Raw genomic sequence first — 53,955 nt, 5'->3', positions numbered from 1 at the left:
CCAATGAGTTTCTGATCAATACGAGGGGAAGTCAGAGTATCGGCGAAAGCGAGCGGCGCAGTTTGGGGAGACTGAAACGGGCGACCACGAGTCCATGGTCGGTCACTCGCCGTACCTCCTCGGTGTCCACGACTTCGACGCTGCGCAGAGCAGGCACCAGGTCAGGGGTGGCGACGAGGATGTCGATGCGCTGCGGTGGTCCCTGATCGGTGCGCCGCAGACTGGCCGTGGGCTTTAAGGCATACGGCTGATTTAGGACGGTCCCTGCGTGGTGGGCCAGGTCAGTGTAAATTCCTTTGCCTCCGGTGAGGATCTCACTGGGCCGGGTGTCAGGGACGCGGACGCCGTTCCGTTCGATGGTGCGCTGCTGGTAGTGGACGGGGTCTTCGATCTTCTCCCAATCGATGGGTTCGGTCATGATCTCGTCCGTGCCCCGGTGGGGGTAGCTGTTCGCGTCCATGCCGATGAGGGCGGTGCGGCCATGGTCTGCCAGATCGGTGAGTCGGCCTGCCTCTACCGCGCGTAGTTCGGGCGAGAAGTGGCATAAGTGAGCTGACGCCAGCTGGACCGGCTTGGCGCTTCCCTTGAGACGGACCTGCACGTGGCAGATCTGCTTCCACGGCAGATCGTGCTCGGTGTGCGATTCCATTTCGAAAAGCTGCGGGTCAAACATCACCCCGACCGGTTTGCGACTGCGCCCGTCCTTCGGGGCGGACATGAAAGCGCTCAGACCGCCGAGCGCCTGCGCTTCTTCGTACAAGTCTCTTTTGCCGTTTTCCCAAGCCATGGCCAGCTCCTGCCTGAAAACAATATGAGGCCGGTAACTGGCCGTGATGCGGCGTGCCAGGCGGCGATGGTCTTCGCTGTTCCTGTGGCTGCGGCCATTGCGTTCGATATTCCAGCAGAGGATGATCAGTTCATCGTGGTCATTCACAGAGAAATCACTCCTTAGTTTTCCGGGGCTGGTGCACTTGAGGCATGCGCTTTCGTGACACGAAGTAACCGATCTCGGGATGATGGCCTAGTAAGCTCTCGCTGTTCAGCGCGCGAAGCGCTTGCAGGACTTGAGATTTGGGGCGGTTCTTCCGGAGTGCGATGTCTGTGACGCAGATTACATGTCCCTCCTGATAGGTTCCGTCGGCGATTGCCGCGCTCAGCATCTTTTTGATGCTGAGCGGTTCGCTGTCAGTGAGGCGGGAGTGTTCGGGTTTCGGCGTCACGGTGTGTCGTTCGCGCCGGCCCTGAGATGTATTGGGAGTCCGTAAGGCTTTTTCTAGGTCCCATCCGAGGTAGTAGCGGCTGTAAAGCACCTTGTAGCTAACCGTGCAGCGCGAGTCCTTAGCCCACTCGGCCAAGGAACGCTTCTCGCCGAAGGCGAGGAGCTTCGCTTTGCCTGGGTTTCGGCGTGGTGGAATGTGCAGCAGTTCTTCTGATGAAACATCAACCACTGCGGCAGAGACGTACCTCTTATTGGTGTTGCGCACTTCCAGTAGTCCCTGTTTTTGCATGGGTCGCAGGGCCTTTCGTATTGTGGCTGCTGACACTCCGAATTCTTCTGCCAGAACAAAGATGGGCGGGAATTGCTCTCCTGGTCTGTAGATACCTCTGTGCAAATGTTCTCTGAGTATCTTTTCTATGTGTACGTCGTGGGGAATTCCGGGATGCTCGTCGTCGGCGTTCCATGATTCCCCTTCGATGCGTATGCGTATGCCTAATCGCGGCCGGGACTCCAGGAGTCCCTCTTCGCGGAGGGTTCGGACGGCCGGTACCGCGACTTTGCAGATGGCGTGTATGCCTAGGGAGAATTCGTTGACCAGCTCCGCGTGGCTGAAAGTGTGGCCCGGTGGCCATTCTCTGGTTTCGATGCGGCGGCGCAGGATGTTTGTCAGTTGCCGTGCTTGTTCTCTGCGCGTGTCGGCGAGTAACAGCGGATTGGGGGTGTGATCGTTCTGGGGGAGCGGGTCATGCATGTGGTGACCTTGTATGTTGTGCCGTTTGTTGGGTTGCGGGGGAGTGTGGTTGAGGTGCTTATTTTCCGGCGGTGAGCGCGAGGCATTGGGTGAGGTCGTTGCCCGCGGTGCGAGTGGCTTCTGCTATCGCATTCGAGATTTCCTGGGGGAGTCGGCCGGCTCCGAGACGGGAGCTTCGGACGGTGTTCTCCAGGAAATCGCGGTGGGGTGCGTCGATGGGAGCCGTGTTGCGGCGCAGGATCTCGCGGGCGGCGTAGAAGTCCCGAGAGTCGAGGGCGTCACGGACAACGGCGTGGCACAGGGCGGGGGCCGTGGTGCCTGGCGGGGCCAGTTCGGTCACGGCCAGGGCGAGTCGGGTCCGGAACATCCTCGTGTGGGCCGGCGGATGGTCGAACAGCTTGCCTGCGGCGGCGGCCAGGGCGAGGTGCTGGTCCGGCGTGTTGCTCTTGTCGGCGTGGCGGGTGAGGTAGCGCAGGAGTTCGGCGAGCGCTGTCTCCCAGGTGGTGGTGACGGTGGCGGAGTCGATCGCACGGGTGGCGCGGTCCGGGGCGCCGGCGGCCAGGGCGGCGAGGACGTGCGTCTGGCGGGCCTCGGTCAGCCGGTCGGGGGTGGCGTCGTAGAGGGCGGCGTGCGCGGCGGCTCGGGCCCACTGCCCGGTCGATGTCAGCAGGCGGGTTCCGTCGTCCACCATCAGCAACCGCAGCCAGGGGCGGATGTGCCGGCGGGTGGTGTCGTCGGTGAAGCCGGTCAGGTCGACGGTATGCCCCCGGATCGTGATGTTTCCGCCGTGGTGGACGGCGTTGTGCAGGGCGGCCAGTTGGTCGTAGGCGGTGTTCTTCTGTCCGGCGCGTGCGGTCAGCCGGATGAGGTTGGCCAGCGGCTGGAGCAGAGCGATGGCGACGTCACCGGTGACGGGCAGTGCCTGCTGGAACAGGCGCAGTTGGCGGACGCAGAGGTCCTCCGCTTTGTCGGGCAGGCCGCAGTCGGCGGCGATGAGCGCGGACAGGTTCCAGGCCGCGCACGCGGCGTTGATCCGGTCGGGAAGGGGGAGGTCGTCGCGGGCGGACTTGGCCGCGCAGGCGGTGACCTCCTCGATCCGTGCGTCGAGGTGGGGATAGTGCAGGTGGGAGCGGCAGACCAGCGGCAGTCGGGTAGCGACGGGGTGCAGGCCGGCCGGGGAGAGCGGTGTCACGGAGCGGCTCCCTCGTGCGGGGTGAGGATCGCTGCGCGGGCGGCGTGGGCCAGGACGCTCTGGGTGCGGGCGGCGAGTCCGAGCCGGTTCCAGTGGAAGAGCAGGTGGTAGGCGATGACGTGGCGTAGTCCGCGGTTGAGCGTGCCGTCGCGGGAAGCGGCGCCCAGCGCGGTGCCGGCGCTGCGGAACGCCGCGACCCACGCGGCGGCCGGCCGCAGCGTCTGGTCGGATTGCAGGAGTGGTGCGGCAGGGCCGGTGTCCGCGTGCAGGAGGGGAGTGAGCTGACGGGCCATAGCCTGGACCTTCGCCGGATCGGTGTCGGCAGGAAGGGGGCGGTCGCGCGTGACGCGGTGCCAGACGTCACCCTGTTCGTACCACTCCAGTCCGGCGGCCCGCATCAGGGTGGAGCACAGCAGGACGGACAGCTCTCGGCGGCCGAGAGCGCCGTGGGGCGTGGCCAGCACGGCGTGGCTGTCGGCGCAGAACAGGGTGTGGGCGATGCTCATGCTGGTGACGTCGCCGAAAGCGGCTGTCTCAGGTTCGTAGACCCCCGGCCACCAGCGCAGTTCGCCGGCGTCGGCGAGTTCGTCCAGCAGGACGGTGACCTCGGCGGGTGTCTGCCCGTCGGGATCCCGGGGCAGGACACGGAAGCGCCAGCTGGGGTGTTTGCGGATGAACCACCAGGCCGTGATCCGGTCGTCGGCCCGGGCCAGTTCCAGGACGGGGTCGAGACGGTCGGCAGCGAGCTGCTCGGCCTTGTCCCAGTCGGTGAACTGGACGTAGATCTGCTGCCACCGGGGCGGTCCCGCCTGCTGGGCCAGGGCCTGCTTGCCCGCTTGTTGGTAGACCTGGGTGGCCGCGGCGAGGTCGGCGGGGTGCAGGCAGGTGCGGGCCGCGACCGTCGTCAGCGGAGTGCCGGAGAGTACGTCCAGGACGGCCCGGACGGCGAGGGTCAGTCGATCAGCAGGCATGCGTCCCATCCGGAGGCCGGGGCAGCGTCACAGGCTGCGGTGGTCAGAGCCAGAGCTGTGCCCGCGTCGCCGAGCAGCAGTCCGGGGCCGTGGCCCTGGGCGGTTGAGACGTGGCGGACCAAGGCGTCGGCGACCGGGGGCAGGACGGTGTGCAGTGCCGGGTTGATGGCGTCCTGGGCGGCACGCCAGGCGGTCTGGTAGGTGCCCGCCCAGCCGTGACACAGACTGGTGTCGGTCAGCCTCGCCAACTGGCGTGGGTCGGCCAGGCAGCAGGCCAGGGCGTCCTCATAGGTGTGCTGCCGTGCGATGTCGCGCAGGGCGATGGAGGCCGTCTGCCCGGCGCGGGCGATGCCGGGCGTGCCGTAGCACCAACTGGGCCTGGACGGCCCCGTCTGAGCCGTGCGGCTGGAGCGCAGGTCGCCGAGTGTGAGGTACTCGGGCCACCAGGGCCCGGACGGCCCGTCCTGCCGCCACTGGTCGAGCCAGGCGAGCACGGAGTGGACGGCGTCGGCCTGGCCGTCGACGGTGATGCCGCGGCGCAGGGTACGCGCCATCAGCAGCAGCGGGCCGGTGATGCCGTGGGCGACGCCCAGGTTGGCGTGGCCGCCGGGGAAGTCCGGTGTATGGGTGCGGTGGGGGTCGTGGCCGACCCACCAGCCCGGTACCAGGCCCAGCCGGTCGTCTCGGGCGGGCCGGGTCAGGGTCACGAGGTGGGTGAGAATCCGTTCGAGCGCGGAGCTGCCCGGCTGGTGACGTAGCAGGTAGACGCCGATCCCGGTCAGTCCGCGGAAGACGTCGTACTCGTCGAAGGCGGGCCGATGCCCGGCCTCGACTCGGCGGGTGGCGGCGCTGACGCGGCGGTGCGCGAGGGCGGTGACGTGTTCGTCGATGGCCGTCAGGGCCTGCCAGTAGCGGGCCGAGTCGTAAGAGGTGGCGCAGCCGAGCGAGAAGGCAAGGGCCGGGGCCCCGCACCACAGACCGGTGCTGTCTGCCGCACTGGCCGGCGTGCGAGCGGCGGCCGTGAGCCAGCTGTGTGCCCGTGACCAGGTTCCTTGTCCGGCCTGAGCGCGTTCGACGTGGAGCAGTGCCGTGCCGGCCGGGCCGTCGGACAGCGACTGAGCGAACCCGGGCCGGTCCGCCGGCGGGGCACCGGGCAGGGCCAGGGCGTCGGCGATCGTCTCGGCGCTGCTCATGATCGCCTGCCGCGGACGTGGAGGGCACAGGAACGGGCCAGTCTCGTGGCGACACGCTGTTGTTCGGGATCAGCGGCCAGTGCCCGGACCTGGTGCAAATCGAGCAGCGACTGAAGCACGGCAGACCGGTCCGGTCCGGCGGCCAGATACTGCCGGTAGGCGGCCAGGGCGGCGCCCCGTGCCTGCCAGGCTGTAGCGATCATGCTTTCTGCGGGAAGGCCGTCCAGGGCTGTGGGGGCTGTCAGCGCGATGGCCCGCCGGCTCAGGGCGTGATCGAGCGGGCCGGTATCGCGGGGCAGCGCGCTGGCGAGCCAGTCGGCTGCCTCCGTCCGGCAGCCGATCAGACCGGCTGCCAGGTCGAGCATGCTGGTCCCGGCCAGCACCTGAGCCGTGGAGCTGTCCTCGGAGGCGGCACGGATCTGCGCGAGGGCGGCGGCCGAGTCCGCGGCGAACACCGCATGGGCGGCGTCGAGGGCGGCTCCGTGTCCGTAGAGGCCGGTGTGCGGGTGAACGGGGACCAGGTCCAGCCCGCGCGCCAAGTGCTGCCGGTCGAGGTCAGTCGCCCAGGCGCGGACGGCTGCGGCAGCCTGGCCGTAGCCGTCCGGATCGCTGATCTCCAGGGACAGCACCAGATACTGACCGGTGCCGGCATGGTGCGGGTCGCGGTGGCGGTGGAACCACCAGCGGGGAGAGCCGGGGAACTGGCCGATCAGGTTCGGGAGGTGGGTGGTGAGGATCTGGCTGAACCGTGCCGGATGGGCGTGCAGCCGGGCCTGCAGAACAGCGTCTCGCGCCGGACGGGGCATCGTGAGCGCAACGGGCGTGCGGGCGGATCTCAGAGTGTCGGCTTGGCGGTGGGCGAGGGGAACGAGGAGTTCGTGAGGCCGCCCGATCCAGGCCCGGTCCTGGGCGGTCGGGGCTTCCCGCAGTTCGACCAGGCGCACCCGGTTCAGGCAGGACCGCAGCAGAGCACGGTCCAGGTGCCGGCTCACGTCGATGGGTAACTGCTGGTCGTTCTCCACCAGGGCGAACCGGTCAGGCAGGCGCAGCCGGTCGCGGTGCTGGTCGAGGGCCTTGTCCCAGTCGGTCATCGGCGCCGACCGGGAGGGCAGGTCGTCGGCGGACAGCAGCCATCGGGCGGGACGCAGAATGGTCCGCCGGTACCGGACGCGCGGCAGGAACGGCAGAGGCGAGGCGGCGCCGAAGGAGAACGACTTGTAGACGGCGGTGTGCGCCGTGGTGATCTCGGCGAGGAACCGGGCCAGCGGCGGGGTGTGGACGGACGCTTCCAGCGCATGGGGAACGCGCGGTTCGATGTACTGCCCCGTGGAGGCACGCACCAGGTGGAACCGGTCCCTGTCCGCGATAACGGCGAGATCCTCCAGGGCGATGGCACCAGGGCTCGCAGTTGTGTGTTCGGCCACGGGGATGCTGTGGTGCAGCAGTTGCGGGACGCGGGCGACGTTTTCGTTGCGGCGCCGACGCGGACTGAACGACAACTGCGCCGGCACCGTATCGGGGCTGGTGGCCGTGTAACTGGCGCCGAGCGCGGTCTGCGCGTCTTTCGGCAGCAGGCGGGCGAACCGTCCGAGCATGCTGCTGGCGGGCCGGGGCGCTCCGGTGACGAGCAGCCGGTAATCTCCGTGCCGGACGGCATCCAGGGTGGGGGCGTGGACCTCGACGGCGATCTCGGCCCGGGGCGCGGTATGTACCGGCGCGGTGTGGCCGGCGGTCAGCTCAGTGACGTCTGCCGGGGTGAGCACGAGTTCGGTGCGGCCGGCGAGCGCGGTTTCCTGCAGCAGGCGCAGGATGGTCTCGTCCCGGCGGGTCCACTGGTAGGGGGCGCGGTCGCGGTCCGCCCCGAGGTAGCCGGCCGGGTAGCCCAGACCGCTGTCGGCGGTCAGCTCCAGGACGGGCACCGGCATGCCCGTCCCGTACCGGTCGAGGAACCGCTGGTGGTAGTCGCGCCAGTGCGGGTAGCCCTGGGGGTGCGGGGAGAGCTGGGTCATGAGGTCCGCTGCGCGGGCTGCCTCGGCGAGGAGGGGCTCGGGGACCTGGACGGAGCAGTCCAGGGCGGCGTCGACCAGTACCGGGCCGGGTGCGCTCCGGCTGACGGAGTGCATCGCGCGGACCAAGCGGGAGTCCGCGGCCCAGGACTCGGCGGCCGGGGTTTCGAGCATGCCGCGGATCTCGGTGAGCCGCGCCGCCACAGGGGCCAGGCCGGGGAGGCTGTGCACGTCGGCCTGGTCGAGCTGGGCGCACAGGTGACTGAGGGGGTCGGCCTCGTTCATGGGCGGCCAAAGGCTGGTGATCAGCACATGCCGGGTGACCAGGTCGGCGAGGAACTGGTCGAGCCGGCTGGTACGGGCGGTGGGGAACCGGGCCGTCAGCATGGCGAGCAACGCGCCGTAGCCCACCGGGGTGCGGGCCAGTTCCAGGACGGCGGCCACGGGCCGGGTGCGGCGGACCGACACCTCCACGGGGGCGTACCCGCCATCGCGGCCGGTGGTCGGCTTGCCGGCCACGACGTGCCGGTCGCCCCGCCGGATGCCGGTGTTGTTGACGGTCACCTTCAGGCGGGTGAGGAGCGTCGGGTCGGCTTCCAGCCGGACGATGACGTCGGCCAGCCAGTCGGCGTCCGGGCGGAGCTGGGTGTGGAAGCCGGTGCCCCAGTCGACGCCGGGGTCCTGCGCGGGGCGGGCGGGGGCGATGCCGGCGAATACTCCGAAGGGGGTGGGGCGATGGTTCCAGCGCATCAGGTACGCCGCTACCGAGCGGACGGCGCGGCGGATGCGGCGCTCGTCGGCCACGGAGCCGTCGAGGATCGCGGTGACGCTCTGGCACAGCACGGGACTGGCGACGGCGACTGCCGCAGGAAGAGGACCGTGCCACACGCCGGCCAGCCACTCGCGGCCTCGGACGGCGATGTCATCGGTGTACGGGTCGAGGTCGGGCACGGGTATCGGCTGGGGCGCTGTCGATGCCCGCAGCAGGAGCGCGGGCTGCCACTGGTAGGTACTGGGTGATCGCTGGGCCACGGGTCCCCCTGGGAGATGAGCGGTTCTGCCGGAGCCGCCGGGGCCACAGGCACTGTGGCCCCGGCGGCAGAGGGAGACGGTCAGCCGGCGTCCTCGATCGAGGAGACGCAGGAGCTGGCACCGTTGGCGCAGGTGTCGCCGCAGCCGTCGCTGGTCGGGCAGTTGAATGCGCCGAAGCCGGTCTCGCTGATGACGACCTGGACGTCGAGGTCGAAGTCGTCGTCGGTGAGGCCGGTCTCCGGAGCCGGGGCGCTGGTGTCGAGTACGGCGGCAGTCATGTGATCACACTCCCTGTGAGACGAGTGGTGCAGGACAACCTGAACCGCTGATCCGCTACTTCGCGGGCGGCCAGGAGATCGAGATCCGGCGGTGCTTCTTGTCGATGACCCGGTCACCGGAGATCTGCTCATCGGCCGTGCCCGCCGGGTACACGGTGATCCGGGGACCCGGCCCGCTGCGGTGGTCCTTGCCCCAGGTACGGATGGCGTCGGCCAGCCGGTGCGCGGAGTTCTCCGCGTCGGGGCCGAACGCGTGCACCCCGAACTCGGCGCTCTTGCGGTCTTCGCTGCGCCGTACCACGACGTAGGCGAGGTTCGGGCCGTCGACCGCGACGAGCGAGAAGTTCAGGCCGGTAGGCCCGACCTTCCCTGTGGTCTCGTCCTGGTCGATGAACATGTTGCAGTAGCCGGGCAGCATCGTCGCCACGTACATCTGCAGGGTGCCGATGGGCTCGTTGCTGGCGACGGAGACACCGGTCCAGATTTCCACGCGCTCGGTGTTGAGCGTGTCGACCAGGAGCTGCGGGTCGACGGGTACCCCGTCATCGAAGCGGAGCGTCACGCCGGGGTCGTCCGGCAGGGCGAACTCCTGGGCGTTGCGGGCGCCGTCACCGCGCATGGCGACGAACCCGCACACATGGGCGCTCTCCGCGGTCAGTACACCGCCCTGCCGGGCGAAGGCGTACGTGCGCGTCAGCCCGTTGATGCGCAGCGGCACCACCAGCCGGCCGCCCTCCTTGAGCTGGTCGGTCCAGGCGGGCGGGATGTCCCAGGCCCCGACGGTCACCACGATCGCGTCGTACGGAGCGTGTGCCGGCAGGCCGTACTCGCCGTCGTCGACGACCACGCGGACGTTGGTGTAACCGGCCTCTGCCAGAAACCGGCGGGCGCGGGCGGCGGGCGCCAGGTCGATGTCCATGGTGGTGACCTCGCCCGTGGGGCCGGTGAGTTCGGCGAGGTAGGCGGCGTTCGGCCCATTGGTGCCGATTTCCAGGACGCGGTCGCCCGGCCGGATGCGGGCCTGCTCCAGCTGCATGGCCTGGATCTGCGGCGCTGACACCGAGCTGGTGTGCACGCCCTCGGCGTCCTGCTGGGTCACGACGGCGTTGTAGGTGCTGTAGGCGTCATCCAGTGGCACGTCCGGGACGGCCAGGTGACGCGGCACCTTGCGCAGGGCGGCCTCGACGCTGGGCGAGGTGATCCAGCCGCCGTCCTTCAGCTGGTCGACGACGGTGTTGCGCAGTTCGGTGGCGCGGGCCTCGTTGGGCAGTTCGGCCATGGTGCTCGTCTCCTTGCGGTGCGTGTAGAGCGAAGGCGTGATCATGCCGGTGACCCGGGGGCTGCCCCACGTGCGCTGCCGGCCAGGAGGCTGGAGCCGCTTCGGGTCGTAGATCGATTTCTGCTGGGTGTGCTGCCCCTGCACGGCAGGACGTGCTCGGTCAGAGGGCTGGGAGTCTCACCCTCCCGAGTGAGACTTCCGGCCGCTGGCACTGCTGGGCACGGACCCTGTGTCATCGGCTGCGGCGCAGTACTCCTCATCGAAGATGCGGTTGAAGGTTCGGGTGACCGAGTCCGTGGCCTCCTGCTCACGGAAGGCGCCGAAGCGGGCCCAGTACGCGCGGGTCGCGCCTCGCGCCATGACTGAGCGCGCCTGTACGCGTAGTGCGGCTCGGTCCAGCAAGCCCACCCGGAACTTCACCGAAAGGAAGCTGATCAACCTGTTGCAGTGCACCGCCCGGCCGAACGCCTCCGGGGTGAGGTCGCCGGGTGCCCACAGCGCGAGCTGTTCGGAGTCTGCCGCGATGCCGGACAGCAGCTGCTGGTGGATTCCCGCGGCGTCCAGGGCCAATCTCTGCCGGTGGCGCCGCTCTGCGAGCCATATCCCCACCGTGCCCACTGCGGTGGCGACGAGGACGGCGTCGGGCGTTTTCATCGTTGCTCCTTGTGAACGGTGAAAAGGAGGGATCGGCATACCGGGCGGGCTGACACACGGCCGAGAGCGCGCGCCGGCGAGCCTGGGATCGGCTCTGTGGTGTTCACCAGTTGCACCGCCCGCTGCTGTAGAGGACAGGACGGCTGGGCAGGGGGACGCCGCAGTTGATGAGAGCCGTGAGCCCTGGCCGCGACTCGGCAGCGATTTCGAGACGTGCTACCCGCTCGTCGACTGTGCCCTTGCCTGTGCTGCGGATCGCCCAGCCCATGTCCTGCAGACGGTCGAGCACAGGCCGTATCGGGTCGCTGCCGAGGTCACGGCGGACCGGGGCTTCCGCGCGGACGCAGGGCAGACCGAGGCGTGCGGCATGGTCGGAGGCCCACAGGGTGATCAGGCACAGGACGTCGACCGGGTACGCGGGAAGCGTGTGCACGCGGCTGAGGAACAGGGACGGTCCGGAACCGGCGCGGCCCCAAGGGGCGAGGTCGGGCTCGGGGTCCAGGATCAGGCAGGCCAGCAGGACGTCGTCCTCGAACAGGCCCGCAGCCTCGCCGGGTGCACGACGTGTCTGCCGGTCCAGCTCGGGTCCGCCGGAACGCACGGGGAGAGGCAGACCCCGCAGGCCGAGCCAGCGCAGGCGGTCCTCGACGAGCGCGCCGGCCTCGGTCCGCTCGGCGTCCGTGAGCAGCAGGCGCACGTCGTACGGAGCGGCCACCGGGGCCGTCCGCCCGTCCGGGGAAGGAGTACGTCTCACCGCGCTGTTCCTGTCACTGCGCTCGTGCCCCGGGCGGTGTTGAGCAGGCCCCATGCGTGGGCCAGGACGATGAGCTGGGTGACGTCCCTCGTCCTGGTCTTGGTGAGCAGTGCGTTGAGTGCGGAGGGGACGTAGGCGAGCGCGATGCCGGAGGCGTTGGCGATCTCGTCAGCCTTGCTGTTCTCGGCGGCGGCTTTCAGCAGCCGGTGCTCCTGGGGGCGCAGTTGCGGTGCCGGCCGGCCCGTTGTGGGAGGCGGCAGCTGTCGGGTGGTGAGAAGGGCGTGCACGATGACCGGCGGCTTGCTGCGGGGCGGGCAGCTCAGGTGTTCGCGGAGTTGACGCAGGTAGTGGCGGACTGTCTCCGGCGTCAGGTGCATCTTGGAGGCGATGTCGCGGGGGGCGGTTCCCTCCACGAGGTGCTGGGCGACGCGGAGCAGGGCCGGTGGCAGGGGGGTGAGGGGAGCGGTGGTCGTCATGTCGAAGGTCCAAGCTGATGTCCGGCGCGGAGGTCTGCCGTCACCTGCGGGGTGGCGGCGGGGTCCTGCAGCTGTGGGAGAGGGGCGGTGTGGAGAAGGTGGAGGTCGCGGACGAGGGCGCCCAGGCAGGCTGAGCGCCAGGTCCGCTCCCACTCGTCCGTGGGTTGTTCGGTCAGCGCGGTGACGGCCGTCTGCCGGAGCAGGGCCTGCATGTCCCGGTGGCCAAAGGGCCGGGTGCTGGCCTGGTCCACGAGGCCGGCGCAGGCAGTGATCAGAGTGGCGACGTGGACGTCGACTTCCCGGCGCGGTGGGATGGCCCGACTGGACCACCAGGCATGGGTCTGCCGGCAGGCGGCCAGGACGGTGTCGTCGGTCGGCGGCGGGCCGGGTGTGGCACGGTCACGCAGTTTGCGGGCGAGGCCGTCGAGACGCGGTGGTTCCGCCACAGGGAACGGCAGGACGGTACGGACCGCGCAGCGCCTGCCTTGACGGGCCACCAGCACGTCCTCGTCGGCCAGCAGACGGAGGGCGCTGACCACATCGGGTGTCGAGGAGACCAGGCTCCGGGCCAGCGTCTGCAGACCCGGTAAGGCCGTGCCGGGCGGGTAGACGCCCGAGCGGACGAGGAAGCGAAGCCAGGCCGCGATCTGCTCCGGACGGCTCTGGTGGACCGCGTTGACAGTCACCCGGGTCCGGCGAGAGTGGCTGACGGTGACCAGTCCTTCGTCCTGGAGGTCCAGCAGGGCCAGTTCGACGCGTTCGGGGGTGGTGGCCGCGGTGTCCTGGGCGAGGCGACGCAGGGGCAGCGTGCTCCCGGACGGGTAGTCGCCGTCGCGGATGGCGCGGCGCGCTCTCTCGGCGATCTCGTGGACGGTCGGTCCGGGCCGCTCGGCCTCCATCAGAGTGCGCAGCAGACGCCGGGCCGCACTGACGAGCAGGACCATGTCGGGCTGAGGAAGCATGTCGGCCTTCGTGGCCGGGCGGCTGGCTTCCTGGATGATCGTGCGCCACCGCGCCTGGTCGGAGGGGGAACGCTCCGCCTCGCTCAGTCGCTGCTGGGCCAGCGGCAGCCACGGATCGACCGCAGCCCATACGGCCTCGCGGTCCTGGGCGAGGCCGGTCGGGGTCTTGCCGGTGAACCGGGCGGACATGCGGTGGAAGGAGTGCAGCGCGGAGCGAAGTTCGCGATAACGGCTCTCCGCAGAGCCGGCCGTAGCGGAAGCTGCGGTGAGGGCGGGTTTGGTCATGCCGCTTCTCCGACACCCGTAGGTCCCGCCGGGCGGTCTGTGCCGGCGACGGTGACGTGGTCTTCGCCGACGGGTCGCAGCCGTTGTGCCAGGCTCTGGGCCTGGTCGACGGTCAGGTGGAGTGTGACGAGGTCGGGGGAGTGGGAGCACCCGGGGGTCGCTGCCGCGTGGACGGCGCTCCCCACGGCGCCGGTCACCAGCCACTGGAGCCGCTCGGCGAGCCGGCGCATCCCGCGAGGACGGTTCAGCATCAGCCCCGCGTCGATCCCGACGGCACCGAGCCCGGCGGCGAACCGGACCGCCGCGCTCAGGTCGTCGTCGGCCAGCGTCACCTCCATGGCGCTCGTTCCTTGCAAGCGGACCCGATGGAGCAACCCATGGGCGGACAACAGCTCGGCCAGGTCGTCAGCCGCGGTGTGAGCGCGGATCCGCGGCTCCAGCAGCACAGCGACGAACTGACGCACCGCGGCAGCCGTGTCCAGCGTGAGGACGATGTCGTACGCCTCGTTGAAGGCGGCGGTGCCGTTGATGCCGACGCTGGACAGCCAGGCGGTGGCGGCTTCGACGGTGCGGTCGAACGGCGTCAGGCTGCTGAGCATCGTGAGCTGGAGTGCTGCGCCGTTGTCTGCCAGGTCGACCCGCGCGGCGAAATGAGCGTGGCAGAGTGCCTCTTCGAGGTGCTGCTCCAGCGCGGCGGCCGGTTGCGGCGCTTGGGGCGGCGTCGGCTGGGTCCTGGGGGTCACAGGTGTCTTCCTTGGGTGCGTCAACGGTCATAGGCGGAGGGCTGTCGGCCTCGCGGGATACGAGGGCTGGCGACGTTGGCCATGCGAGGTGGATGCGCGGGTTGCCTGCCTGGGGGGCTTACGCGGCGGTGGGGTCGGGGCGGGCCCAGGCTGTTTCGGCGGCCAGGCGTTGGGACCACTGGATGTGGGCCTCGCCCAGGGCGGCGTCGGCCAGGCGTATGCGCTGGACTTCCCCGGTGCCGGCGGGTGGGTAGGTGTGCTGGATGTCGCGCCACAGCCGCTGGAGCGGGTAGTCGGCGTCCAGAGCCTGGGCGCCGTGCAGTTCCATGGCGTCCCGGACTGACTGTGCGGCCCACTGGTGGCCGAGGTACTTGGCGTTGATCAGGTCGGCGTCGTCGCAGGGCAGGCCCTCGTCGAGGAGGTGCACGGCCTGGTAGGCCAGGATCCGCGCGGCCCGCAGCCGGGCCTCCATCTCGCCGATGCGGTCCCGCAGGACGGGCAGGTCGGCCAGCGGACCGCCGTAGCGGAGACGTGTGGTGAGGTAGGTGGTCGTGGTGGTGACCGCGGCCTCGTGGATGCCGAGGCTGACCGCGGTCAGGTTCGGGCGGCCGTAGAGGATGCTGCTGCCCTGCGCCACGTGCAGGCCCTGGCCGACTTCCCCGACGATGTTGTCCTCGGGGACCCGGACACGGTCGAGGTCGAGGCGGCCGGCGGAGAAGCCGTGCAGGCCGAGCCCCGGCCGGTGGTCGGCCACGGTCAGCCCCTTGCGGTCGGACTCCACGAGGAACGCGGTCAGCGCCTGTGAGCTGGTCACCCCGGCTGCGGCGGTGCGGGCGATGACGAGGTGGGCGCCGGCGAGGTGGCTGTTGCCGATGTGGATCTTGCTGCCGGTGATCACCCAGTTTTTGCCGTCGTAGGTGGCGGTGGTTTCGATGCCGCCGATGTGTCCGCCGGCGGCCGGTTCGGTCACGGCGATCGACAGCAGCAGCGAGCCGTCCGCCACCTGCGGCAGCCAGTGCTTTTTCTGCTCGTAGGACGCGAAGAGGAACAGGCCGCCGACCGGGATGAGGGTGGCCTGCAAGATGGCCGCGGCAGCCGCCGAGACACGGGCGATGCGATGGATGAGAACGGTCTTTGCGACGTGACCGGTGCCCGACCCGCCGAACTCCGTCGGGACGGTGACGGCGAACCAGCCGCGCGCCGCCATCAGCTCCGCGACCTTGCGCTCGACCCTGCGGGGAGTCGCTTCCATCCGGGCCGCGCGTGGCGCGACCTCTTCGGCTGCGAACGCGTCGGCCTCCTGCCACAGCGTCTCGTGGCGGGCGGTGAGATAGGGACGCAGCGCGGGCGGCGGCGCGGCGGGCGTGGCGGTCATGATCGTCTCCCTCTCCCTGGGCGGTAGATCGCACGGATGAATCGGCCGGGAAACTGCAGGGGCCCCCGAGTGCGGGCGGCGAACGCGGGCTAGAGCGGACGGGCGCGGGTGATGTGGCGCATCACCTGACTGCCGGTGTCGATCACGATGTCCCGCAGCCGGCGGGCATCGGCCAGCGACCGCTTCTCGGGGTCGATGACGCACACGGTGCCCAGGGTGGTGCCGCTGGAGTGGATGAGGGGGGCGCCGAAGTAGGAGCGGATACCGACCGCGTCGACGACGTGATTGCCGCTGAAGCGAGGGCTGGCGTGGACGTCGGGCAGGGGCAGGGCCTTCTTGCGGGCGACGACCTCCGGGCACCAGCCGTGATCCAGGCTCATGGTGCGGCCGACGATGACGAATCCGCTGTCCGGTGGCGGCTGGTGCAGGCCGATGAAGGTCTGCTGCTCCAAGAAGAGGTTGACGAAGCCGTACAGGAAGCCGGTGGCCTCGGTCATGCTGCGGGCGAAGTCGTCGAAGACCTCGTCCGCTCCCGTGGGCAGATCCAGATGCTGGATCAGTTGGTACCGCTCGGCGAGTTCGGCCGTGTGCGGGACCGGGGGGCGGTTGGCGGTGGCCCGGGGTGCGGCAGGCGGTCGGCCGGTGGGCTCCGTCGTACGCCGGGGCAGCGCCGACGGGGGCCGGTCCGCCAGGGACGGAGCGAGGTTGTGGGGCTGGTAGGTCATGAGGCGTCCTGGAGTGCAGCGGGGAAGGTGGGGCGTTCGAGGCTGGCCGGAGCGCTTTTGAGGGCTTGGCCGACCAGGGTCAGCAGGACTCCGGCGACGTGGTCGGGATCGCGTGCGTCGCAGGTGACCACGGGGATGTGGTCCGGCAGTTCGAGGGCGGTGCGGACCTCGTGGCAGGGGTAGCGGTGCGCGCCGTCGAATTCGTTGACGGCGACGACGAAGGGCAGGCCGATGTCCTCGAAGAAGCTCACGGCGGTGAAGCTGCTGTCCAGGCGCCGGGTGTCCGCGAGGACGACCGCGCCGACCGCGCCGCGGGCCAGGTCGTACCACAGGTCCACGAACCGGTCCTGTCCCGGTGTGCCGAACAGCAGCAGTTCCATCGGCACGGGGGCGTCGTTCAGAGTGAGGCGGCCGAAGTCGAAGGCGACCGTGGTCGTCCGCTTGGCTTCCACGCCCGCGGTGCTGTCCACCTGGCTGCCGGCCTCGGTCAGGTACTCCTCCGTGCTCAGAGGGGCGATCTCGCTGACGGCGCCGACGGCGGTGGTCTTGCCCACGCCGAACCCGCCGGCGATCACGATCTTCAGCACGACCGGTGCGCCGCTGTGCGGTACCGGGCTGTCGGGCGGCACGGCGGGATCAGCCGGCCTGGGGGTAGGCGATGGCATCGGGCCACTTCCTTCTCAGGGACGCGGACAGGGCCTCCAGCAACTGCGTGGAGGGACGCACCCCCTGTCCGGACGAGGTGTACGGGTCGACGACAGCGACGAGCAGGGCGTCCGCGTCCAGGAGGTCGGAGACGAGGATCTTGGCCGCGGTGACGGGCCGGCCGAGCAGGCCCGCCAGCTCCGCCAGCGAACGGCGGTGATCCCGGCACCAGGCGACGATCTGCCGGCACTCCTCGGCCTGGGCGGGGCCGGGCCGCCCGGGCCCGGCTTCCAGCACCGTCTCCAGGGACAGCAGATGCCGGGGCCGGGTACGGCCGCCCGTCAGCGTGTACGTCCGCACGAACGCGGACTCCTGCGCCGACGCACCGTGCTCACTCACCGCGCCACGCCCGGGGCGGTGCGTACGGGGATGTCCATGTACGGGGCGAACCGCTCGACCAGGCGGCCCATCTCGTATCCGACGGTGCCCGCGTCCGCGTCCGCAGTGGTGATGACGGCCAGGACTGTGTCCACGACTCCGCGGACGTTGCCGGGCTGGTTCGGGAACGCGGTGCTGCGGCCGGCGTTCTGCACGAAGAGCAGGCAGTCGTCGCGCTCGACGATGATCTGCCGGGCCGGACGCTTGGCACGGGTAGGACCGGTGATGTTCGCCGCGATGGACGCCATCCCGCTGATCGCGGCGGCCAGCTCGTCGGCCCAGTCCTTGTCGACTTCGCTGTCCACCAGGCGAATGCCGTCCCGGGACAGCAGGACCGCGTGTGTGACCCCCGAGGTGTCGGCGGCGAAGTGCTGCAGGAACGACGCCAGTCGCTCCAGTGGGCTGCTCGGTGCGGTGGCGGACGGGGTGTGGCCGGCGGCCAGGTGGTTGGTGTCGGGGCTGGTGGTCATAGCAATCGCTCCAGAAGAGGGGGGAAGGGCCGTTAGTTGTTGCCGGCCGCCGGGAACGGGGAGTCCGCAGGTCAGGGCTGGGGCGGGGCGGCCGGTGCGGCGGGTGGCCCGCTTCTGCGGGCCTGCTGCTCGGCGCCGCTGAGGAAGGCCGCTGCCAGACCGGGCGTGGCGGCTGTTACCGGCGGCTGGTCCCGCTCGACCGGCGGACGGAAAGTCCCGGCCCGACGCTCACGCCTGGGAAGGCCCGGCGCGCTCTCCGGGGCGCCCTGGGCCCGGGAGAGAAGCGGCTCGGCACCGGCCGCAGCGCGGGACGTGGGCGCCGTTTGCCTGGACGCGGCGGCGGCCGGAGGCTGCTCGGACTCGCGTAGCGCGCCGCTGGACTCGCGAGTCGAGGTGATCGGGACCAGGAGCTGGTCCGGGACAACCACCAGCGCGGTGGTACCCCCGGTCGCGTTCTCCTGCAGGCGGACCACGAGGCCGTGCCGCTGCGCGATCTTCGCCGCGACCAGCAGGCCCAGCTGTCCCGCCCGGACCTGACCACTGACGTCGACCTCGTCCGGCTGGGCGAGCAGACGGTTCATCCGCTCGCGCATCTCCGGATGCATCGGCAGCGCACGGTCTTCCACCTCGATCGCCAGCCCGGCCGACACCCGCTGCGCCCTGACCGTCACCCTGGTGGCCGGATCGGAGCACTCACACGCGTTCTCGATCAGCTCGGCCAGCACGTGGGTGAGGTCCGGGCCGACATGACCGGGCAGCCCCAGTTCGGTCCCGACGGAGCCCGCCGCCACCGAGACACGCGGGTACTGGACCACCTCGGAGACCGCACCGCGCAGCACGAGGGTCACCGAGACCGCCTGCCGCATCCGGCGCAGCGACTGCCCGCCCAGGACCGAGGTGCTCTCCACCTGCCGGCGCATCCGCGTCACCAGGTGATCGATGTGGAAGATCGTGTCCAGCAGTTCCGGGTCGTCGGTGAGGTTCTCCAGCCGGCTCAGCGCCTCCAGCGCCCGTCCGACCAGGGCGTGTTCACGTTGGGCCAGGCGCCGCAGAACCTCCAGCAGGACCATGGACCGGGACTCGTCGTGCACGCGGATCAACGAGGTGACGGCTTGCGCCTGCAGCTCACCCAGCGCCGCCTCGATGTCCGCGGCCGGACCGGCCGACCGCGGCACCTGCTGGTGGGGTACCGGCGGGCGCATCCCGCGGCACAGCTCATCCGCCGACCACAGCAGCGACTTCTCCACAGCCGCCGCCGCGTCAGCGACCTTAGCCAGTTCCGCAGCCTGCACGTCGGTGGCCGCCGCGTGCAGCGCCCGCGCGGCAGCACGGCTCTGACAGCCGGCGGCGACACCCACCGCGACCAGCCCGCCCGCGAGGCCGCCCAGCACCCAGCCGCGCGACACACCCATCACCCAGAGGGCGAGCGCGGCACCCGCGAGTACGGCCAGAAGCAGCAGGGGTATGACCACGGCCCGGCGGACGCGGCGGAGCGTGACCCGGTCGGTCCGCACAGACCGTCGTCTGCGGTGGCCGGAGGAGACCGGCCGGGAGGGGACAACGCTGTAGGACATGATCATCCTCAACAGTCAGGAACGGGATGAGGTCGGGACGAGCTGGACGTCCGGCAGGCTGCTACCCGCGCGTTGCTCGGGCCACGGCCGGCCGGAAGCGGCCACGAGAGCCGAGTCCTCACCCGGGACGGAGAAGACCTGAGGCGAGAGCCGGTGCAGGAGCTGGGCCGACTGGACCAGGCCCGCGTGGCTGAACGCCTGCGGGAAGTTGCCGAGCTGGCGCTGCCGATGGGGGTCGTACTCCTCGGCCAGAAGCCCGAGACCAGTGCGCAGGTCCAGGAGCCGGTCGAACAGCGCCCGGGCCTCGTCGAGACGGCCGGTCAGGGCAAGAGCATCGACGAGCCAGAAGGAACAGAGGACGAACGCTCCCTCATCGCCGGCCAGACCGTCCACCCCGGTTTGCTCCCCGGCGGTCTGATACCGCCGCACGAGCCCGTCAGCCTTGGCCAGTTCACGGCGCACCGCGTCCACCGTGCCCAGGACGCGCGGATCGTCGGGCGGGAGGAAACCGACGCGCGGGATCAGCAGCAGGGCAGCGTCCAGCTCCCGGGACCCGTAGGACTGGGTGAAGGTGTTGCGTACCGGATCAAAGCCCTTGTCGCACACCTCGCGGTGGATGGTCTCCCGCAGGACGACGAGACGCTCCACGTCGACGGTGAGGGCGCCGGCATCGGCCAGGCGGACCGTACGGTCGACCGCCACCCAGGCCATCACCTTCGAATGGACGAAGTGGCGGCGGGGCCCGCGGATCTCCCAGATCCCCTCGTCCGGCTCCTGCCACCGCTGAGCCAGGTGCTCGATGAGTCTGCCGTGCAGGACGGCAGTATCGGCACAGCGGGGAAGGCCGCTCTGGTGCGCGAGGTAAAGCGCATCGATCACTTCGCCGTACACGTCGAGCTGCAGCTGGTCCACGGCGCCGTTTCCGACCCGAACCGGAGTGGATGCCTCGTAGCCGGGCAGCCACGGCAGCTCCCGCTCCCGCAGATCACGCTCTCCGGTGACCCCGTACATGATCTGCAGACGTTCCGGATCCCCGGCCACGGTCCGCAGCAGCCACTGCCGCCACGCCTGCGCCTCCTCCCGGAAACCGGCCTCCAGCAGGGCCGCCACGGTCAAGGAGGCGTCCCGCAACCAGGTGTAGCGGTAGTCCCAGTTCCGTCCGCCGCCGATCTCCTCGGGCAGCGATGTGGTCGGGGCCGCGACCATTCCGCCGCTCGCCCGGTGCGTCAGCGCCTTCAGCGTGACCAGCGACCGCACGACGGCCTCACGGCGCGATCCGCCGTAGGCGCACTGCCGCACCCAGTCCCGCCAGAACTCACGCGTCTCAGACAGGGCGACGTCCGGGTCCGGGACCTCCGGCGCGGTTGCGTGCGACGGAGCCCAGCTCAGTACGAACGCCACAGTCTGCCCGGCGGCCACGGTGAACGAGCTGACGACCGCGCCGTCCTTCTCCACCTGCTCCACGGAAGTGTCCAGCCACAGAGCGTCCTCGCCGGCCACCGCAGCCATCCGTCCGCTCGTCTCGAAGATCCACGGACTGACACGGCCGTAACCCGGCCGCAGACGCATGCACGAGACCATCGGCACCACGCCGTCCACACCCTCGACAATCCGGAGGACGCGCGGCGCCTCGCCACCCGGCGGCATGAAATCGATAACCCGAACGACGCCCGCAGCTGTGTGCCACACCGACTCCAGGATCAGCGAGTGCCCCAGATACCGCCGCTGGGCAACGGACTGAGACCCAAGGGGAAGGACAGCGGAGGCAGGCGCTACCTGCCAAGTGCCGTGCTGTTGCGTGCCTAGCAGGCCGGCCAGGACGGCGGGGGAGTCGAAGCGAGGCAGGCACAGCCAGTCGATCGAACCGTCATCGCAGACGTGAGCGCTGGTCTGCATGTCGCCGATCAGGCCGTACTGCTCGATACGCGGAAGGCGCTTCATCGTGTGGATCTCCGTAGGTCCCCGGAACCCGGGGATGGTTTCTGGGTCACTGCAGCGGCTGGGAACGGCTGTGAGGGGACGCTCGGCAGCTACCAAAGCCGAGGGACGCCTGCTCAAGCCTCGGCGCGAAAGCCGCCCCATAAGGGCTGGGTGGCTGGCCGCGCGAGTCGAGAGTCAGCGCCATCGAAAGTGCCCAGGTCGTAGTCACGTCCGGGGCACAGACGCGGCCAGGACCAAGCAGGCGAGGGCAAGAACGAAGACCGAGCCACGCAGCACGTTGATCGGCGGCTTCCGCCAACGCCGTTGCCGTGACGGCTTACCGGGGACGGCGCCGTAGGTTCGCACAGCAGCGAGCAGTTCCTGGGTTGCCTCGGCCAGCCTGACCAGATGAACCCGGCTGGGCATGTAGCCCTCGGGGAGGCCGCCCGAACAGAGCAACTGCGCACGGAGCAGGGCCGGCTCCTGGGAAGGCGTCAGGGTCGCGAGCTGGCTGACGTGCCCTCGCAGCCGCAGCACGAGGTCCTCTACATCAGCGGCGGAATCGGGCAACGGCGCGCCTTGGCCCAGCACGAGCGTCATCGTCTCCGCCGTGCAGGCCGTCCGGTCCCGTCGCAGGCTCAGCCCACCCATAGCGTGGTGTGTCCCGTCCTGCTCGCCGCGTTGGTGGGACGTCCGGTCAGGGGCCAGCGAGAGACGCATGACACAACTCCTGTATCGATCAAGCAAAATCAAGCGGGCAACGCCGTGCAACGCAGTCGGTTGACGTGCAAGGTGAGTGATCCGCCCGCTACGTTGAGCGAACCGCGAATCCCCGCCTGGCGGTATGCCTGGGAGGTCAGCAAGGCCGTCAAAGGCGTCAAAGATCATTTCGAAACCAGGGGGCAGTCCATGGCCCGTGAGCGAAACGTCGCCCTTGCCGCACTTCTGCGCGAAGCGGGCTGGTCCCAGCCCCAAGCAGCCGCCGCAGTCGCACGTGTTGCCGCGGAGAGTGGCGCACGCGAACTGGAGGCCATCTCCCGCTCGCACATCGCCATGTGGATCCAGGGCACGAAACCCAGCGGACGAGCGCCTCATATCCTGCGTGAGACGCTATCCCGCAGGCTCGGCCGCCGCCTCACCCTCGCCGATCTCGGGCTGGAGGACGGGTCGACAGGCTCGACCGACAGTAGTTCTGACTGGAGCGTCGACCCTCTGACCGTGCTGGCCGAGCTGGGAAGCGACGATCTGGACATGCACCGACGCAAACTGCTGGCAACCACCGCCTACTCGGCCGCCGGACTCGCCCTGCCCGCGGCTCCGTGGTGGGCAGCCGCCCCGGCCACAGCCGCATCGCGCACGGCAGTCTCGTCCCGGCTGGTGACACAGGCCGATATTGATGACGTCCGCAACCTGACAGCCTTCTACTCCGCGCGGGACCAGCAGCGCGGAGGAGCCTCCGGGCGCTCGGCCCTGGCCGGCCACCTTCGCGACGAGGCGGTGCCGCTGCTGGGCAGCAGGTTCCGAACGGAACGGCTCCGCCGGGACACGTACTCGGCTGTGGCGGAGATGGCCTACCTCGCGGGCTGGATGGCGTTCGACGCCTCCGAGCACCGCACCGCACAGCGTTACCTCACCCTCGCCGCACGCATCGCGGCCGAAGCCGCAGACGGACCGCTGGGCGGTCACATCCTGCGGGCTCTCGCCCACCAGGCGGTCGACCTGGGGCATCCACGCAGGGCGCTCGACCTGGCCGGCGCGTCCATGTCCCGGACGCACTATGGCCAGGCCAGCTCGCGGGAGAAGGCCCTGCTCTCGATCGTCCACGCCCGTGCCCTGGCCGCCGATGGCGACCGACCCGGGACCCTCACGGCCATCAGCCGCGCGGAACGGGATCTCGAACGCGCCGACAAGGAGGACGCTCCCAGCCGCGTCGGCTTCTTCCAGGAAGCATCCCTCGCCCACGAGACCGCCTGCGCCTTGCGAGACCTGGGTAGCCATCCCGACGCGGAGGCCCATTTCCGGCACAGCGTCGCCACCCGTCGCCGACAGCAGTACGCCCGCACCCACAGCGTGACCCTCGGCTATCTTGGCGCCGTTCAGGTCCAGCAAGGACGCCTTGATGAGGCGTGCGACACCTGGGTGCAAGCACTCGAGGCCATGGCCGGCGTCCACTCCGGCCGAGCCCGCGACGTCATCGTCCGCATGCAGAGCGACCTCTCGCCCGTTCGGGGACGAGGGGGCCGCCGTGTTGCCGAACTGGACCGCCGGGCGAAGGAAATGCTGCGGGCCATAGGGTGACCGTGGAGCAAGCTCGTCGCTTCGCGCGACGGCTACCGGACAGGCAACTTGAGCGAGAGGAACGAACCCCGATGGCGACGTACGAGGTCGAGTCGATCGCAACGGTGGTCGGGGGCCACACCCGCGTCCAGGACGACTACCAGGGCGGAGTCGAATCGGTCATCCGGATCAACGACGCGTACCCTCTCGAAACGCTGCAGGGCATCGAGGAGTTCTCCCATTTGACGGTGACGTGGCGCTTTCACCTGGCACAACCTGAGGATGTCCAACTCCATGCTCGGAGCCCCCGAGGCAATCCGCACTGGCCGGCGACCGGAACCTTCGTCCACCGGAATCACCGGCGCCCCAACCAACTGGCCATTAGCTACCCGAAGTTGCTCAGCGTGAAAGGTCGCGACCTCCTGGTGACGGATCTCGACGCAGTCGACGGGACGCCGGTCGTGGACTTGGCCCCGTACTTCGAGCAGATGGGGCCCCAAGGAGCCGTCCGTCAGCCGGTCTGGCCGGGCGAGATGCTCGCCACCTACTGGTGTGATGCCTCGAAGCGCCCGTAGAGCTGGTAATAGGATCTTAGTGAGGTGTGCTGGGCCGACCGAGTCCTTCGGTCGGCCACTATGTGCTTCATTCGGTCGCTCCGGCGCTGGGTATCTTCGCCGACTGCCGTTCTAAGGGCCATGCCTGAAGAGGATGTGGCGTCAGGTATTCGTCGTGTTCGGTTGCGCGCCTACCTTCGCATCGCTTTACCCCACCTTTTCAGCAACCCGCGCTCACGCCAGCTGCTCAGGCCCGCACGGCGGAGCCGGTCCAGGTGCCCTGCTCCCGCTCCCAGCGCAGGGTCTGCTCCAAGAGCCCCGCCCGAGGCCGGTGCCGCAGACCGGCCGCAGTCGCCGCTGCGGGCGTTGAAGACGACCCGAGCGACTCCGGGCCATGGCCTGGACCACCTCTGTCCGAGCAGCCAGTCGTTGTCTGCCTCCACCACCTGCCCGGTGTGCCCGCCAATCTCTCTCGATAGCGCGACCCACTTCCCGAAGGGCACGATTGGGTCGACCGCGTTGTATTTTTCGGTCGTCCTTCTCCGAGATTGGCAGAAGAGGACGTGGGGGTTTTCTGATGCGGGTCACCCTTCCCGGCCCGCTTTGCGTCAGCCGTTCGTCCGGTGCCCACACCACAGCAACAGCGGACAGGGGCCGCGCATCGCACATGGCGGACACCACTTGCCCGCCCGTCGGGCCGGTGGCTACCGGGATGCAGGGCTTTGTCCCCTGAGAGGCACGGGCGCGAAGTGACCGAGAGGCCAATCTGGGTACCCTTATCGCTCGAAAAGGTACTTAACTCGCCAAGGCCAGCCTGGCGCTTTCTAGCGACTGCCATTAGCCGGTGGCGAGCTTGCAGAGCCTGTCGGGTTCATGACGCGGCGCACAACATAGACCACGGTCACCGGTTGGCCAAACCGGCGATCATGGTGACCATTGGTGGCGGTCCTGCTCGCTGTGTCTGGCGGTGGGGAGGAGCAGGATCAATGAACGGCACTATACGCCGGAAGCGGGAACGAGAGCGGCCTGGCGTGGCCGAGGCGCAACCCTCGCAAACGCTGTTGTCGCTGCTGAGGAAATCCCAACGCTTAGTTACGGCGAAATAGATGCCCAGGCGCGTATTGCGTCACCAAGGCAGAGTGTTCGAGTCGGTAAATGCTAAGGATTTGTGAAGGAGGATGCCTGTGCAGAATGGGGGCCCTATACTGGCTGTCGCGGCAGGTAACTGGCTATGTGAACACTTCAAAGATGACCCAGCGCCTCAAGTCGACATCAGCTTCAGGGACGAGGAACCGGACCCGGTGGCATACCGGCGCATCCTAGAAATCCTCTTCCGGCCTCGCACCGACACCCCCGCAGCATAAGATCCACGCCCATGAGTGACCCCGGCGGCACCGCAAATGCCCCGGGGTCTGGCCAGTCGCGAAGGGACTGACATGAGCAAGACTCTCATACGTGCAGTTGACGCCGCACTGCGAACCACCGGTACGGCCACACTCCGGGCCGTGGACTACCTCCGAGTGTCCACCGAGGAACAGGCCGACGGATACGGCATCGCCTACACCGGAAAGAAGACCGTCCGCTACATCCAGAAGAAGGGCTGGAAGCACGTCGGCACGTACGCCGACGAGGGCTTCAGCGGCAGCCTGGAGGCCGACGACAGGCCGGACCTGCGGCGCCTCATGAAGGATGCACGCAAGACCCCGCGCCCCTTCGACATGGTCGTGGTCAACGAGGGCCGCGGCATCGGCCGCACCGGCCGCGCCTTCTGGAAGTGGGTCTGGGACCTCGAAGACCTCGGTGTATACGTCGCCGTGGTCAAGAAGGACTACGACAACTCGACATCGGCCGGCCGCAGCCAAATGCGCAAAGATGCCGACTATGCCGAGGAAGAGCGCGAACTGATCCGCGAACGCACCCAGGGTGGCATCCAGGAAAAGGCCGAGGACGGCTTGTACCCGGGCGGCATGGTCCCCTTCGGCTGGGACGTCGCCGAGCGTGGCAAGAAAGGCGCCTCGCGCTATGCCGTCCACAAGGAGGAGGCGGCGACCCTGCGCCGAGCGCGGGAAGTGTTCCTGGAGAAGCGCAGCTGGGAGGAGACAGCGCTCATCCTCAACAGCGAGAAGCGCCTGACCCGATCTGGAAACGGCTGGACCGCCAAGAACATCCGCTGTCGCCTCCTGGGGGATGCGGCCTTGGAAAGCCGTGTCACATGGCGAGGCCGCGGTGCTCAGCGAGACCAGGACGGCAACCCGATCTATGGGGAAACCGTCGTGATCAACCTCCCGTCGATCTTCACGAACGAGGAGGTCCAAGAGCTGAAGTCCGCCATGGCGAGCCGTCGGCCGTCGACCAAGACTCGGTCCCGCATCTACCTCATGACCGGCCTCATGACCAGCCCCTGCGGCAAGACCTACGAAGGCCACCAGCACCGGCCCACAGAGGTTATCTATCGATGCAAGGGACGACACGAGTCGTACGCCGGAGCGGGCGACCGCTGCACCTGCCCCTACCTCGAAGCCACCAGCATCGAGAAGCAGGTATGGAAGGACGTTATGGCGACGCTCGGCGACGCCGACCGCATGAAGGCTATGGCCCAGGACTGGCTGAACGCCACCAGCCACAAGCGCATGGACTACACCAAGCACATCTCCGAACTGGATCAGCGGATCGCCGAAACTGAAGACCTCATCGACATCACCGCAGCTACCGCCGCCAAGCGCGCCCTGCGCCGAGGCCAGAGTCGCGAGGAGGCCGAGGAGGCCGCGGAACGAGCCGCCAAGCCCCACGAAGACGAACTCGCCGGGCTGGAGAAGCTACGCCGTGAGGCAGAAGCGTGGCAGAGGGAGGCCGCAGAAGCAGGCCGCTGGCTCCAGAACCTGGAGCGCCTGGCCGAAGTCGCTGGGCGCAACCTGCAGGACGCCGAGCCTGCCGAAAAGGCCGAACTGCTGCGCATGATGAAGACGCGAGCGGAAGTTCTCCGCTGCGCTCCTAGGCGCAAGGGCGTGGCCTGCGCGATGCGGGAGTGGTTCGTGGCCGCCGGCCGCGGCGTCCCAGTCCTCACGGACGATGCCTGGGAGCGGATCGCACCACTCATGGGCGGTTCCCGTAGCACCATTGACCGTCGGGTGATGGTTGAAGCGCTTCTGGAGAAGGCCGTCTCGGGTGCCCGCTACAAGGAGCTGGCGCCGAAGTTCGGCGTGGACTGGAAGACGCTGCAGACGCAGGCGAACCGATGGCTGAGCGGGGGCGTCTGGGCCGAGGCCATGGAGCTGTTGGCCGACGTGGAGTCGGTCCCGGCTTGGCAACCGGACCCAGTAGAGATCAAGGTGACCTTCGCACCGCTGGCCATTGAGTCCAGAGTGGGAGTCGAGGAACGAGACGGCTCGAGGCGGGGCCGCCGACGCAGAACTCGGTGCGCTCACCGAACCCCTGGTGGGCCACGTCCTGGGTGACCACCTGGACATGGGCGCCGCAGTCCTTGATCAGTGCCGACAGCTCCAGCAGCGCGAACACGTCGACGCGGTGGACGGCCGGCTCCGCGGTCGCCGGGTCCCGGTTGACGACGAGCAGGGACTCGGCATTCTCCGGCAGTCCGAAGAACGCCCGCTTGCGGCGGAGGCCGCGCCGCCACAGGTAGGTGCGGGCGGCCCAGCCCAGCGTGGCGCTGATGCCCGCCGCGATCACGCCCAGGACGATGGTGCGGACGTCGTCATCCATGAGCGCGCATGCTAGCGGTCGGAGGTGGAGAGGTGTTCGACTGGCCCCTGACGGGGGCATGGCGATCAGTCGGCAGTAACGAATGGCAGTAACGAACGGCAACAACGAACGGCAGCAACGGACGGCTTTCTCTGGAGGTGTCGAGGTGCGGATGCGTCAACCGGTCGCACGGAAACTGGCGGTCCTGGCGGTCTCGGCCGCCGTCGTGTCGGTGGGGGCGGCGGCACCACCCGCCGCCGGGAGCGGAGACGGTGAGCCGGTGAAGACCCCGGTCGCCACCGGCTACGGCGGTGCCGTCGCGAGCGTGGACGCGGACGCCAGCGCCGCGGGCATCGAGGTGCTGAGGAAGGGCGGCAACGCGGTCGACGCGGCCGTCGCCACCGCCGCCGCGCTCGGCGTCACCGAGCCGTACTCGGCCGGCATCGGCGGGGGCGGCTACTTCGTCTACTACGACGCCAAGTCCCGTACCGTGCGCACGATCGACGGCCGCGAGACCGCGCCGCTCACCGCCGACGAAGGGCTGTTCACGGAGGACGGCGAGCCGATCCCGTTCGCCGACGCCGTCAGCAGCGGGCTGGCCGTCGGCACCCCGGGCACGCCCGCCACCTGGCAGACGGCCCTCGACAAGTGGGGCAGCCGGGGGCTCGGCACGCTGCTGGCCCCGGCCGAGCGGCTGGCGCGCGACGGCTTCACCGTCGACGGGACGTTCCGCTCCCAGACCGCAGCCAACGAGACCCGGTTCCGCTACTTCCCCGACACCGCCGAGCTGTTCCTGCCGGGCGGCGAACTCCCGGTTGTCGGCTCCACCTTCAAGAACCCCGACCTGGCCCGCACCTACAAGGAGCTGGGCCGCAAGGGCGTCGGCGCGCTCTACCACGGCGACCTCGGCGAGGACGTCCTCGCCACCGTCAACAAGCCGCCGGTGGACCCCGACTCCGGCTGGAACGCCCGCCCCGGCGACCTCTCGGCCGAGGACCTCGCGGCCTACCGCGCCAAGCTCCAGCCGCCGACCAGGACCTCCTACCGGGGCCTGGACGTCTACTCCATCGCCCCGTCCTCCTCCGGCGGCACCACGGTCGGCGAGGCCCTCAACATCCTGGAACGCACCGACCTGTCCGAGGCGAGCAAGACCCAGTACCTGCACCGCTTCATCGAGGCCAGCCGGATCGCCTTCGCCGACCGGGGGCGCTGGGTCGGCGACCCCGCCTTCGAGGACGTACCGGCGAAGGAGCTGCTGTCGCAGCGGTACGCCGACTCCCGGGAGTGCCTGATCCGCGACGACGCCGCGCTCACCAGCCCCCTCGCGCCCGGCGACCCGCGCGACCCGTCCTCCTGCGCGGCCGGCGGCACGGCGGCGCCGACGACGTACGAGGGCGAGAACACCACGCATCTGACGACCGCCGACAAATGGGGGAACGTCGTCGCCTACACGCTCACCATCGAGCAGACCGGCGGCAGCGGCATCACCGTGCCCGGCCGGGGCTTCCTGCTCAACAACGAGCTGACCGACTTCTCCTTCGCCCCCGCCAACCCGGCGGTCCACGACCCGAACCTGCCGGGTCCCGGCAAGCGGCCCCGGTCCTCGATCGCCCCGACGATCGTCCTGGACCGGCACGACAAGCCGGTCGTCGCGGTCGGCTCGCCCGGCGGCGCGACCATCATCACCACCGTCCTCCAGACGCTGACCGGCTTCCTGGACCGGGGACTGCCGCTGGTCGACGCGATCGCCGCGCCGCGCGCCAGCCAGCGCAACGCCGCGCAGACGGAACTGGAGCCCGGCCTGTACGACAGCGGCCTCCGCGGGCAACTGGAGGCGCTCGGGCACTCCTTCAAGGCCAATCCCGAGATCGGGGCGGCGACGGGTGTGCAGCGGCTGCCGGGCGGGAAGTGGCTGGCCGCGGCGGAGACAAAGCGGCGTGGGGGCGGGTCGGCGATGGTGGTACGGCCCGCGCGCTGAGGGGAGGGGCGGTGTCGGCCGGCCGGCGGGTGCGGCACGCGGCGGAGCCGCACAGCGACACGGCCCCGCGCCCCTAGGGAACTGTCGCGCCCGGCGTGACGAAGGCCAGGCGGCCGTCCCGTACGTCGACGGTCACCTGGCCGCCCTCCGCCACCCGGCCGTCCAGCAGCAGGCGGGACAGCTCGTTGTCCACCTCCCGCTGGATGGTGCGGCGCAGCGGGCGGGCGCCGTACTCGGGCTGGTAGCCGCGCTCGGCCAGCCAGTCCACGGCCGCGTCGGTGAAGTCGACGGTGATGCCCTGGGCGCTGACCATGCGGCGGGTCTGGTCCAGGAGCAGGCTGGTGATCTGCCGCAGCTGTTCGCCGGTGAGCTGGCGGAAGACGACGATCTCGTCGATGCGGTTGAGGAACTCCGGCCGGAAGTGCTCGCGCAGCGGGCGCAGCACCTGCTCGCGCCGGGCCTCCTCGTCGGCTTCGGAGCCGCCGGCCCCGAAGCCCAGGGACGCGCCGCGCCGGGTGATGACGTCCGACCCCAGGTTGCTGGTCATCACCACCACCGTGTTGCTGAAGTCGACCGTGCGGCCCTGGGAGTCGGTGAGCCGGCCGTCGTCCAGCACCTGGAGGAGGATGTTGAAGACGTCCGGGTGCGCCTTCTCCACCTCGTCGAGCAGGAGCAGGGAGTACGGGTGGCGCCGGACGACCTCGGTGAGCTGGCCGGCCTCCTCGTGGCCGACGTAACCGGGCGGGGCGCCCACCAGGCGGGAGACGGTGTGCCGCTCCTGGTACTCGCTCATGTCGAGGCGGACCATCCGGTCCTCGCTGCCGAACAGCGCCTCGGCCAGCGCGCGGGCCAGTTCGGTCTTGCCGACGCCGGTCGGGCCGAGGAAGAGGAAGCTGCCGATGGGGCGGTTCGGGCTGGCGAGTCCCGCGCGGGAGCGCAGTACGGCGTCGGAGACGACGCGGACCGCCTCGTCCTGGCCGACAACCCGTTCGTGCAGGTGCTGCTCCAGGCCGAGCAGGCGGTCCTTCTCCTCCTGGGTGAGGCTGCTGACCGGGATGCCGGTCTGCCGGGACACCACCTCGGCGATGGACTCGGTGCAGACGACGAGGTTCTGGCCCTCGTCGGCCTGGCCGTCGCCGGACGCCTCGGAGATCCGCCGCTTCAGGTCCACGATCCGGTCCCGCAACTGCGTGGCCTGCTCGTACTGTTCGTCCGCGACGGCCTGGTCCTTGTCCCGGATCAGCTGCTCGACGTCGCGCTCCATGGTCCGTACGTCCGTGCCCTTGGTGCGGGCCCGCAGCCGCACCCGGGCGCCGGCCTGGTCGATCAGGTCGATGGCCTTGTCCGGCAGCCGCCGGTCGGTGAGGTAGCGGTCGGACATCTCCACGGCCGCCACCAGCGCCTCGTCGGTGTAGCGGACCTGGTGGTGGGCCTCGTAGCGGTCGCGCAGCCCGCGCAGGATCTCGATCGCGTCCGCGGCGGACGGCTCGGGCACCAGGATCGGCTGGAAGCGGCGGGCGAGGGCCGCGTCCTTCTCGATCCGGCGGTACTCCTCCAGCGTGGTGGCGCCGACGACGTGCAGCTCACCGCGGGCCAGGGCGGGCTTGAGGATGTTGCCCGCGTCCATCGAGCCGGACTCGCCGCCACCGCCCGCGCCGACCACCGTGTGCAGCTCGTCGATGAAGACGATCAGCTGCTCGGAGTGGGCGCGGATCTCGCCGACGATGTTGTTCAGGCGTTCCTCGAAGTCGCCCCGGTAGCGGGTGCCGGCCACCACGCCGGTCAGGTCGAGGGCGACCACCCGGCGCCCGATGAGCACGTCCGGTACGTCCCCGTCGGCGATGCGCTGGGCCAGCCCCTCCACGATGGCGGTCTTGCCGACGCCCGCGTCCCCGATCAGCACCGGGTTGTTCTTGCCCCGCCGGGAGAGCACCTCGACGGTCTGCTCGATCTCGTCGTCCCGCCCGATCACCGGGTCGATCCGGCCCTGCTGGGCCAGCTCGGTGAGGTCGCGGCCGTACTTGTCGAGGGTGGGGGTGCCGCTGGTCCGCTGGCTCTCGGCGGTACGGGTCTGCGGACCGGCCTCCGGGGTCTCCGGCGGCAGACCGGAGGGCGAGAAGCGGGCCGCGTTCAGGATGTGCCCGGCCGCCGAGTCCGGGTTGGCGGCCAGGGCGCTGAGCACGTGCTCCGGGCCGATGTAGCCGGTGCCGGACGCGCGGGCCAGCTCGTGCGCGTCCAGCAGGGCGCGCTTGACCGCCGGGGTCAGGGAGAGCGAGGTGGGCGGCGGGGCCTCGCCGGGGCCGTGCTGCACCGGTCCCGACCGCTCGTCGATCTGCGACGCCATGGAGTCGGGGTCGGCGCCGGCCCGGCTGAGCAGGCTGCGGGTCGGCTCGGTGGTCAGCGCGGAGCGCAGCAGGTGCTCGGTGTCCAGGTCCCGGCTGCCGTGCTCGGCGGCGTACTGGGCGGCGCCCCGCACCAGCTCGCGGGCGGGCTGGCTGAGCAGCCGGCCGATGTCGATCTGGCGGGGCCCCTGGCGCGGTCCGCCGAAGAAGCGGGCGAAGAACTCCGCGAAGGGGTCGTATCCTTCCGGTCCGCTGAAGCCGCTGGTCATGGCCTTCCCATCCGGCGTCCCCGCGCCGGTCCGGGACGCCTTCGCTGGTCGACGTGCCGGGGCCGGGTAACCCGGACGGGCGCCGGTCACACACCGGGGCGTGCTCTGCGACCACCCTGGCACGGCCGGCCGGCGGCGGCATCTCCGGTGGGCGGCGAGGAGGACGGGCCCGGCGGGACGGGGGCCTCGTACCGCCGTCTCCTCCAGCCGGACGGAGCGGTATTAGAATGACGGCATGGTACGCACCCCCCTCACCCCCGAAGAGCGCGCACGCGGCGAGCGGCTGGGGCGGCTGCTGCGTGAGGCGCGCGGCGACCGCAGCATGCCCGAGGTCGCGGCCGTCGCCGGGGTCTCCGCCGAGACGCTGCGCAAGATCGAGACCGGCCGGGCGCCGACGCCGGCCTTCTTCACGATCGTCGCGCTGGCCCGGGCCCTCGGCCTGTCGCTGGACACCCTGGCGGAGTGGTGCGCACTCGCGACGGCGGAGGCCGGGCCGGACGACGGGGGCGGGGCGCTTCCGGTGGCCGCGGCGTGACGCGGCGGGCGCGGCGCGTGTCGATGTGGTGATGTGCGGGCGGGCGCAGGCCCGGGTTCCGCGCGGGGCGTGCGCGGGTTCTGGTGTCGGGTGGCCGGGGGAGCGCCCCCCGTGGCCGCGGTCTGACGCGGCGGGCACGGCGCGTGCCGGTGCGTTGACGTGCGGGGCGTGTACGGGACACCAGGTTCCGCGCGGGGCGTGCGCGGGGTCCGGTCCGGTGGCCGGAGGCGCTCGCCCACCGGAGTGTGAAACCTGATCGACACCGCGCCTTGACGACGATGGTCTTGGCAAGCTCGCCCGAGAGGCTTACGTTCATCCCTCTACGGCCTGTTCTACGGGCGTAGAGGCTCTGGCGTCGCGTCGAAGGAGCAGTTCATGGCCAACGTCGTACGTGCCGCTCTGGTCCAGGCCACCTGGACCGGAGACACCGAGTCCATGATCGCGAAACACGAGGAGCACGCGCGCGAGGCCGCGCGTCAGGGCGCGCGGATCATCGGCTTCCAGGAAGTCTTCAACAGTCCCTACTTCTGCCAGGTCCAGGACCCCGAGCACTACCGCTGGGCCGAACCCGTCCCCGACGGCCCCACCGTCCGCCGTATGCAAGCCCTCGCCCGCGAGACCGGCATGGTGATCGTCGCCCCCGTCTTCGAGGTCGAGCAGTCCGGCTTCTACTACAACACCGCCGCCGTGATCGACGCCGACGGCACCGTCCTCGGCACCTACCGCAAACACCACATCCCGCAGGTGAAGGGCTTCTGGGAGAAGTACTACTTCCGCCCGGGCAACCTCGGCTGGCCGGTCTTCGACACCGCCGTCGGCAAGGTCGGCGTCTACATCTGCTACGACCGCCACTTCCCGGAGGGCTGGCGGCAACTGGGGCTCAACGGCGCCCAGTTGGTGTACAACCCGTCCGCCACCCACCGCGGTCTCTCCGCCCACCTGTGGCGCCTGGAGCAGCCGGCCGCGGCCGTCGCCAACGAGTACTTCGTCGCCGCGATCAACCGCGTCGGCCAGGAGGAGTACGGCGACAACGACTTCTACGGCACCTCCTACTTCGTCGACCCGCGCGGCCAGTTCGTCGGCGACACCGCCAGCGACAGCAAGGAGGAACTCGTCGTACGCGACCTCGACTTCGGCCTGGTCGAGGAGGTCCGGCAGCAGTGGGCGTTCTACCGCGACCGCCGCCCCGACGCCTACGAGGGGCTGGTGCGGCCGTGACCCACGACCTGCTGGGCCGCCACCGCGCCGTGCTGCCCGACTGGCTCGCCCTCTACTACGAGGACCCCATCGAGATCACCCACGGCGAGGGCCGGTACGTGTGGGACGCCGCCGGCAACAGGTACCTCGACTTCTTCGGCGGCATCCTCACCACCATGACCGCCCACGCCCTGCCCGAGGTGTCCAAGGCGGTCGGCGAGCAGGCCGGCCGGCTCCTGCACTCCTCGACCCTCTACCTCAACCGGCCGATGGTCGAACTCGCCGAGCGCGTCGCCCAGGTGAGCGGCATCCCCGACGCCCGCGTCTTCTTCACCACCTCCGGCACCGAGGCCAACGACACCGCGCTGCTGCTGGCGACGACGTACCGGCGCAGCAACACGGTGCTGGCGATGCGCAACAGCTACCACGGCCGCTCCTTCAGCGCCGTCGGCGTCACCGGCAACCGCGGCTGGTCCCCGACCTCCCTCTCCCCGCTCCAGACCCTCTACGTGCACGGCGGCGTCCGCACCCGGGGCCCCTACGCGCACCTCACCGACCGCGAGTTCGTCGCCGCCTGCGTCGACGACCTCACCGACCTGCTCGGCCACACCCGCCCGCCCGCCGCGCTGATCGCCGAACCCGTCCAGGGCGTCGGCGGTTTCACCTCCCCGCCGGACGGCCTGTACGCCGCCTTCCGCGACGTACTGCACGAGCGCGGCGTGCTGTGGATCGCCGACGAGGTGCAGACCGGCTGGGGCCGCACCGGCGACCACTTCTGGGGCTGGCAGGCGCACGGCCGCAGCGGTCCGCCCGACATCGTCACCTTCGCCAAGGGCCTCGGCAACGGCATGTCCATCGGCGGCGTCATCGCCCGCGCCGAGATCATGAACTGCCTGGACGCCAACAGCATCTCCACCTTCGGCGGCACCCAGGTCACCATGGCGGCCGGCCTGGCCAACCTCACCTACCTCCTCGAACACGACCTCCAGGGCAACGCCCGCCGGGTCGGCGGACTGCTCATCGAGCGGCTGCGGGCCGTCGCCGCCGGTGTGCCGCACGTACGGGAGGTGCGCGGACGCGGCCTGATGATCGGCATCGAGCTGACCCGGCCCGGCACCGACGAGGCCGACCCGCGCGCCGCCTCCGCCGTACTGGAGGAGGCCCGCGCCGGCGGACTGCTCATCGGCAAGGGCGGCGGCCACGACACCAGCGCCCTGCGCATCGCCCCGCCGCTCACCCTGACCGTCGCGGAGGCCGAGGAGGGCGCCGCGGTCCTGGAGCGTGCCCTGCGCGGCCTGTAAGCGCCCTGCCCTGACAGAGGGGAACCGCATGAGCAGCAGCAGCCGTACCGTCATCCGCGGCGGCCTCGTCGTCACCGCCGCCGACGAACTCCACGCCGACGTCCTGATCGAGGACGGCCGGGTCGCCGCCCTCGCCGCCTCCGGCACCCCGGCCGCCGAGTCCCTCACCGCCGCGCACACCCTGGACGCCACCGGCAAGTACGTCATCCCGGGCGGGGTGGACGCCCACACCCACATGGAGCTGCCGTTCGGCGGCACCGCCGCCTCCGACACCTTCGAGACCGGCACCCGCGCCGCCGCCTGGGGCGGCACCACCACCATCGTCGACTTCGCCGTCCAGGCCGTCGGCCGCAGCCTGCGCGACGGCCTGGACGCGTGGCACGCCAAGGCCGACGGACAGTGCGCCGTCGACTACTCCTTCCACATGATCCTCTCCGACGTCGACGAGAACTCCCTCAAGGAGATGGACCTCCTCGTCGACGAAGGCGTGAGCTCGTTCAAGTTGTTCATGGCGTACCCGGGGGTGTTCTACTCGGACGACGGCAAGATCCTGCGCGCCATGCAGCGGGCCTCCGGCAACGGCGGCCTGATCATGATGCACGCCGAGAACGGCATCGCCATCGACGTCCTCGTCGAACAGGCCCTCGCCCGCGGCGAGACCGACCCCCGCCACCACGGCGAGGTCCGCAAGGTGCTGCTGGAGGCGGAGGCCACGCACCGCGCCGTCCAGCTCGCCCGGGTCGCGGGCGGCGCCCCGCTGTACGTCGTCCACGTGTCGGCCGAGGAAGCCGTCGCCGAGATCGCCGCCGCCCGCGACAAGGGCCTCGACGTCTTCGGCGAGACCTGCCCGCAGTACCTCTTCCTGTCCACCGACAACCTCGCCGAGCCCGGGTTCGAAGGCGCCAAGTACGTGTGCAGTACGCCGCTGAGGCCGCGTGAGCACCAGGCGGCACTGTGGCGGGGCCTGCGCACCAACGACCTCCAGGTCGTCTCCACCGACCACTGCCCCTTCTGCTTCACCGGGCAGAAGGAGCTCGGCCGCGGCGACTTCTCCAAGATCCCCAACGGCCTGCCGGGCGTGGAGAACCGCATGGACCTCCTGCACCAGGCCGTTGTCGACGGACACATCAGCCGCCGGCGCTGGATCGAGATCGCCTGCGCCGCCCCGGCCCGGATGTTCGGCCTCTATCCGAAGAAGGGCACGATCGCCCCGGGCGCCGACGCCGACATCGTGATCTACGACCCGCACGCCGAGCAGGTCATCTCGGCCGAGACCCACCACATGAACGTCGACTACTCGGCGTACGAGGGCAAGCGGGTCACCGGACGGGTCGAGACCGTCCTCTCCCGCGGCGAACCGGTCATCGCGGACCGCCGCTTCGTCGGCCGGGCCGGGCACGGCGCGTACACGCCGCGGTCCACCTGCCAGTACCTGAACTAGGAGCCCCGGCAATGGACTTCGGACTCGTCCTGCAGACCGACCGTCCCGCCTCGCGGGTCGTCGGACTCATGCGGCGCGCGGAGCGCAACGGCTTCCGCTACGGCTGGACCTTCGACTCCGCCGTGCTGTGGCAGGAGCCCTTCGTCATCTACAGCCAGATCCTCGAACACACCCGCAAGCTGATCGTCGGCCCGATGGTCACCAACCCGGGCACCCGGACCTGGGAAGTGACCGCCTCCACCTTCGCCACCCTCAACGACATGTTCGGCAACCGCACCGTGTGCGGCATCGGCCGGGGCGACTCCGCCATGCGCGTCGCGGGCCGCAGGCCCCACACCCTCGCCCGCCTCGGTGAGGCGATCGACGTCATCCGCGACCTGGCCGAAGGCCGCGAGGCGCTCGTCGACGGCACACCGGTCCGCATCCCCTGGGTGACGGAGGGCCGACTTCCCGTCTGGATGGCGGCGTACGGCCCGAAGGCCCTCGCCCTGGCCGGGCGGAAGGCCGACGGTTTCATCCTCCAGCTCGCCGACCCCTTCCTGACGCGGTGGATGGTCGCCGCGGTGCGCGGGGCCGCCGAGGAGGCCGGCCGCGACCCCGCCTCGATCACCATCTGCGTCGCCGCGCCCGCGTACGTCGGCGACGACCTGGCGCACGCGCGCGAGCAGTGCCGGTGGTTCGGCGGCATGGTCGGCAACCACGTCGCCGACCTGGTCGGCCGGTACGGCGAGTACTCCGGGCTGGTGCCCGAGGCCCTCACCTCGTACATCAAGGAGCGCGAGGGCTACGACTACAGCCACCACGGCCGGACCGGGAACCGGTCCACCGATTTCGTCCCGGACGAGATCGTCGACCGCTTCTGCCTGCTGGGCCCCGTCGACGCCCACATCGCCAGGCTCCGCGAGCTGCGTGCGATCGGCGTCGACCAGTTCGCCCTCTACGCCATGCACGACGCCCAGGAGAGCACCATCGACGCCTATGGCACGGGGATCATCCCCGCGCTCACCGACTGACACCCGCCGAGGCCCGGACCGTCACACCGGGGCGACCGCCCGGCCCGGTGCGGGGGAGCCGAGCCGGGCGGCGTCCAGCTCGTCCTGCCAGGCCACGGAGGTGAGGGCGGAGCCGTACAACGCGGCGCAGGTCGCCAGGTGTTCGGCGAAGGCGGCGCGCAGCCGATCGGTGAGGTGGCGGCAGAGCGGCGCCACCGGGGCCCCGCCGGCATCGGCGTCGATCACGGCGGCGGCGAGGACGGCCGTACGCAGGGCCTGGGCGGTGCCCGTGCCGCTGAGCGGGTCGAAGCGGATGGCTCCCGCCCCGACGGTGATCCGGCCGGCCGGCGTCAGGTCGCCGGGTGACAGCGCCGGCGTGTGGTGCAGCCGCGGGGCGGCCGGAACGGCGGCCGCGGCGCGCGGTGCGTGGCGCAGTACGCGACCCAGCCCGGACGCGGCGAGCAGCCGGGTCAGCAGGGCGGTGGGGTCCTCGGCCGGACCCGGCACCATGGCCTGCACCAGGCACCGGCCTGCGCCGAGCGGGGTGAGCTGGAGCCAGCCGAGTGCCGTGGTGTCCAACAACGCGGTCCGCTCGTCCGTCCCGCTCCGCAGCGGCGCGGTCCCCGCCAGCAGATGCCGCCGCCCGGCGGTCAGCCGGCTGCCCGGACCGTCCGGTGACCGCGCTGTCACCACCCACCGGGCGGTCCCGGCCGACGGGCCGAGGGCCGTCGCGAGCCGTTCCCTCATCCTGGCCGCCAGCACCGCGCCGTCCACCACGCGGGCCGGCTGCGCGAACCGCGTCGGGCGCTCGCCCGTCCCCCAGCGCACCTGCCGGTGATCCAGCCGCCAGGTGCCGTGGAGGAGCCCGTCGCCCCAGAGCGAGCCGAGCAGTTCCAGCGTCGGCCCGGTCAGCAGCAGCGGCCGCGCGCCCGCTGCCGGAGCGTCCGCGGCCGGCCGGACCCGGTGTCCGCGCCCGGCCAGCAGCCAGGCACAGGTGAGCTCGGCGAGCCCGGATCCGGCGATCGCGACGACCGTACTCACCCGTCGCCGTCCGCTCCGCCACCGTCGTGCATGGTCAGCACGGCGAGCAGCGCCTCGACGTCGACCCGGTGGCGGGTCGCCAGTGCCCGCGCCCCCGGGCTGCCGAGCGCGAAGATCGCTGCATGGGCCTGGATCGCGGCCAGGGCGGCGGCCCGCGTGAACTGCCCGTCGGCGACTGCGGCCCCGCCCCCCGCGCCGGGCCCGGTGAGCCAGGCGGGCAGCGTGAACCGGGGCGCCACGCCCCCTGCCGCGAGGATGTGGTTGATCTCGTGCAGGTTGGTCATCGTGCGGCGGGACTGCTCGATCAGCACCCCGCCCGCGCGGTCGCCGAGTTCGAACGTGGGCCGCAGCATGCCCAGCAGAAGCGCGTAGTACTGGTCGCTGAGCGTCAGCAGCTGCGTCTGCAGCGGCGTTCCGGTGCCCGGCCCGAGGTCGCGCAGGTACTGCTGCGGGGTGAGTGCGGCCAAGTGGCTCTTGACCGCGGTGAAGCGACGGAAGTGGTCGCCGCCCTCGTCGATGATGAGCTTGATCAGATGGGCCAGCCGGTCGGACTCCGCGAACAGCTCCGGCTTCTTCACCAGCGTCTCGTGCAGCTGGACGTACATCCCGTCGATGCCGGTGCCCACCTCTTGGCTCGGGGCCTCGACGTCGATGAACCACTGCAACTGCTCCGCGGTGAGCGGGCGCAGCGCGAAGGGGTGCACCCCGTCGCGCTCGATCTCCGCGGCACGGCCGAGGACCGCCGGCTCGCCCAGGGTCCCGAGGGCCTCGTTGACCCAGCGCAGGTGCCGCATCTCGTCGACCGCGACGGCGAACACCTCCGCGGCGGCCGTGTGGATCAGCGTGGTCTGGGCGCTCGCGCCCTCGGGCAGCTCCAGGGGCGCGTTCAGCGAGTAGTGCGCGAACAGGTACTCCACGCACAGCGCGTGCTCGACCGTGGCCAGCCGCTTCAGCTCCTCGATCACCCTCGCCCGGTCCATCGGCTGGACCGCGGACGGGCCCGGCGTCCCGAGGGCGTCGTCCTCGCGGTCGTTGAGCACCACGGGGAGCACGTCCCAGTCCGAGATCAGTCCGGGATACGTGAACTCCAGCAGCGTGCGCCTGCCCTGGTCCGAACCGGGCTCGGTCGCGTCCGAGTCCAGATCGGCCGCCGGCCGCCGGTCGCGGCGCAGGAAGTTCATCTGGGCGACACCGCCGTCCGCACTGCTCGTGACGTCGGGCTTGGACGCGGCCCAGTACCAGCACCCGCAGTCACGGAAGTCGTACTGCCACGGGGCGCACAGGCTGAGCGTGAGATCGCCCGGCTGGTACGTCTCCGGGTCGATCACCCCGTCCTCGTCCAGGTAGCGGGCCCGGTCGGCGACCAGGACAGCGAGTTCGAAGCCGCCGGACGGGCCGCGCCGGACGAATCCGGCGTTGTTCCGCCGCAGGGCACCGAGGTCTCCGACGGCGAGCGTGCCCTCCGAAGAGGCGCCCGGCCCCGGACCGAGCAGGACGGCGACGCGCCCGGGCAGCAGATCGTGCACCCGCCGCCACACGTCCAGGCCGTCCAGTCCGGCGCAGTCGATGACGGGCGCCGAGAACTCCGTCTGGTCCACCGTCGTACGCCCGCACAGCCCCCAGATGTACAGGGGGCTGTCGGGGTCGTCCACGTCGGCCTGGGTCAGGCCCAGCTCCGCCGCGGCCCCGCCGTGCACGGTGAGCACCCTGGAGCCGCTGCGGCGCTGGAAATCGACGGTCAGTCCCGGGAAGAAGGCCTTGTCCAGGTTGCGCTGATCGAACTCCAGACCGGGGAAGCAGTTGTCGACACCGCTCTCCGGGCGACTGCCCGCGGGGTTGCCGCGTACGACGTGGTCGGCCCTGGCGGTGAGGTTGCGCGGGAAGATCTTCCCTTCGGGGGTCGGAAGGTCGGGCATGGAGACTCCTTCAGACGGCGTCGACGGCGCTCACGGGACTGGCGGGGCTGACAGGGCGTACGGCCGGACCGGGCGGCGGGAGGAAGAACTCCGGAGCCGCCTGGCAGAGTTCGACGTACGCCCTCAGGCAGAACTCCAGCCAGCCGCGGATGTAGTCGCAGCCTGGCCGGCCCCGGCGGCTCACCTCGTGGTAGCAGCCGCCGCCGCACAGGTAGCGCGCCCAGCAGGACCGGCACGGCTCCTGCCGGTCCACATGACGTGCCGCCAGGTGAGCGGCGCGGGCCGGGACGTCCGACCCGGCGGCGAGCGACCCCATGGCGAAGGCGGGCTCGTCGACCAGCCGGTGGCAGGCGTACAGGCCGCCGTCGGCCGACGCGCTGAGGTACCCGGCCCCCGCGCCGCACGGGTACGGCCGGTGCGTGCCGCGGTGCAGCTCGTGCATCGCGGTCTGGAAGTTGCCGAACGGATAGGCGCGTCCCGCCGACAGCTCCCGCAGCGCCCGCTCGCCGCACTCCACCATCTGGTCCAGGAAGCCGGTGAACGTCTCGGCGGTGATCTCGTACGCCGGGTCGGGCGCGCTGACCACGGCGGCGAAGCCGACCTCGTCGAAGCCCAGTCCGATGCCGTGCTCCAGTACGTCGAGCAGCCGCCCCGTGCGCGGGGTGACGCTGACCCGTGCGGCGAGGTGGCGCGGGCGCCCGTGCCGGGCCAGCACCTCCAGGCCGGCCCGCAGCCTGTCGTAGGCGCTGCCGCCGCCCGGTGTCTTCCGCAGCGCGTCGTGGCCGGCCCGGTCCCCGTCGAGGCTGACGGTGACGGTGAAGGGGTGCTCGGCGAAGAGCCGGGCGTCCTCGGGGCGTACGGTCGTCAGGTTGGTGGTGAGCGCGAAGCGGACCGGGTGGCCCGCGGCGGCACCGGCTCGCTCCGCGTAGGCGACCACCTCGTGCACCAGGTCCCGGGCGAGCATCGGCTCACCGCCCATGAAGCCGACCACCACGTCCGCCCCCGGCGCGGCTTCGGCCAGCAGACGGTCGACCGCCGCGAGCGCCGTCCGGCGGGGCATCGCGCGGGCGGCGCCCCCGAACCTGCCCTCGTCCGCGTAGCAGTGTCCGCAGCTCAGGTTGCAGGCCTGCATCACGTTGAGGGAGAGGGAGGACAGCGGTGGCGGCTCGGCGGGCGTGCCGTCGATCCGCTGCTCGGTCCACAGGGGGAGCGACAGCTCGCGGGCCAGCTCCTCCAGGGAGCCCTCCGGGGCTTGTGTCCAGCGCTGGAGCCGGGCCGCGGTCTCCTCGGGCAGGTCGTACACCCGGCTGCCGTCGGCCACGAACAGATGGGCGCCGTGCGCACTGCGGAAGACCCTGATCTCGGAGCGGGGCCCCGGAAGGCCGTCTCCGGGTTCCGGGTCCGGCGGTGGGCGGCGGCCGATGCGGAGCAGCACGGTCACGAGCCGGCCTCCGTGTCCTCGCGCAGCGTCCGTGACCAGTTGACCAGCAGGTCGTACTGCCGGCGCGTCAGGTGGAGGGCGTAGGAGTCGGCGCCGCGCATCGCGACGGGCATCCGCTCGTCCCACACCGGCTCATCGGGGACGGGCTCGCGAACGACGCGGCGGAGGAGACCGGGCTGCTCGCGCAGCAGGTCCTCCAGGGCCTCCAGCGCCACGTACCGGCGGTGCCGCCGGCGTCCGCGGTCGGTCAGTTCGAGCAGGACGCTCGTCAGTTTCCGCGGCGGTTCCAGCGGCGGTGTGCGGAAGCGGCCGTTCTGCACCTCGACGTTGACGTTTCCCATGGTCTCCAGGACCCGCTCGAACAGGTCCCGGACCTCCAGGGCGGTCAGCCGCTCGTCGGCGAGGTACGCGGGATCGTGCACGTCCGCCCGCCGCACCCGGTCCGCCAGCCCGTCGGCCAGCGAGATGAAGGGGCGCCGGTCCGGGGCGAAGTCGGGCGGACCGACCACGATCCGCGCGGTCGCCGTCAGACCGCCCGGAAGGGTGGCGACGACCGTGCCGTCGCAGACGTCGTCGACGAGGCCCAGGCTCTCCTCCAGCTCCGCGCCCGCGAAGAGGCCGCCCGGGACCGTCCGCGGATCGTCACTGATGTTCTGCAGCGGGAACCCGCACCAGACCGCGTCCCGATTGAGGATCAGCCGCTCCGGCGGCAGCCGGTACTCCGTGCCCTGCGCGCGGGTCGCCAGGTCGGTCGGCCCGTACACCGCGCCGGCTCCCGGGGTGAACCGCAGCCGCAGCTCCGGCAGGGCGGCGTTCGGGGCGGGCAGTTGGACCGCGCCGAGCGGCAGCCCGGCGCCGGACGGGACCAGCGGCCGGGCGTCGTCCTGCGGAGAGGTGCCGTCCAGCGCGTGGCGGGTGTGGTCGTCGCCCCGCACCTCGGCGTGCGCCTCGACCCGGTCGCCGGTGGCCTGGGTGTAGTGGTACGCCTTGAGATTGGCGACCGCCACCCGCCAGCACAGATCCGCGGGGCTCAGCCCGGACTCCGCCAGCACCGCCTCGGTGAGCGGCCCGGTCCGGCGTTCGCCGCCGCTGGTCCAGGTGGCGTGCAGCTCGAAGTACGGGCACACCGGCCGCCAGCCGTCAGTGTCCTTGAACTGCGCCTTCGTCGGCATCCGCTCGGACAGCGTGCCGTCGGCGGCGAGGTCGAGGGTGACGGCCGGGACGACGGTGGTCTTGCCGGTACCGCGCGGCGACAGGTCGCTCGGTCCCCAGTGGTAGTTGTCGCACGGCACGGGGGACGGGCCCAACCGGGCGATGGCGAGCGGCGGATGCAGCCAGATTCGGTCGATCACCGGCATCTCCTAGCGGTGGTGACCCCGGACAGGGAGAAGCGCGTGCGTGGGCCTCGTGACCGGCGGTCCCGCACGGCGTGACAGAAGAACGGGGCATGACCGAATCTATGTGGAATGTCCTGATATGCCGCACCGGACACGCGTGGCGATCAGCAGGACGGCCGGTCCGGGCGCTGCCGCACCTGGCGCGGACGCCGTCCGCGTACCGCCGGACTCAGCCCTGACCGTCCGCCAGGGAGGCCAGGGCCTCCTTGGCGGCCTTGATGGCACCCTTGTTGATCGTGTCCGTGTCGGGCGCCTTCTTCGACTCGAAGTCGCTGCCGTTGTAGGTGATGACCACCAGGGCGTTGGCGGTACGGACCACCACGGTGCCCTCACGGGTCTGCTGCTTGTCCTCGGTGGTGAGGTTCACGACCGAGTACGCCGCGTCCCCGAGCCCCTCGACCGCGCCGCCGCCGCTCTTGTCGGAGAGCCGCTCCCCGTACGCCTTCTCGGCCGCCTCGTCCGACTCCGTCACCTCGTAGGAGACGTCGAGCCAGCGGTAGTCGTACTCCTTGAGCGCGTTCCACGAGCAGGTGCGGCGGACCTCGGCGTCGGTCGAGGCGATCTCCTTGCCGGCCGTCTTGGCGCCCGGCACCAGGGAGGTGATCGTCTTCTTGGCCAGGCTCGCGCAGGGGTCGGGGGCGGTGGCGTACGTCTTCGTCGCCGCCCGGGTCGCGGGAGCGGAGGCGGTCGGTGTCCCGGACGCGGTCGCCGTCGCCTCGGGTCCGGCGGCCGAGGTGGTGTCGGACGGTGACGACAGTGCCCAGCCCGCCGTGGCGAGCACGGCGACCGGGGCCAGGCGCGCGGTGAGGGCGAGCGGCAGGGGTAGCGAAGGCACGGCGCACTTCTCGTGGGGGACGGTGCGGAGAGGGGTCCGCACAGCGGACGGGACGACAGTGTCACACGTCTCCCTGTGGGGCGGAAGGGCGAACTCGGTGCGTGGCCGGCCGGTGACACAGCGGCCTGGCCGAAGGCGGTACGACGTCCCGCGCCGAGGCTCCCGACGGCCCCGGTACGACGCCGGACGGACCGTCAGGAGCCTTACGTCCCGGCGCGCGTGGGCAGGGCGTCCAGGAAGAGCGCCCCCGCCAGGATGCCGGCGCTGCCGCGGGGGCTCCAGCCGCGACGGTGGAGGTCGGTGTCGAGGGCGGCGAGCGCCTCGGCGCCCGCCGGGGTCGCGGTGCCGCCCGCCTCCAGGACGGCGCGGGCACCGGCGTGGACCTGGCGGAGGCCGAGCGGCCCGGCCACGTAGAGCAGTTCGCTGTCGCGCAGGGACGACATCACGGTCAGCAGAGCGTCCAGGCGCGCCTGTGCCTCGGCGGCGCCGGCCGCCCGGGCCGCGGCCAGCGCCTCGAGCGCGCGGCGCACATGGGGAAAGCCCGCACGGGCCTCCCCGCGCGCACCGGCAGCGCCGTACTTCACCGCCATCGCCGAACCGCGCGTCGCCTTCAAGGGCGCTGTCCTGTCGGTGTGCGCGACGATGCGCTTCGCGGTCTCCGCGATCCCCTCGCCCGTCGCGGACGGGTCGAGCGCGGCGCTCGCCACCAGCAGGCCGAGGGTCCACAGAGCGCCGCGGTGACCACCGCCCGCCAGTCGGAGCGAGTGCTCGGCGCACCGGCCTATCGAGCCGAGTTCCGCGCGCAGCGGGGCGGTGGGCCGCCCGGTGCGGCGGGCCGCGGCGGCCATCGCCGTGAGGCCGGGGGCGAGGGCCTTCGCCGACCAGCGCAGGGCCCGGTGGTCGGCGCGGGTGGTGCGTTCCGTGAGATCACGGAGGTCGGGCAGACCGGGTTTCGGGGTCAGGACGAGCTGTGCGGTCAGGGCCGACACCGCGGTGTCGGCGAGTACGGCGTCGCGGGGGTCGGTCATGGCGGCCTGCCGGGGAGACGAAGACGGAGGGGACTGCCGGGGGAGGCGAAGGGGGCTGGGGGAGTGGCGCGGTGCGGTGGGAGCACGTACGGAGGGCGGGACCGGTGCGGCCCGGCCGGTTCCCGCACCCGCTCCCGCTCACCGCCGGTGGCCCACCGCCGGTGAGCGGTGGGCCGGAGCGCTGTCCGCTACGAAGAGGCGGACGACGAGGCCGACGCGCCGGGCATGACGGCGTCGTCACCGTCATGGGTGGCGTCCGGGTCCACACCCACCGTGATCGACGCGGCGACACCCTTCGCGATCTTCTTCTTGTCGTACCGCAGGGTGAGCAGGCCGCCCGCGGCGCCGCTCTGGTCGTAGATCGTGTCCTCGGTGAGGGTGGTGCGGGTGGTCGTGCTGGTCGAGTACGGCTCCACCTCGGCGGAGCCGAGGACGGCCGCCTCCTCGAAGTAGAACTGGCCGGTGTGGCAGGTGTGCCCGCCCTCGTAGCCGTCGTCGGTCCACGTCCCGTCCACGTGCACCTTGGTGTGGATGTGCACGGCCCGGCCCTGGTACCAGCCCGGGAAGATGGTGGTGAAGCGGACCTTGCCCTGGCGGTCGGTGCGCCAGGTGCCGCGCAGGTACCGCTCGTCGTCGGTGGGCTCCACGTGCATGCCGCCGCCACCGCCGCCGCCGTCCGTCGGCATGGCGGTGGGGGTGCCGGTGGGGGTGCCGGAGGGAGCGCCGGACGGGGCGCCGGAGGGCATGCCGCCGCCCGTGCTGACGGACTCGTAGCCGGAGTAGACGCCCAGCGCGTCGCAGTGCCAGATGTCGACCGCCGCGTTCCGCACCGGTTTGCACGTGACGGAGTCGATCACCTTGATGGTGAGGGTCATCGGGATGCCCTCCCGGTCCTCGGTGATGTCCGTGCGGATCTTGTCGGCGTCGATGTAGTACGGCCCTTCGATCGCCTCCGAGCTGAGCCGGTAGCAGGACTCGGCGTCGCTGGAGTCAGCGCTCTGCGTCTCCTGCGACGAGCCGTCCGCGAAGGCGGTGGAGGCCAGGACACCCCCGGCGCCGACCACGGCCACCGCGGCACCGCCGGCCACGAGCACCTGCCGCCGGGAGGTGGTGCTCTTCTCGTGCTTCGGGTCTTCCTGAGGCATCGCCGTCTGTTCCCTTCGTGGGGGGCCGGTCCCCTGCGACCGGCCGGGGGTGGCTTACCTTTGTGCGCCCACCTGAAACGAAACTGAAAGGGACGGCGATCCGGCACCCGACGACCCGCACACACCTCTCGTGACCTGCGCGTATGTAAGGAAGCTTAAGGTTCGCGGTGGTGTGTGGCGGGCTCGGGAGACGTGGGCCGTGCCCGTGGCAGCGTCACCGTGAACTCGGTGTCGCCCGGCGCGCTGCGCACGTCGAGCCGGCCGCCGTGCGCCCGGGTGATCGCGGCGGCGATGGCGAGTCCCAGACCGGCCCCGTCCTTCCGGTCGCCGGCCCGGGACCGGGAGGCGTCGGCGCGGGTGAAGCGTTCGAAGACCACGGGAAGGAGCGCGTCGGGGACACCGGGACCGTCGTCATGGACGCGGACGACGCAGTGTGTGTCCGTGACCTCCGCGGTCACCGTGATCTCCGTGCCGGCGGGGGTGTGCGCACGGGCGTTGCCCAGCAGGTTGGCCAGCACCTGCTGGAGCCGGGCCTGGTCGCCGGTGACGGTCACGGAGGCGTCGAGGCGCAGGAACACCCGCCACGACCGCTCGCCGCCGGCGGCACGGGCGTCCCAGACCGACTCGGCCACCAGGGTCGCGACGTTCACCTCCGTCATGGACAGCGGACGGCCCTCGTCGAGACGGGCGAGCAGCAGCAGATCGTCCACGAGTCCGGTCATCCGGGCCGACTGCGCGGTGATCCGCTGCCAGGCCAGCTCCGGTGTGATCCGCTCGGTCCCGCCCGCCATGAGCTGCGCGTACCCCGTGATCGAGGCGAGCGGGGTACGCAGTTCATGGCTGGCGTCGGCGAGGAAGCGGCGTATGCGCTCCTCGGTGCGCTGCCGCTCGACGAGGGACTTCTCCACGTGTTCGATCAGCCGGTTGAGGGCGAGGCCCACCTGACCGGCCTCCGTACCGGGATCGGTGTCCGCCTCGGGGACCCGGCGCAGCCGGGTCACCTCGCCGCGGTCCAGCGGTACCCGGGCCGCCTCGGCGGCGGTGGCGGCGACCCGGCCGAGCGGACGCAGCTTGCGCCGGACCACGACCGCGCAGACCGTGCCGGCGAGGGTGAGCCCCACCGCGGCGATCACCGCCTCGACCGCCATCAGGGCGCGGGTCATCCGCTGCATGTCGGCCATGGGCAGACCGACGAGCACCGGCACCTTGCCGCCCGTGAGCACGGTCAGCCGGTAGTCGCCGAGTCCGGGGAGCGTCCGGGTGTGCGGCTTGCCGTCCGCGGTGACCTCCGCCACGGCGGCGCGCTGCGCGGCCGAGAGGAACCGCGGGTATCCGTCGTCGGCGATCACCGTGGCGGTGACGACGTCGCCGTCCCCGTCGAACCGGGCGGCGACCGTCCCGGCGGTCTCGCCGCGGACCTTGGGGGCGCCCCGCCGCCGGGGACCGTCGGGGTACCGGTCGACCACCTGCTGGCTGCGCTCGGCGGCCTCGGTGACCTGCTCGTCCAGGTCCCGCAGCAACAGCTGCTGCTGGACGAGCGCGGTGGCGGCGGCCGTCGTACCGCAGACGAGGACGAGCACCGCGGACATGAAGACGACCAGCCGCGTCCGCAGGGACCGGCCGCGCGCGCGGGGCTGTGCGGGATCGCGGTCACGCCGGCTCAGCATGTCCCGTCGTCCGCCGGCCGGAGCGTGTAGCCGAGACCCCGCACCGTGTGGATCATCGGCGCCCGCCCCTTGTCGATCTTCGACCGCAGGCTGTAGACGTACACCTCGATCAGATTGCCCTCACCGTCGAAGGAGCTGTTCCAGATGTGATCGAGGAGCTGTGCCTTGCTGAACACCTGCCGGGGGCTGCCCATGAGGAACCACAGCAGGTCGAACTCCTTGGTGGTGAGCTTCACCGGCGTCCCGCCGCGCCACGCCTCCCGGCTGTTCTCCGACAGCACCAGGTCGCCCAGTCGCCGCACGGCCTCCTGCGCGGGGGGCGGCTCGGCGGCCCCGGCACCGGCACGGCGCAGCAGCCCGCGCAGCCGCAGCATCACCTCTTCCAGGGCGAACGGCTTGGTCACGTAGTCGTCGGCCCCCGCCGACAGACCGTCCAGCCGGTGGGCGAGGGCGTCACGGGCCGTGAGCATGAGAACGGGCAGCCGGTCGTTGTCGTGCCGCAGCAGCCGCAGTACGTGCAGACCGTCGAGGTCGGGCAGCATCCAGTCCAGGACCACGGCGTCCGGCGCGCACGCCCGCGCGAGCCGGACCGCGCCGTGCCCGTTCCCGGCGGTGTACGGCTGCCAGCCGGCGTCGGCGACAGCGGCGGACAGCAGTGCGGACAGCTCCGGTTCGTCGTCGACGATCAGTACCCGTACGGGGCTGTCCTGAGCGGCACCCTTCGCATCCATGCCCTCATGGTCCGTGCCGATCCTGTCCCGGACCTGTGAGGATCAGGACGGGCGGGGCGGCCGGCGGGGTCAGGGCACCCGGGCCGTCCACTCCGGGCTGCTGAACTTGGACTCGGCCAGCTCCTTCGCGCGGGCCGCCTCCTCCTCCGTGACACGGCCCTCGGCCAGGCCGTAGCGGTTGCGGAAGGAGGTGAGCATGCGCTCGATGACGGCCTCACGGGGGAGGCCGGTCTGGCGGCGGAGGGGGTCGACGCGCTTCTTGGCGCTCCTGGTGCCCTTGTCCGACATCTTCTCCTTGCCGATGCGCAGCACTTCGAGCATCTTGTCGGCGTCGATGTCGTAGCTCATGGTGACGTGGTGCAGGACGGCACCGGGGCCGCCGTCGGTGGCGACCATGCGCTTCTGGGCGGCGCCGCCGACCTTGCCGGCCTCGGTGGCGATGTCGTTGAGCGGCTGGTACCAGGCCTTGATGCCCATGTCGGCGAAGGCGCCGAGCACCCAGTCGTCCAGGTAGGCGTAGGACTCGGCGAAGGACAGCCCCGAGACGAGGGACGCGGGCACGGACAGCGAGTACGTGATGCTGTTCCCGACCTCCACGAACATGGCGCCGCCGCCGGAGATGCGGCGCACCACGGTGATGCCGTGGCGGGCGGCGCCCTCGGGGTCGACCTCGTTGCGCAGGGACTGGAAGCTGCCGATGATGACCGACGGCTGGGCCCACTCCCACACCCGGAGGGTGGGGCCGCGGCGGCCGGCGGCGACCTCGGCGGTGAGCACCTCGTCGAGGGCCATGTGCAGGGCGGGGGACTGGGGTTCGTCGTGGATGAGCTGCCAGTCGTGGTCGGTCCAGTCCGTCGCCCTGGCCAGGGCACGGCGCACCGCCACGGCCACGCCCTCCGACGTGAGGCCGTACATGACCGTGCCCTCGGGCAGCGCGGCGTCGACCCGGGCGGCGAGGCCGGCGGTGTCGGTCTCGGCCGCGGCGCCTTCGAGGGCCCGGTCGATGGCGGGCAGGGCCTCGTCCGGCTCCAGGAAGAAGTCGCCCGACACCCGGACGTCGCGCAGCGCGCCGTCGGCCACGTCGAGGTCGACGACGACCAGCTTGCCGCCCGGGACCTTGTACTCCCCGTGCATCTTTCCTCCATTTGCCGTTTTCCGGATACACGGTAACGCGCGGCGGCGATCACCGGTCCGCGCGGTCGTCGCTTGCTGAGCGGTGACGTGCCGGCGGCGGCGCGCCGCATGTTCGTCCCGATTCCACCTGGAGTACGCCACCGCGGTGGGGATTGTCAGTGGCGCGTGCTCTCATGGACGCATGATCGAGAACAACGAAACCATCGACGAGTTTCTCGCCCGGCACGCCGACGACGTGGAGGAGGCCGTCCGCAAGGCGGCCGCGCAGGAGGTCATGCCGCGCTGGCGGCGGCTGGCCGCCCACGAGGTGGACGAGAAGACCGGGCCGCACGACCTGGTGACGGACGCCGACCGCGACGCGGAGATGTACCTCACCGAGGCGCTGGCCGCCCTGCTGCCCGGCTCGGTCGTCGTCGGCGAGGAAGCGGTGCACGCCAACCCGGCCGGCTACGAGGCGCTGCGCGGCGACGCGCCGGTGTGGATCGTCGACCCCGTCGACGGCACCCGGCAGTTCGTCCATGGCGACAGCGGCTTCTGCACTCTGGTCGCCCTCGCCCGCCACGGCGAGGTGCTCGCCTCCTGGACCCACGCGCCGGCCCGCGACCAGTTCGCCACGGCGATACGGGGCAAGGGCGCCTTCCTGGACGGCGAGCGGCTGTACGCCGGTCCGCCCGAGCCCGGCCATGACCTGCGGATCGCCACCTCCCACCCGGACTTCACCACGGACGAGCAGAAGCGCGTCCTGCGGGCCCTGGAGGTCCCGGGCATGGCACCCCGCCCGTGCGGCTCGGCCGGACTGGAGTACCTGGCCGTGGCCCGTGGCGAGGTGGACGCCACCGTGTTCTCCTGGGAGGCCGCCTGGGACCACGCGGCCGGGCTGCTGCTCGTCGAGGAGGCCGGCGGCACCCACCTGACCCTGACCGGCGAGCCGTTCCGGATCACGGGCGGCAACGAACTGCCGTTCACCGCCGCCCGCGACGCGGCCACCGCCCGGCGGACGATCGCGCTGCTGTCCGGCGGCGGCGCGGCCTGACGCCGCCGCGCCCGGGGCCGGGGTCGCCGGTGCCCGGGGCCGGGGGCCGCCGGTGGCCCTGGGCCTATCCTGGTCCCAGTGGCCGTCGGCTGACGAAGGGGTCCGAAGGTGCCGTCGATGCTCGATGCGGTCGTGGTGGGTGCGGGGCCGAACGGACTGACCGCTGCCGTGGAGCTGGCCCGGCGCGGCTTCTCCGTCGCCGTCTTCGAGGCCCGCGACACCGTGGGCGGCGGCGCCCGCACCGAGGCGCTGACCCTCCCCGGCTTCCGGCACGACCCGTGCTCCGCGGCCCACCCGCTCGCCGCCAGCTCACCGGCCTTCCGCGCCCTGCCCCTGGACCGCTACGGCCTCCAGTGGCTGCACGCCGAGCTGCCCATGGCCCACCCGTTCCCCGACGGCTCGGCCGCCGTGCTCTCCCGGTCGGTGGGCGAGACCGCCGCCTCACTGGGACCGCGCGACGCGGGCACCTATCGCAGACTGGTCGAACCGTTCCTGCCGCGCTGGGACACGCTGGTGAGGGACTTCATGTCGCTGCCGCTGACCGCGCTGCCCCGCGACCCGGTCACCCTCGCCCGCTTCGGCCTCACCGGGCTGCCCCCGTCGACCTGGCTGATGCGCCGCTTCCGCGACGAGCGGGCCAGGACCCTGCTGTCCGGTCTCGTCGCGCACGTCATGGCCCCGCTCGGCGGCCTCGCCACCTCCGCCATCGGCCTGGTCTTCCTGCTCGCCGCGCACGCCCACGGCTGGCCGGTGGCCCGCGGCGGCTCCCAGGCGATCTCCGACGCCCTCGCCGCCCACCTCACCGACCTCGGCGGCACGGTGCACACCGACTACGAGGTCAAACGGCTGGACGACCTGCCGCCCGCCCGCGCCTACGTCTTCGACACCTCACCCACCGCGCTGGCCCGCATCGCGGGCTTCGGCCGGGCCTACGACGGCTACCGGTACGGCCCCGGCGTCTTCAAGATCGACTACGCGCTGGACGGCCCCGTCCCGTGGACCGCCCCCGAGGCCCGCGCCGCCGGCACCGTGCAGGTCGGCGCGGACAGCGCCGAGATCGGCACCGCCCTGCACGACGCCTCCCGCGCCGGGCGCGCGCCCGAGCGGCCGTTCCTGATCACCGTGCAGCCGAGCGTCGTCGACCCCACCCGCGCCCCGGAGGGCAAGCACGTCTTCTGGGCGTACGGCCACGTCCCCAACGGCTGGACCGGTGACCTCACCGACGCGATCGAACGCCAGCTGGAGCGCTTCGCCCCCGGCTTCCGCGACCGCGTCCTCGCCCGCGCCACCGCCGGCCCGCCCGAACTGGCCGCCCGCAACGCCAACTACGTCGGCGGTGACATCGCCTCCGGCGCGATCAGCGGCCTCCAGGTCCTGCTGCGCCCCAAGCCGTCCCTCTTCCCGTACGCCACCCCGCACCCGGCCGTCTTCATCTGCTCGTCGGCGACTCCGCCCGGTCCCGGGGTACACGGCATGTCGGGACACAACGCGGCGAAGGCGGTGTGGCGGAGACTGAGGCAGGCATGACCGGCATCACCCTGGTCCAGGGCGACATCACGCACCAGCGGGCCGACGCGATCGTCAACGCGGCCAACTCCTCCCTCCTCGGCGGAGGCGGCGTCGACGGCGCCATACACCGCCGGGGCGGCCCGGCCATCCTCGACGCGTGCCGCGACCTTCGCGCCTCGCGGTACGGCAGGGGCCTGCCCACCGGCCGGGCGGTCGCCACCACCGCGGGCGAACTGGACGCCCGCTGGGTCATCCACACCGTCGGCCCGGTGTACAACGCCGCCGGCGGTGATCCGTCCCTGCTGGCGTCCTGCTACCGGGAGTCCTTGCGGGTGGCCGACGAACTCGGGGCCCGTTCCGTCGCCTTCCCGGCGATCTCGACCGGCGTGTACGGCTGGCCGCTGGACGACGCGGCGCGCATCGCGGTGGACGCGGTGCGGGGCGCCGACACGGCCGTCGAGGAGATCAGGTTCGTGCTGTTCGACGACCGGGCCCACGAGGCGTTCGCCGCGCGCCTCGGCTGACCGCCGTACCGGACCGGCCGCGCGCCGGTCCCCTGTCCGACTGGCCCGCACCCCTGCCCGGGCACCCGTTTGACGCCTCATTGCATAACCGCTATCTATATGCGGGTCGTGGAGGAGGGCGGCCTGTGCAGGACGTGGTGCTGGCGCTGCTGGTCAAGGAGCCGTCGCACGGATACGACCTGCGCAGACGGCTGGCGGAGGCGCTCGGGCCGCTGGGGGAGACGCTGAACGCGGGACAGATCTACGTGACGCTCACCCGGCTCGAAAAGGCGGGCCTGGTCGTCCAGGACCGCGAGGACGTGCCGGTGCGCGGCCCGCGGCGCAAGGTGTACGCGCCGACCGCGGCCGGGCACGAGCGGGTGGCCGCGTGGCTGGCCGAGGGGGCCGGGCCGCGAGCGGACGTGGCGGAGTTCCACCTGAAGCTGGTGGCCGCCGCGGAGTCGGGTCTCGCCGATCCGCTCGCGCTCGTGGAGGCGCGGCGACGGGAGCTGATGCGCGGCCTCGCCGAGACCCAGCGCGCCGTCCTCGCCCAGGACACGGACTCGGAGGCCGGACTGCTCCTGGAGGGCATCGCCCTGCGGTTGCAGGCCGACCTGCGGTGGCTGGAGGCGTGCGCGCGGACCTGGTCCGCCCGCGCGCCACGTGGGAAAGGCGGAGGGGCCGGATGACGAGGGACGGTCGGCGGGGCGGCAACCGGTGGCGCGGGAACCGGTTACGGCGGAGGAGCACGAGCACGGATGACCGGCCGGTCACGGGATCGGTCCCGGACGGTGGCCCGGGAGCGGGGTCGGCGCCGGGTGGCGACCGGAGCGGTGGTTCGGGTGTGGGGCGGGTGTCGGGTGGTGGTTCGGGTGTGGGGCCGGTGTCGGGTGGCGACCCGGGCGGTGGCTCGGGTGCGTGGCCGGTCTCGGAGGGCGGCTCGGGCGTGGGGCGGGTGTCGGGTGGTGGTTCGGGTGTGGGGTCGGTGTCGGGTGGCGACCCGGTCATGCGGCCGGTCCAGACCGGCGCCCCGGCCAGTGGCCCGAAC

At 71.3% G+C, this 53,955-nt stretch carries 45 protein-coding genes and 1 pseudogene; 13 read left to right on the top strand and 33 right to left on the bottom strand.

Annotated features, from left to right (window positions below):
- Positions 1-31 precede the first annotated feature (31 nt).
- The 21 genes from J7I94_RS16130 to J7I94_RS16030 all read right to left on the bottom strand — a co-directional run bounded on the left by J7I94_RS16130 (position 32) and on the right by J7I94_RS16030 (position 21,542).
- Positions 32-934, bottom strand: a complete 903-nt coding sequence (locus J7I94_RS16130) for an endonuclease/exonuclease/phosphatase family protein (protein ID WP_215167792.1) — start codon at positions 932-934, stop codon at positions 32-34.
- Between the two features lie 7 nt (positions 935-941).
- Positions 942-1,970, bottom strand: coding sequence for a GntR family transcriptional regulator (locus J7I94_RS16125; RefSeq protein ID WP_215167791.1), 1,029 nt, complete (start codon positions 1,968-1,970; stop codon positions 942-944).
- A 58-nt stretch (positions 1,971-2,028) separates the two neighbouring features.
- Positions 2,029-3,162: a hypothetical protein gene (locus tag J7I94_RS16120; protein ID WP_215167790.1), complete on the bottom strand. Its 1,134-nt coding sequence runs from the start codon at positions 3,160-3,162 to the stop codon at positions 2,029-2,031.
- Positions 3,159-4,133 (bottom strand): thiopeptide-type bacteriocin biosynthesis protein, encoded by a 975-nt coding sequence (locus J7I94_RS16115; RefSeq protein ID WP_215167789.1) that lies wholly within the window; start codon positions 4,131-4,133, stop codon positions 3,159-3,161. The genes J7I94_RS16120 and J7I94_RS16115 overlap by 4 nt, the downstream gene beginning before the upstream one ends.
- Entirely contained in the window at positions 4,115-5,326 is a 1,212-nt protein-coding gene (locus J7I94_RS16110; protein WP_215167788.1) for a lanthionine synthetase C family protein, read from the bottom strand. The genes J7I94_RS16115 and J7I94_RS16110 overlap by 19 nt, the downstream gene beginning before the upstream one ends.
- On the bottom strand, positions 5,323-8,364 hold the full coding sequence (locus J7I94_RS16105; RefSeq protein ID WP_215167787.1) for a lantibiotic dehydratase: 3,042 nt from the start codon (positions 8,362-8,364) through the stop codon (positions 5,323-5,325). Before J7I94_RS16105 ends, J7I94_RS16110 begins: the two co-directional genes overlap by 4 nt.
- An 80-nt stretch (positions 8,365-8,444) precedes the next feature.
- A complete protein-coding gene (locus tag J7I94_RS16100; protein ID WP_215167786.1) occupies positions 8,445-8,642 on the bottom strand; it encodes an FxLD family lanthipeptide in 198 nt (65 codons plus the stop codon).
- A gap of 55 nt (positions 8,643-8,697) precedes the next feature.
- Entirely contained in the window at positions 8,698-9,921 is a 1,224-nt protein-coding gene (fxlM, locus tag J7I94_RS16095; protein ID WP_215167796.1) for a methyltransferase, FxLD system, read from the bottom strand.
- Between the two features lie 177 nt (positions 9,922-10,098).
- Positions 10,099-10,575 carry a DUF6082 family protein gene (locus tag J7I94_RS16090; protein ID WP_215167785.1) on the bottom strand — a complete coding sequence of 159 codons (477 nt, stop codon included), beginning with the start codon at positions 10,573-10,575 and terminating at the stop codon, positions 10,099-10,101.
- Between the two features lie 103 nt (positions 10,576-10,678).
- Positions 10,679-11,329 (bottom strand): hypothetical protein, encoded by a 651-nt coding sequence (locus J7I94_RS16085; RefSeq protein ID WP_215167784.1) that lies wholly within the window; start codon positions 11,327-11,329, stop codon positions 10,679-10,681.
- Positions 11,326-11,805, bottom strand: a complete 480-nt coding sequence (locus J7I94_RS16080; RefSeq protein WP_215167783.1) for a DNA-binding protein — start codon at positions 11,803-11,805, stop codon at positions 11,326-11,328. Before J7I94_RS16080 ends, J7I94_RS16085 begins: the two co-directional genes overlap by 4 nt.
- Positions 11,802-13,052, bottom strand: coding sequence for a GntR family transcriptional regulator (locus J7I94_RS16075; RefSeq protein ID WP_215167782.1), 1,251 nt, complete (start codon positions 13,050-13,052; stop codon positions 11,802-11,804). The genes J7I94_RS16080 and J7I94_RS16075 overlap by 4 nt, the downstream gene beginning before the upstream one ends.
- A complete protein-coding gene (locus tag J7I94_RS16070) occupies positions 13,049-13,795 on the bottom strand; it encodes a hypothetical protein (protein WP_215167781.1) in 747 nt (248 codons plus the stop codon). Before J7I94_RS16070 ends, J7I94_RS16075 begins: the two co-directional genes overlap by 4 nt.
- A 118-nt stretch (positions 13,796-13,913) precedes the next feature.
- Positions 13,914-15,170 (bottom strand): acyl-CoA dehydrogenase family protein, encoded by a 1,257-nt coding sequence (locus tag J7I94_RS16065; protein WP_215167780.1) that lies wholly within the window; start codon positions 15,168-15,170, stop codon positions 13,914-13,916.
- Between the two features lie 89 nt (positions 15,171-15,259).
- Positions 15,260-15,895, bottom strand: coding sequence for a GAF domain-containing protein (locus tag J7I94_RS16060; protein WP_215167779.1), 636 nt, complete (start codon positions 15,893-15,895; stop codon positions 15,260-15,262).
- On the bottom strand, positions 15,892-16,482 hold the full coding sequence (locus J7I94_RS16055; protein ID WP_374198395.1) for an ATP/GTP-binding protein: 591 nt from the start codon (positions 16,480-16,482) through the stop codon (positions 15,892-15,894). Before J7I94_RS16055 ends, J7I94_RS16060 begins: the two co-directional genes overlap by 4 nt.
- 49 nt (positions 16,483-16,531) lie before the next feature.
- The gene (locus J7I94_RS16050) at positions 16,532-16,939 is read right to left on the bottom strand and encodes a DUF742 domain-containing protein (protein WP_215167777.1); all 408 of its coding nucleotides are present in this window, start codon (positions 16,937-16,939) and stop codon (positions 16,532-16,534) included.
- Positions 16,936-17,448 (bottom strand): roadblock/LC7 domain-containing protein, encoded by a 513-nt coding sequence (locus tag J7I94_RS16045; protein ID WP_215167776.1) that lies wholly within the window; start codon positions 17,446-17,448, stop codon positions 16,936-16,938. Before J7I94_RS16045 ends, J7I94_RS16050 begins: the two co-directional genes overlap by 4 nt.
- 71 nt (positions 17,449-17,519) lie before the next feature.
- The gene (locus tag J7I94_RS16040) at positions 17,520-19,022 is read right to left on the bottom strand and encodes an ATP-binding protein (protein ID WP_215167775.1); all 1,503 of its coding nucleotides are present in this window, start codon (positions 19,020-19,022) and stop codon (positions 17,520-17,522) included.
- 15 nt (positions 19,023-19,037) lie between these two features.
- Positions 19,038-20,963 (bottom strand): glycoside hydrolase family 15 protein, encoded by a 1,926-nt coding sequence (locus J7I94_RS16035; RefSeq protein ID WP_215167795.1) that lies wholly within the window; start codon positions 20,961-20,963, stop codon positions 19,038-19,040.
- Positions 20,964-21,167: 204 nt separating this feature from the next.
- The gene (locus J7I94_RS16030; RefSeq protein ID WP_251075224.1) at positions 21,168-21,542 is read right to left on the bottom strand and encodes a DUF6415 family natural product biosynthesis protein; all 375 of its coding nucleotides are present in this window, start codon (positions 21,540-21,542) and stop codon (positions 21,168-21,170) included.
- A gap of 309 nt (positions 21,543-21,851) precedes the next feature.
- Between J7I94_RS16030 and J7I94_RS16025 the strand changes: the two genes are divergently transcribed.
- The 3 genes from J7I94_RS16025 (at position 21,852) to J7I94_RS16015 (ending at position 27,228) form a co-directional block, all read left to right on the top strand.
- Positions 21,852-23,240: a Tat pathway signal protein gene (locus J7I94_RS16025; protein ID WP_215167793.1), complete on the top strand. Its 1,389-nt coding sequence runs from the start codon at positions 21,852-21,854 to the stop codon at positions 23,238-23,240.
- Positions 23,241-23,311: 71 nt separating this feature from the next.
- Positions 23,312-23,794, top strand: coding sequence for an SAM-dependent methyltransferase (locus tag J7I94_RS16020; protein ID WP_215167774.1), 483 nt, complete (start codon positions 23,312-23,314; stop codon positions 23,792-23,794).
- A gap of 1,484 nt (positions 23,795-25,278) precedes the next feature.
- Positions 25,279-27,228: a recombinase family protein gene (locus J7I94_RS16015; protein ID WP_308114584.1), complete on the top strand. Its 1,950-nt coding sequence runs from the start codon at positions 25,279-25,281 to the stop codon at positions 27,226-27,228.
- Here the strand turns inward: J7I94_RS16015 and J7I94_RS16010 are convergent.
- Positions 27,155-27,493, bottom strand: a pseudogene (locus J7I94_RS16010) (hypothetical protein); the annotation flags it as partial. The gene J7I94_RS16015 and the pseudogene J7I94_RS16010 sit on opposite strands and share 74 nt — an antisense overlap.
- A gap of 151 nt (positions 27,494-27,644) precedes the next feature.
- Here J7I94_RS16010 and ggt point away from each other — a divergent pair.
- Positions 27,645-29,450: a gamma-glutamyltransferase gene (gene ggt / locus J7I94_RS16005; protein WP_215167772.1), complete on the top strand. Its 1,806-nt coding sequence runs from the start codon at positions 27,645-27,647 to the stop codon at positions 29,448-29,450.
- 73 nt (positions 29,451-29,523) lie between these two features.
- Here ggt and J7I94_RS16000 read toward each other — a convergent pair whose 3' ends face one another.
- On the bottom strand, positions 29,524-32,061 hold the full coding sequence (locus tag J7I94_RS16000; protein WP_215167771.1) for an ATP-dependent Clp protease ATP-binding subunit: 2,538 nt from the start codon (positions 32,059-32,061) through the stop codon (positions 29,524-29,526).
- Positions 32,062-32,296: 235 nt separating this feature from the next.
- Between J7I94_RS16000 and J7I94_RS15995 the strand changes: the two genes are divergently transcribed.
- From J7I94_RS15995 to J7I94_RS15975, 5 genes are all read left to right on the top strand, one after another.
- Positions 32,297-32,596: a helix-turn-helix domain-containing protein gene (locus J7I94_RS15995; protein ID WP_215167770.1), complete on the top strand. Its 300-nt coding sequence runs from the start codon at positions 32,297-32,299 to the stop codon at positions 32,594-32,596.
- Positions 32,597-32,971: 375 nt separating this feature from the next.
- A complete protein-coding gene (locus tag J7I94_RS15990) occupies positions 32,972-33,814 on the top strand; it encodes a nitrilase-related carbon-nitrogen hydrolase (protein WP_215167769.1) in 843 nt (280 codons plus the stop codon).
- Positions 33,811-35,094, top strand: a complete 1,284-nt coding sequence (locus tag J7I94_RS15985; RefSeq protein WP_215167768.1) for an aspartate aminotransferase family protein — start codon at positions 33,811-33,813, stop codon at positions 35,092-35,094. Before J7I94_RS15990 ends, J7I94_RS15985 begins: the two co-directional genes overlap by 4 nt.
- 28 nt (positions 35,095-35,122) lie before the next feature.
- Entirely contained in the window at positions 35,123-36,535 is a 1,413-nt protein-coding gene (gene hydA, locus J7I94_RS15980) for a dihydropyrimidinase (protein WP_215167767.1), read from the top strand.
- Between the two features lie 11 nt (positions 36,536-36,546).
- Positions 36,547-37,548, top strand: coding sequence for a TIGR03842 family LLM class F420-dependent oxidoreductase (locus J7I94_RS15975; RefSeq protein ID WP_215167766.1), 1,002 nt, complete (start codon positions 36,547-36,549; stop codon positions 37,546-37,548).
- 21 nt (positions 37,549-37,569) lie between these two features.
- Here J7I94_RS15975 and J7I94_RS15970 read toward each other — a convergent pair whose 3' ends face one another.
- The 10 genes from J7I94_RS15970 to J7I94_RS15925 form a co-directional block, all read right to left on the bottom strand.
- Positions 37,570-38,568: a hypothetical protein gene (locus tag J7I94_RS15970; RefSeq protein ID WP_215167765.1), complete on the bottom strand. Its 999-nt coding sequence runs from the start codon at positions 38,566-38,568 to the stop codon at positions 37,570-37,572.
- Positions 38,565-40,484, bottom strand: a complete 1,920-nt coding sequence (locus J7I94_RS15965; protein WP_215167764.1) for a ferritin-like protein — start codon at positions 40,482-40,484, stop codon at positions 38,565-38,567. Before J7I94_RS15965 ends, J7I94_RS15970 begins: the two co-directional genes overlap by 4 nt.
- 10 nt (positions 40,485-40,494) lie before the next feature.
- Complete coding sequence (locus J7I94_RS15960; RefSeq protein WP_215167763.1) at positions 40,495-41,925, bottom strand: radical SAM/SPASM domain-containing protein; 1,431 nt, start codon at positions 41,923-41,925, stop codon at positions 40,495-40,497.
- Positions 41,922-43,277: a hypothetical protein gene (locus J7I94_RS15955; protein ID WP_215167762.1), complete on the bottom strand. Its 1,356-nt coding sequence runs from the start codon at positions 43,275-43,277 to the stop codon at positions 41,922-41,924. The genes J7I94_RS15960 and J7I94_RS15955 overlap by 4 nt, the downstream gene beginning before the upstream one ends.
- A gap of 214 nt (positions 43,278-43,491) precedes the next feature.
- The gene (locus J7I94_RS15950) at positions 43,492-44,157 is read right to left on the bottom strand and encodes a hypothetical protein (protein ID WP_215167761.1); all 666 of its coding nucleotides are present in this window, start codon (positions 44,155-44,157) and stop codon (positions 43,492-43,494) included.
- A gap of 203 nt (positions 44,158-44,360) precedes the next feature.
- Complete coding sequence (locus J7I94_RS15945) at positions 44,361-45,185, bottom strand: triphosphoribosyl-dephospho-CoA synthase (RefSeq protein WP_215167760.1); 825 nt, start codon at positions 45,183-45,185, stop codon at positions 44,361-44,363.
- Between the two features lie 188 nt (positions 45,186-45,373).
- Positions 45,374-46,330, bottom strand: a complete 957-nt coding sequence (locus J7I94_RS15940; RefSeq protein WP_215167759.1) for a dioxygenase — start codon at positions 46,328-46,330, stop codon at positions 45,374-45,376.
- 155 nt (positions 46,331-46,485) lie between these two features.
- Positions 46,486-47,997, bottom strand: coding sequence for a cell wall metabolism sensor histidine kinase WalK (locus J7I94_RS15935; RefSeq protein ID WP_215167758.1), 1,512 nt, complete (start codon positions 47,995-47,997; stop codon positions 46,486-46,488).
- Complete coding sequence (locus tag J7I94_RS15930; RefSeq protein ID WP_215167757.1) at positions 47,991-48,728, bottom strand: response regulator transcription factor; 738 nt, start codon at positions 48,726-48,728, stop codon at positions 47,991-47,993. The genes J7I94_RS15935 and J7I94_RS15930 overlap by 7 nt, the downstream gene beginning before the upstream one ends.
- A 69-nt stretch (positions 48,729-48,797) precedes the next feature.
- Complete coding sequence (locus J7I94_RS15925; RefSeq protein ID WP_215167756.1) at positions 48,798-49,862, bottom strand: biotin/lipoate A/B protein ligase family protein; 1,065 nt, start codon at positions 49,860-49,862, stop codon at positions 48,798-48,800.
- Positions 49,863-50,043: 181 nt separating this feature from the next.
- Here J7I94_RS15925 and J7I94_RS15920 point away from each other — a divergent pair, with 181 nt between their 5' ends.
- The 4 genes from J7I94_RS15920 (at position 50,044) to J7I94_RS15905 (ending at position 53,596) form a co-directional block, all read left to right on the top strand.
- On the top strand, positions 50,044-50,895 hold the full coding sequence (locus J7I94_RS15920) for an inositol monophosphatase family protein (RefSeq protein WP_215167755.1): 852 nt from the start codon (positions 50,044-50,046) through the stop codon (positions 50,893-50,895).
- 117 nt (positions 50,896-51,012) lie between these two features.
- Positions 51,013-52,422 carry an NAD(P)/FAD-dependent oxidoreductase gene (locus tag J7I94_RS15915; RefSeq protein WP_215167754.1) on the top strand — a complete coding sequence of 470 codons (1,410 nt, stop codon included), beginning with the start codon at positions 51,013-51,015 and terminating at the stop codon, positions 52,420-52,422.
- A complete protein-coding gene (locus tag J7I94_RS15910; RefSeq protein ID WP_215167753.1) occupies positions 52,419-52,928 on the top strand; it encodes an O-acetyl-ADP-ribose deacetylase in 510 nt (169 codons plus the stop codon). The genes J7I94_RS15915 and J7I94_RS15910 overlap by 4 nt, the downstream gene beginning before the upstream one ends.
- A 125-nt stretch (positions 52,929-53,053) precedes the next feature.
- Positions 53,054-53,596, top strand: a complete 543-nt coding sequence (locus J7I94_RS15905) for a PadR family transcriptional regulator (RefSeq protein WP_215167752.1) — start codon at positions 53,054-53,056, stop codon at positions 53,594-53,596.
- The last annotated feature ends 359 nt before the right edge of the window (positions 53,597-53,955 follow it).

Origin of the sequence: Streptomyces sp. ISL-12 (assembly GCF_018614415.1) — a bacterium.
Classification (GTDB): Bacteria; Actinomycetota; Actinomycetes; order Streptomycetales; family Streptomycetaceae; genus Streptomyces.
The sequence above is the reverse complement of the archived record's forward strand: the minus strand, read 5'-3'. Positions and strand labels throughout refer to the sequence as shown.

What these genes read in the sequence shown, in the direction of transcription:
- J7I94_RS16075 (WP_215167782.1), bottom strand. Translation starts at nt 13,052, where the DNA reads ATGACCAAACCCGCCCTCACCGCAGCTTCCGCTACGGCCGGCTCTGCG.
- J7I94_RS16000 (WP_215167771.1), bottom strand. Translation starts at nt 32,061, where the DNA reads ATGACCAGCGGCTTCAGCGGACCGGAAGGATACGACCCCTTCGCGGAG.
- J7I94_RS16115 (WP_215167789.1), bottom strand. Translation starts at nt 4,133, where the DNA reads ATGCCTGCTGATCGACTGACCCTCGCCGTCCGGGCCGTCCTGGACGTA.
- J7I94_RS15990 (WP_215167769.1), top strand. Translation starts at nt 32,972, where the DNA reads ATGGCCAACGTCGTACGTGCCGCTCTGGTCCAGGCCACCTGGACCGGA.
- J7I94_RS16125 (WP_215167791.1), bottom strand. Translation starts at nt 1,970, where the DNA reads ATGCATGACCCGCTCCCCCAGAACGATCACACCCCCAATCCGCTGTTA.
- J7I94_RS16090 (WP_215167785.1), bottom strand. Translation starts at nt 10,575, where the DNA reads ATGAAAACGCCCGACGCCGTCCTCGTCGCCACCGCAGTGGGCACGGTG.
- J7I94_RS15910 (WP_215167753.1), top strand. Translation starts at nt 52,419, where the DNA reads ATGACCGGCATCACCCTGGTCCAGGGCGACATCACGCACCAGCGGGCC.
- J7I94_RS15995 (WP_215167770.1), top strand. Translation starts at nt 32,297, where the DNA reads ATGGTACGCACCCCCCTCACCCCCGAAGAGCGCGCACGCGGCGAGCGG.
- J7I94_RS15975 (WP_215167766.1), top strand. Translation starts at nt 36,547, where the DNA reads ATGGACTTCGGACTCGTCCTGCAGACCGACCGTCCCGCCTCGCGGGTC.
- J7I94_RS16030 (WP_251075224.1), bottom strand. Translation starts at nt 21,542, where the DNA reads ATGACGCTCGTGCTGGGCCAAGGCGCGCCGTTGCCCGATTCCGCCGCT.
- J7I94_RS16100 (WP_215167786.1), bottom strand. Translation starts at nt 8,642, where the DNA reads ATGACTGCCGCCGTACTCGACACCAGCGCCCCGGCTCCGGAGACCGGC.
- J7I94_RS15935 (WP_215167758.1), bottom strand. Translation starts at nt 47,997, where the DNA reads ATGCTGAGCCGGCGTGACCGCGATCCCGCACAGCCCCGCGCGCGCGGC.
- J7I94_RS15930 (WP_215167757.1), bottom strand. Translation starts at nt 48,728, where the DNA reads ATGGATGCGAAGGGTGCCGCTCAGGACAGCCCCGTACGGGTACTGATC.
- J7I94_RS16110 (WP_215167788.1), bottom strand. Translation starts at nt 5,326, where the DNA reads ATGAGCAGCGCCGAGACGATCGCCGACGCCCTGGCCCTGCCCGGTGCC.
- ggt (WP_215167772.1), top strand. Translation starts at nt 27,645, where the DNA reads ATGCGTCAACCGGTCGCACGGAAACTGGCGGTCCTGGCGGTCTCGGCC.
- fxlM (WP_215167796.1), bottom strand. Translation starts at nt 9,921, where the DNA reads ATGGCCGAACTGCCCAACGAGGCCCGCGCCACCGAACTGCGCAACACC.
- J7I94_RS16040 (WP_215167775.1), bottom strand. Translation starts at nt 19,022, where the DNA reads ATGTCCTACAGCGTTGTCCCCTCCCGGCCGGTCTCCTCCGGCCACCGC.
- J7I94_RS16045 (WP_215167776.1), bottom strand. Translation starts at nt 17,448, where the DNA reads ATGACCACCAGCCCCGACACCAACCACCTGGCCGCCGGCCACACCCCG.
- J7I94_RS16020 (WP_215167774.1), top strand. Translation starts at nt 23,312, where the DNA reads ATGGCGACGTACGAGGTCGAGTCGATCGCAACGGTGGTCGGGGGCCAC.
- J7I94_RS16065 (WP_215167780.1), bottom strand. Translation starts at nt 15,170, where the DNA reads ATGACCGCCACGCCCGCCGCGCCGCCGCCCGCGCTGCGTCCCTATCTC.
- J7I94_RS16080 (WP_215167783.1), bottom strand. Translation starts at nt 11,805, where the DNA reads ATGACGACCACCGCTCCCCTCACCCCCCTGCCACCGGCCCTGCTCCGC.
- J7I94_RS15945 (WP_215167760.1), bottom strand. Translation starts at nt 45,185, where the DNA reads ATGACCGACCCCCGCGACGCCGTACTCGCCGACACCGCGGTGTCGGCC.
- J7I94_RS15915 (WP_215167754.1), top strand. Translation starts at nt 51,013, where the DNA reads ATGCTCGATGCGGTCGTGGTGGGTGCGGGGCCGAACGGACTGACCGCT.
- J7I94_RS15925 (WP_215167756.1), bottom strand. Translation starts at nt 49,862, where the DNA reads ATGCACGGGGAGTACAAGGTCCCGGGCGGCAAGCTGGTCGTCGTCGAC.
- hydA (WP_215167767.1), top strand. Translation starts at nt 35,123, where the DNA reads ATGAGCAGCAGCAGCCGTACCGTCATCCGCGGCGGCCTCGTCGTCACC.
- J7I94_RS15940 (WP_215167759.1), bottom strand. Translation starts at nt 46,330, where the DNA reads ATGCCTCAGGAAGACCCGAAGCACGAGAAGAGCACCACCTCCCGGCGG.
- J7I94_RS16035 (WP_215167795.1), bottom strand. Translation starts at nt 20,963, where the DNA reads ATGAAGCGCCTTCCGCGTATCGAGCAGTACGGCCTGATCGGCGACATG.
- J7I94_RS16025 (WP_215167793.1), top strand. Translation starts at nt 21,852, where the DNA reads ATGGCCCGTGAGCGAAACGTCGCCCTTGCCGCACTTCTGCGCGAAGCG.
- J7I94_RS15965 (WP_215167764.1), bottom strand. Translation starts at nt 40,484, where the DNA reads ATGCCCGACCTTCCGACCCCCGAAGGGAAGATCTTCCCGCGCAACCTC.
- J7I94_RS16060 (WP_215167779.1), bottom strand. Translation starts at nt 15,895, where the DNA reads ATGACCTACCAGCCCCACAACCTCGCTCCGTCCCTGGCGGACCGGCCC.
- J7I94_RS15920 (WP_215167755.1), top strand. Translation starts at nt 50,044, where the DNA reads ATGATCGAGAACAACGAAACCATCGACGAGTTTCTCGCCCGGCACGCC.